This is a genomic window from Grimontia sp. SpTr1 (assembly GCF_947387585.1).
Lineage (GTDB): Bacteria > Pseudomonadota > Gammaproteobacteria > Enterobacterales > Vibrionaceae > Enterovibrio > Enterovibrio indicus.
Genome location: NZ_CANDOD010000006.1, coordinates 57,672 through 115,342, shown reverse-complemented (window position 1 = coordinate 115,342; position 57,671 = coordinate 57,672). Strand labels below are relative to the sequence as shown.

General features: G+C 47.7%; 44 protein-coding genes, 1 tRNA gene, 1 pseudogene and 1 riboswitch (1 of these 47 only partly in view). Of the genes and pseudogenes, 19 read left to right on the top strand and 27 right to left on the bottom strand.

Annotation, left to right across the window (positions count from 1 at the left end; translation table 11 throughout):
- Nucleotides 1-188: 188 nt before the first annotated feature.
- Nucleotides 189-1,562: a PhoH family protein gene (locus QL223_RS11125; RefSeq protein ID WP_002536452.1), complete on the top strand. Its 1,374-nt coding sequence runs from the start codon at nucleotides 189-191 to the stop codon at nucleotides 1,560-1,562.
- Between the two features lie 59 nt (nucleotides 1,563-1,621).
- On the opposite strand, the gene QL223_RS11120 is transcribed toward QL223_RS11125, so the two are convergent.
- From QL223_RS11120 to leuA, 11 genes are all read right to left on the bottom strand, one after another.
- Nucleotides 1,622-3,061 carry a GGDEF domain-containing protein gene (locus tag QL223_RS11120; RefSeq protein ID WP_002536450.1) on the bottom strand — a complete coding sequence of 480 codons (1,440 nt, stop codon included), beginning with the start codon at nucleotides 3,059-3,061 and terminating at the stop codon, nucleotides 1,622-1,624.
- 177 nt (nucleotides 3,062-3,238) lie between these two features.
- Nucleotides 3,239-4,240 (bottom strand): GGDEF domain-containing protein, encoded by a 1,002-nt coding sequence (locus QL223_RS11115; protein WP_002536449.1) that lies wholly within the window; start codon nucleotides 4,238-4,240, stop codon nucleotides 3,239-3,241.
- Between the two features lie 93 nt (nucleotides 4,241-4,333).
- A complete protein-coding gene (gene thiQ, locus QL223_RS11110; protein WP_002536447.1) occupies nucleotides 4,334-5,023 on the bottom strand; it encodes a thiamine ABC transporter ATP-binding protein in 690 nt (229 codons plus the stop codon).
- Nucleotides 5,007-6,608 (bottom strand): thiamine/thiamine pyrophosphate ABC transporter permease, encoded by a 1,602-nt coding sequence (gene thiP / locus QL223_RS11105; RefSeq protein WP_002536445.1) that lies wholly within the window; start codon nucleotides 6,606-6,608, stop codon nucleotides 5,007-5,009. The genes thiQ and thiP overlap by 17 nt, the downstream gene beginning before the upstream one ends.
- A 4-nt stretch (nucleotides 6,609-6,612) precedes the next feature.
- Entirely contained in the window at nucleotides 6,613-7,608 is a 996-nt protein-coding gene (thiB, locus tag QL223_RS11100) for a thiamine ABC transporter substrate binding subunit (RefSeq protein WP_002536442.1), read from the bottom strand.
- 47 nt (nucleotides 7,609-7,655) lie between these two features.
- Nucleotides 7,656-7,758: riboswitch (TPP riboswitch) on the bottom strand.
- A gap of 345 nt (nucleotides 7,759-8,103) precedes the next feature.
- The gene (locus QL223_RS11095) at nucleotides 8,104-8,910 is read right to left on the bottom strand and encodes a DUF547 domain-containing protein (protein WP_002537724.1); all 807 of its coding nucleotides are present in this window, start codon (nucleotides 8,908-8,910) and stop codon (nucleotides 8,104-8,106) included.
- A 54-nt stretch (nucleotides 8,911-8,964) separates the two neighbouring features.
- Nucleotides 8,965-9,723: a DUF4344 domain-containing metallopeptidase gene (locus QL223_RS11090; RefSeq protein ID WP_002537723.1), complete on the bottom strand. Its 759-nt coding sequence runs from the start codon at nucleotides 9,721-9,723 to the stop codon at nucleotides 8,965-8,967.
- 93 nt (nucleotides 9,724-9,816) lie between these two features.
- Nucleotides 9,817-10,419: a 3-isopropylmalate dehydratase small subunit gene (gene leuD / locus QL223_RS11085; RefSeq protein WP_002537722.1), complete on the bottom strand. Its 603-nt coding sequence runs from the start codon at nucleotides 10,417-10,419 to the stop codon at nucleotides 9,817-9,819.
- A gap of 10 nt (nucleotides 10,420-10,429) precedes the next feature.
- A complete protein-coding gene (gene leuC / locus QL223_RS11080; protein WP_281544773.1) occupies nucleotides 10,430-11,845 on the bottom strand; it encodes a 3-isopropylmalate dehydratase large subunit in 1,416 nt (471 codons plus the stop codon).
- 39 nt (nucleotides 11,846-11,884) lie between these two features.
- On the bottom strand, nucleotides 11,885-12,973 hold the full coding sequence (gene leuB / locus QL223_RS11075; RefSeq protein ID WP_002537718.1) for a 3-isopropylmalate dehydrogenase: 1,089 nt from the start codon (nucleotides 12,971-12,973) through the stop codon (nucleotides 11,885-11,887).
- A gap of 2 nt (nucleotides 12,974-12,975) precedes the next feature.
- Complete coding sequence (leuA, locus tag QL223_RS11070; protein ID WP_002537717.1) at nucleotides 12,976-14,532, bottom strand: 2-isopropylmalate synthase; 1,557 nt, start codon at nucleotides 14,530-14,532, stop codon at nucleotides 12,976-12,978.
- 453 nt (nucleotides 14,533-14,985) lie between these two features.
- Here leuA and QL223_RS11065 point away from each other — a divergent pair, with 453 nt between their 5' ends.
- The 10 genes from QL223_RS11065 to QL223_RS11020 all read left to right on the top strand — a co-directional run bounded on the left by QL223_RS11065 (nucleotide 14,986) and on the right by QL223_RS11020 (nucleotide 28,302).
- Nucleotides 14,986-15,630: a TetR/AcrR family transcriptional regulator gene (locus tag QL223_RS11065; protein ID WP_281544772.1), complete on the top strand. Its 645-nt coding sequence runs from the start codon at nucleotides 14,986-14,988 to the stop codon at nucleotides 15,628-15,630.
- A complete protein-coding gene (locus QL223_RS11060) occupies nucleotides 15,627-16,958 on the top strand; it encodes an HlyD family secretion protein (RefSeq protein WP_281544771.1) in 1,332 nt (443 codons plus the stop codon). Before QL223_RS11065 ends, QL223_RS11060 begins: the two co-directional genes overlap by 4 nt.
- Nucleotides 16,955-20,071, top strand: a complete 3,117-nt coding sequence (locus QL223_RS11055; RefSeq protein WP_002537714.1) for an efflux RND transporter permease subunit — start codon at nucleotides 16,955-16,957, stop codon at nucleotides 20,069-20,071. Before QL223_RS11060 ends, QL223_RS11055 begins: the two co-directional genes overlap by 4 nt.
- A gap of 89 nt (nucleotides 20,072-20,160) precedes the next feature.
- A complete protein-coding gene (locus QL223_RS11050; RefSeq protein WP_039849787.1) occupies nucleotides 20,161-20,667 on the top strand; it encodes a phosphatase PAP2 family protein in 507 nt (168 codons plus the stop codon).
- 28 nt (nucleotides 20,668-20,695) lie between these two features.
- A complete protein-coding gene (locus QL223_RS11045) occupies nucleotides 20,696-21,832 on the top strand; it encodes an MJ1255/VC2487 family glycosyltransferase (RefSeq protein ID WP_002537712.1) in 1,137 nt (378 codons plus the stop codon).
- Between the two features lie 334 nt (nucleotides 21,833-22,166).
- Nucleotides 22,167-23,114, top strand: coding sequence for a transcriptional regulator LeuO (leuO, locus tag QL223_RS11040; RefSeq protein ID WP_002537711.1), 948 nt, complete (start codon nucleotides 22,167-22,169; stop codon nucleotides 23,112-23,114).
- 343 nt (nucleotides 23,115-23,457) lie between these two features.
- Nucleotides 23,458-25,254: a long-chain fatty acid--CoA ligase gene (locus QL223_RS11035; protein ID WP_281544770.1), complete on the top strand. Its 1,797-nt coding sequence runs from the start codon at nucleotides 23,458-23,460 to the stop codon at nucleotides 25,252-25,254.
- A 522-nt stretch (nucleotides 25,255-25,776) separates the two neighbouring features.
- Nucleotides 25,777-27,495: an acetolactate synthase 3 large subunit gene (locus QL223_RS11030; protein ID WP_039849785.1), complete on the top strand. Its 1,719-nt coding sequence runs from the start codon at nucleotides 25,777-25,779 to the stop codon at nucleotides 27,493-27,495.
- Nucleotides 27,495-27,992, top strand: a complete 498-nt coding sequence (gene ilvN / locus QL223_RS11025) for an acetolactate synthase small subunit (protein WP_002537707.1) — start codon at nucleotides 27,495-27,497, stop codon at nucleotides 27,990-27,992. The genes QL223_RS11030 and ilvN overlap by 1 nt, the downstream gene beginning before the upstream one ends.
- Before the next feature lie 157 nt (nucleotides 27,993-28,149).
- On the top strand, nucleotides 28,150-28,302 hold the full coding sequence (locus QL223_RS11020) for a hypothetical protein (RefSeq protein WP_002537704.1): 153 nt from the start codon (nucleotides 28,150-28,152) through the stop codon (nucleotides 28,300-28,302).
- Nucleotides 28,303-28,526: 224 nt separating this feature from the next.
- On the opposite strand, the gene pykF is transcribed toward QL223_RS11020, so the two are convergent.
- Nucleotides 28,527-29,939, bottom strand: coding sequence for a pyruvate kinase PykF (gene pykF / locus QL223_RS11015; protein WP_002537702.1), 1,413 nt, complete (start codon nucleotides 29,937-29,939; stop codon nucleotides 28,527-28,529).
- A 644-nt stretch (nucleotides 29,940-30,583) separates the two neighbouring features.
- On the opposite strand from pykF, the gene QL223_RS11010 reads away from it, so the two are divergent.
- Entirely contained in the window at nucleotides 30,584-32,023 is a 1,440-nt protein-coding gene (locus QL223_RS11010) for a sensor domain-containing diguanylate cyclase (RefSeq protein WP_281544826.1), read from the top strand.
- On the opposite strand, the gene QL223_RS11005 is transcribed toward QL223_RS11010, so the two are convergent.
- Entirely contained in the window at nucleotides 32,020-32,922 is a 903-nt protein-coding gene (locus tag QL223_RS11005) for a sensor domain-containing diguanylate cyclase (protein ID WP_281544769.1), read from the bottom strand. The two genes, QL223_RS11010 and QL223_RS11005, sit on opposite strands and share 4 nt — an antisense overlap.
- Before the next feature lie 309 nt (nucleotides 32,923-33,231).
- Here QL223_RS11005 and QL223_RS11000 point away from each other — a divergent pair, with 309 nt between their 5' ends.
- Nucleotides 33,232-33,711 carry a sel1 repeat family protein gene (locus QL223_RS11000; protein WP_281544768.1) on the top strand — a complete coding sequence of 160 codons (480 nt, stop codon included), beginning with the start codon at nucleotides 33,232-33,234 and terminating at the stop codon, nucleotides 33,709-33,711.
- Between the two features lie 245 nt (nucleotides 33,712-33,956).
- Here the strand turns inward: QL223_RS11000 and QL223_RS10995 are convergent, their stop codons facing one another.
- The gene (locus tag QL223_RS10995; protein ID WP_281544767.1) at nucleotides 33,957-34,691 is read right to left on the bottom strand and encodes a VOC family protein; all 735 of its coding nucleotides are present in this window, start codon (nucleotides 34,689-34,691) and stop codon (nucleotides 33,957-33,959) included.
- Nucleotides 34,692-34,921: 230 nt separating this feature from the next.
- Between QL223_RS10995 and QL223_RS10990 the strand changes: the two genes are divergently transcribed.
- Nucleotides 34,922-35,560 (top strand): hypothetical protein, encoded by a 639-nt coding sequence (locus tag QL223_RS10990; protein WP_281544766.1) that lies wholly within the window; start codon nucleotides 34,922-34,924, stop codon nucleotides 35,558-35,560.
- A 29-nt stretch (nucleotides 35,561-35,589) separates the two neighbouring features.
- On the opposite strand, the gene QL223_RS10985 is transcribed toward QL223_RS10990, so the two are convergent.
- Both QL223_RS10985 and QL223_RS10980 read right to left on the bottom strand, forming a co-directional pair.
- Nucleotides 35,590-36,372, bottom strand: coding sequence for a transporter substrate-binding domain-containing protein (locus QL223_RS10985; protein ID WP_281544765.1), 783 nt, complete (start codon nucleotides 36,370-36,372; stop codon nucleotides 35,590-35,592).
- 169 nt (nucleotides 36,373-36,541) lie between these two features.
- Entirely contained in the window at nucleotides 36,542-37,141 is a 600-nt protein-coding gene (locus QL223_RS10980; protein ID WP_281544764.1) for a 3'-5' exonuclease, read from the bottom strand.
- A gap of 311 nt (nucleotides 37,142-37,452) precedes the next feature.
- On the opposite strand from QL223_RS10980, the gene QL223_RS10975 reads away from it, so the two are divergent.
- On the top strand, nucleotides 37,453-37,665 hold the full coding sequence (locus tag QL223_RS10975; RefSeq protein ID WP_002537692.1) for a cold-shock protein: 213 nt from the start codon (nucleotides 37,453-37,455) through the stop codon (nucleotides 37,663-37,665).
- A gap of 77 nt (nucleotides 37,666-37,742) precedes the next feature.
- On the opposite strand, the gene QL223_RS10970 is transcribed toward QL223_RS10975, so the two are convergent.
- The 5 genes from QL223_RS10970 to QL223_RS10950 all read right to left on the bottom strand — a co-directional run bounded on the left by QL223_RS10970 (nucleotide 37,743) and on the right by QL223_RS10950 (nucleotide 45,490).
- Nucleotides 37,743-39,446, bottom strand: a complete 1,704-nt coding sequence (locus QL223_RS10970) for a glycoside hydrolase family 30 beta sandwich domain-containing protein (protein WP_281544763.1) — start codon at nucleotides 39,444-39,446, stop codon at nucleotides 37,743-37,745.
- Nucleotides 39,447-39,633: 187 nt separating this feature from the next.
- Entirely contained in the window at nucleotides 39,634-40,485 is an 852-nt protein-coding gene (locus tag QL223_RS10965; RefSeq protein ID WP_052737517.1) for an alpha/beta fold hydrolase, read from the bottom strand.
- Nucleotides 40,486-40,876: 391 nt separating this feature from the next.
- The gene (locus QL223_RS10960) at nucleotides 40,877-41,224 is read right to left on the bottom strand and encodes a hypothetical protein (protein ID WP_281544762.1); all 348 of its coding nucleotides are present in this window, start codon (nucleotides 41,222-41,224) and stop codon (nucleotides 40,877-40,879) included.
- A 158-nt stretch (nucleotides 41,225-41,382) separates the two neighbouring features.
- The gene (locus QL223_RS10955) at nucleotides 41,383-43,227 is read right to left on the bottom strand and encodes a diguanylate cyclase (protein ID WP_281544761.1); all 1,845 of its coding nucleotides are present in this window, start codon (nucleotides 43,225-43,227) and stop codon (nucleotides 41,383-41,385) included.
- 91 nt (nucleotides 43,228-43,318) lie between these two features.
- Nucleotides 43,319-45,490, bottom strand: coding sequence for a lipoxygenase family protein (locus QL223_RS10950; RefSeq protein WP_281544760.1), 2,172 nt, complete (start codon nucleotides 45,488-45,490; stop codon nucleotides 43,319-43,321).
- A 677-nt stretch (nucleotides 45,491-46,167) separates the two neighbouring features.
- On the opposite strand from QL223_RS10950, the gene QL223_RS10945 reads away from it, so the two are divergent.
- Nucleotides 46,168-47,403, top strand: a complete 1,236-nt coding sequence (locus tag QL223_RS10945) for a site-specific integrase (RefSeq protein ID WP_281544759.1) — start codon at nucleotides 46,168-46,170, stop codon at nucleotides 47,401-47,403.
- Nucleotides 47,404-47,443: 40 nt separating this feature from the next.
- Here the strand turns inward: QL223_RS10945 and QL223_RS10940 are convergent, their stop codons facing one another.
- Entirely contained in the window at nucleotides 47,444-48,523 is a 1,080-nt protein-coding gene (locus tag QL223_RS10940; protein WP_281544758.1) for a hypothetical protein, read from the bottom strand.
- A complete protein-coding gene (locus QL223_RS10935; RefSeq protein WP_281544757.1) occupies nucleotides 48,520-50,187 on the bottom strand; it encodes an AAA family ATPase in 1,668 nt (555 codons plus the stop codon). The genes QL223_RS10940 and QL223_RS10935 overlap by 4 nt, the downstream gene beginning before the upstream one ends.
- A gap of 529 nt (nucleotides 50,188-50,716) precedes the next feature.
- Between QL223_RS10935 and QL223_RS10930 the strand changes: the two genes are divergently transcribed.
- The 3 genes from QL223_RS10930 to QL223_RS10920 all read left to right on the top strand — a co-directional run bounded on the left by QL223_RS10930 (nucleotide 50,717) and on the right by QL223_RS10920 (nucleotide 53,778).
- The gene (locus QL223_RS10930; RefSeq protein WP_281544756.1) at nucleotides 50,717-51,652 is read left to right on the top strand and encodes a hypothetical protein; all 936 of its coding nucleotides are present in this window, start codon (nucleotides 50,717-50,719) and stop codon (nucleotides 51,650-51,652) included.
- 87 nt (nucleotides 51,653-51,739) lie between these two features.
- Nucleotides 51,740-51,982, top strand: a complete 243-nt coding sequence (locus QL223_RS10925) for a helix-turn-helix domain-containing protein (protein ID WP_281544755.1) — start codon at nucleotides 51,740-51,742, stop codon at nucleotides 51,980-51,982.
- A gap of 257 nt (nucleotides 51,983-52,239) precedes the next feature.
- Nucleotides 52,240-53,778 (top strand): replication endonuclease, encoded by a 1,539-nt coding sequence (locus tag QL223_RS10920; RefSeq protein ID WP_281544754.1) that lies wholly within the window; start codon nucleotides 52,240-52,242, stop codon nucleotides 53,776-53,778.
- Between the two features lie 49 nt (nucleotides 53,779-53,827).
- On the opposite strand, the gene QL223_RS10915 is transcribed toward QL223_RS10920, so the two are convergent.
- From QL223_RS10915 to rpoD, 4 genes and pseudogenes are all read right to left on the bottom strand, one after another.
- Nucleotides 53,828-55,561, bottom strand: a complete 1,734-nt coding sequence (locus QL223_RS10915) for an ATP-binding protein (RefSeq protein ID WP_281544753.1) — start codon at nucleotides 55,559-55,561, stop codon at nucleotides 53,828-53,830.
- A 13-nt stretch (nucleotides 55,562-55,574) separates the two neighbouring features.
- Nucleotides 55,575-56,582 carry an SIR2 family protein gene (locus QL223_RS10910; RefSeq protein ID WP_281544752.1) on the bottom strand — a complete coding sequence of 336 codons (1,008 nt, stop codon included), beginning with the start codon at nucleotides 56,580-56,582 and terminating at the stop codon, nucleotides 55,575-55,577.
- A gap of 236 nt (nucleotides 56,583-56,818) precedes the next feature.
- A tRNA-Ile gene (locus QL223_RS10905) sits at nucleotides 56,819-56,894 on the bottom strand.
- A 153-nt stretch (nucleotides 56,895-57,047) separates the two neighbouring features.
- Nucleotides 57,048-57,671: pseudogene (gene rpoD / locus QL223_RS10900) on the bottom strand (RNA polymerase sigma factor RpoD); its annotated part runs 1,242 nt beyond the window's last position; the annotation flags it as partial.

Below are 57,671 nucleotides of genomic sequence, written 5' to 3'. Positions count from 1 at the left end.
CAAATTCGTGAAAATGTGGCGTAGTCTACGGGTAAACACTGAAATATGTCTTACGATTAAGATTATGCAGACACAGACTTTTTAGCGTAGTGGCTGTATTTACCCGATTACCGTGGCACGCGGTTTGCTTGCGGGATCAGGGGAAACTCGTGGGGCTCCCACAAGCCTATGCAACCAAGGAGGTGCCTATGGGCGATGCCGATCGGAAATTCTTTGTGCTGGACACCAACATCCTGCTTCATGAACCTTTCGCCATCTATTCCTTTCAAGAACATGACGTGATCATTCCCATGACCGTCCTCGAAGAGCTAGACCGGATCAAAGACAGCAAGCGGGATGTCTCCCGTGACGCACGTGTCGCGATTCGTGCCCTCGAAGATATCTTTAAAGACGCCACCCCAGACCAGATTGCTGAAGGAATTATTGTCGGCAAAGAAGGCAGCACGGGGACCGTCTCCATTTTTGCAGACTACGAAATTAAGGAAACCGTTCAGGCGTTTGCCGACAAAGCGGGAGACAACCGTATCCTCAATGCGGTGCTGCACCTGCAGGCTAAACGCTCACCAAGAACCGTGGTACTGGTCACCAAAGACATCAACATGCGCCTGCGTGCGAAAGGGGCTGGCGTACTGTTTGTTGAAGACTACCGTACCGACCAGTTGATTGATGATGTCAGCCTGCTGACCAAAGGCTTCCAGGTCTTTGAAGGCGGCTTTTGGGACAAAGTCGGTCAAGTGGAAACGGAAAACAGCGGCCGCACCACCTTACACACTTTGCCGCGTGAACTCGCCGATACGACCTTCGTGAACCAGTACCTGCTGGATGAAGGTGACGATTTTGCCGGACGTGTGGTGGGGTTAACCGAAACGGAAATGACCGTCAAGGACATCAGCCGTGAACGTTTGATGCACCGCGAAGCCTGGGGAGTGCGCCCGAAAAATATCTATCAGGGAATGGCAATGGATGCATTGCTCGACCCGAATGTGGATCTGGTGATCCTGACCGGCCCTGCAGGTTGTGGTAAAACCATCCTGGCCATGGCAGCTGCTCTTGAGCAGGTGGTCGAAAAGGGCATGTATGACAAGATCATCGTGACCCGAAACACGCCGGAAATTGCTGAGTCTATCGGTTTCCTTCCCGGCACCGAAGAAGAGAAAATGCTGCCCTGGTTAGGTGCAGTGACCGATACGTTGGAAGCGCTGCACAAAAATGACGAGTGTGCAGATGGCTCGATGCGTTACATCATGGATAAAGCCAATATCCAGTTTAAATCCATCAACTTTATGCGTGGCCGCTCCATCCAGAATGCTTTTGTGATTCTGGATGAGTGTCAAAACCTCACCGCATCACAGTTGAAGACCATCATCACCCGTTGTGGTGAGGGAACGAAAATCGTTTGCTCCGGTAATCTGGCGCAAATAGACAGTCCATATCTGACCCCTGTGACATCAGGGCTGACATACATTGTGGAAAGATTTAAGAACTTTGAAGGCAGTGCCTGTGTTTACCTCAATGGTGTGGTGCGCAGCCGTCTCGCAGAGTTTGCTGAAGAGAACCTCTAACCGGAACCGAATTGAAAAAGGCTGCCCTTTGGCAGCCTTTGTTTTTCTGCATAGTGCTACTAAGCCCAGCGATGCTCAGTAAATAAATCGTCGTCATTGTTGCCCGCCGTAAAGTTGTTCTGTGACTGCTTATTGGCGCGCATACGGGTTGAGGCGATACGAACCAACTTCTCACCACTTTCACCATCATAGGGATAGCAGGCAATCCCAGAACTGAATTTTACGGGTACCACTTGCTGGTCGATGTAAAGCAGGCTGAGCTGAAGCGTTTTCTGCAACTGTTGCAACTTGCGTTGTGCCTGACTGCTGTCGCTTAAATCAAACAGGACCGCAAATTCTCCCCCGCCCAAACGAGCGCGCAGTGTTTGGCTCGAAAGCTGAAGCCTAAGCTGAGTAGCCAGATGCTTAATTGCCATGTCACCGACATCTTGCCCATAGCTTTCATTGACTTGCTTTAGATGATCAATATCTAACACGGCGACCACGTAAGGTGATGGTGAAAATCGCTTATCACTCAATGCTGTGAAAAATTGATGACGGGTTTTGGTGCCAGTCAGCGGGTCGTTTTGGGTCGCAGTTTCCAGCTTTTGCTTTGAATCCTTGAGTGCTTTCACGGCAGATTTTAGCTCTGCGGTGCGGTGCTTGAGTAGGCGGTGGTACAGAAACAAACCGACCGTCAACAGTACCATGGAACAGAGAAAAATCAGGTATTGCGCGGTTTTGTTGAGCCAAGGTAGCGCCAGGTGAAGTTTGTTCTGAGGCAGCCACTTATCATAAATGGCCTGCAAGTCAGACGGGTCAATGTTGTTCAACCCTCGCTCAACCTTTGCGATGGTTGATTTGGAATCCTTACTGACAGCGAAATGCATCGGGAAAGAATAGAGTTTCTGGCGTGATGTGAACTGACCGCTGTTGCCTGTATGGCGCATGTCGTATAGCGCAGTGCTGTAGTCATCAATAAATACATCGACCTCGCCGCGGTAGGCGGCATCATTCAACGAGCCAAATGTCGGGAAAAGGCGGATGTTTTTTTCTGGAATTCGGGAAATCAGAAAAGCGTGTTTAGTGCTGTCTTTGACGGTGCCGACGATGGCGGAGTCGAGCGAATCAAGCCCTTCAAATGAGCGGTCTTTTTGCGCAAATAGGTGAACATTGTAGTGATTTAGCGGAAGTTCGCGGGAAAAAGCCAGTGTTTTTGCGCGATCGCCAGTATAGCCTAATCCACCATGTATCACGTTCGGTGTCGAACGGGCGTACTCCAGTGATTCACTCCAGGGCTTGAGTTCAAAGGTGACATCAACATTGTTGGCTTTGCCATAGAGGCGCCAAAAATCCACCATGATGCCGTCGGGTTGACCAAGGCGGTTGATGAATGAGAAGGGTTGCCAGGTCGAAGAGCCCGTAATGATCAGCTTTTTGGTTTCAGCAAATGATAATGGCGAAAACGAAAAGAGTACTGACGTCAGCAAAAGAGCGGTGAGCTGGCGAATACTGGGCATAAGAGAACTCGGGTACATCAACCTGTCTAGATTATCTGTCGAGATTATACGCAACCCTTTGCGTTGTGTGAAACGATTAATCAGATTTCTGTCAATCGTTAATGTGATGTGAAAATTGAACTTACATCCCAAAAAGAAAAGCCGCCTTATGTGGCGGCTTCTTAAACAATGCGACGGTTAAAACAATTCGACATCATCCTCGGGCACAAGCTCTTGCAGCTCGCCAGAGGCTATCAAATCTTCATAGAAGGCGACTTGGTTTCGACCATTTTGCTTCGCTTTATAGAGTGCTTGGTCAGCGAAACCCAATACAGTAATAGCATTCAACTCCTGATCGCTGATGGCCGCAGCTCCCATAGAAATTGACACTTCCTTGGCTTGACCATAATCGCGTTTGTTGACGGTTTCCAGGAAGTTTCTCACCGTGGCTTCCATCTGTTCACGAGGCTGTGGATGCATAATCACCACAAATTCATCGCCACCATAGCGGAACAGGATATCTTCTTCGTCGAATGACTGCTTCATCATCGCAGTGATGAGCAGTAGTACTTCGTCGCCAAATACGTGACCAAGTGCATCGTTGATTTGCTTGAAGTGGTCAACATCGAAAATACACACCCAGTGATGATGTGTTGGGTCGTCAGTGATGCTGGTGCCCTGAATCAAAAAGCGATCAAGCAAGAGATCGATTTTGGTCGTCAATACTTTGCGGTTATACAGGCCTGTCAGGCCGTCACGTTCGCTGGCTGAAATGATCTTCTGGTAGTTCTCGTAGATCTTCGCGAGCCCTTCAATGAGCTGCACTTCATCGCCTTTGAGCTCGTCGGCTTTGCAAAATACGACTGCATGGATGTCATTGTTTTCACCGTAACGGATGGGGACGGCTAGCAAGGATTGGTTGTCATCCTTACTGTATTCCACCACGTTCTCGCCGATGATCACGCAGTTGCGAAGTACCCGCTCGATGGCGTCTTTCTCTTCTTCAAATAAGAAGATGTCTGAACACGCGACAACCATGAACTCCGGGCTTGCTTCCGCATTGTAATCCAACACCAATACCTGGTTAGCCGGTGTTAGCTGTAAAACAGTCGTAATAAGGCTTTCGGAAATGGTATCGGACTCTGTCTGGGCTGTAATATCGACCACCGAGTCCAGTACATCGATACTGGTAACAGTCACAATCGCATCTCTCTTATGTGTTAAGTGTCTTAAAAATAAGTATAGATGCGGTTAGTTGATGCGCAATATTTCACCATCACACATCATCTAACATTATGAAATGTAGGGTGTTATGACCTCATTTGGTGTGCTGAGTTCGGCAATTTCAGCGTGATAAACGACCTTTCCACCGTCAATAAACAACACCTTATCAGCAATGGCGATAGCATCTTCAGGATGATGGGTCACCATCAAAATGGTGGTTCCTGTTGTTTTGGCAAGTTGCTGAACTTCCAAAAGCATATCCCTACGCAGGGAAGGATCCAGTGCCGAAAACGGCTCATCAAGTAAAAGCAGAGGGCGGTTACGGACGAGACACCTTGCCAACGCCACCCGCTGTTTCTGGCCACCAGACAGTTCACCAGGCTGACGGTTTAGGTAACCTTCTAATCCAACCTTGGCGGCGGCTTCTTCAACACGAGCCTTGTCTTCAGCGCTCAGAGAGAGTTTGGGACTGATGCCCAACGCAATATTGTCAAACGCACTAAGGTGACTGAACAGGTTGTGTTCCTGGAAAAGAATAGAGAGTGGGCGGTCATGCGATGGCTTTTGTGTGAAGTTGTCGTCATTGAAGCTCACCGAGCCTTCTTGAGGCGGCAAAAGCCCACACAGCAAAGAGAGCAGAGTACTTTTTCCTGCACCGCTGGGACCTAAAATGGCGGTGATGCTGCCAGGCGCTGCTTCAAAAGAGAAACTTAGCGTTTCAGACCGGTATTGATAATTGAGCTCACTGACGCGCAGCATAACGTTTTCCTGAAATAACTTTTTCGATGAGGGCATAACTGCCGAGGCTGAGTGCAAACAGAATTAGCGATGCCGCAGCAGCCGCATCCATTTGATAGCTCCCCATTAGGTGGAACAGGTACAAAGGCAGGGTTTGAAAATCCTGACTGCCGACCAAAGCAATCGCACCAAGATCGCCGGTAGAAAGCACAAAACTGATACCGACAGCACGGGCAATCGGCGCCTTTAGAGCGCGCCACTCAATGAGCTTGAGGCGGTTGATTCCTTTTACACCGAGGCTACTGCACAGGTTCTGATATTGCTGCGAAAGTTGGAAAGCAGGTGTGCTTAACGTTTTCACCACATAAGGCAACGCCATCAATGTATTGACTGCAAGAACGAGCCAATAAGGTGAACTGAACACATCGATGTGCTCGCGCAGCATTAGAAATAGACCCGTGCTGAGGACTACGCTGGGCACCACCAATATCAGCGAAGCGGTCATTTCTATGCTATCTGCACGCCGGTTTGCGCCACATAAACGCCAAAAGCGGCTAGTGAGCACAATGGCACTGCCAAGTACAAAAGCGCTAACCGCAGCTCCTGCTGCCAATGATAGGGAGTTGGCGGTCGCCTGCCAAAGCGCTGCACTTGTTAGTACATTCAGCGCGCTGGGGTTGATACCACTCAGGGTCACCATCAGAAGGGGAGGAATGACAAAAAGTACCGCGAGGGCAATCCATGCGATGTCCCAGATTTTTTCAGCAGTGCTGTCGAGTCTTGGTGGAAGCACAATATGGCTGTCCTTTCCTTGCTGGGAAACAGGACGCGTCAGTCGCTGGATGGCGAGGTGGAAAAGGCCACAAAGCAGCAGTTGCCATAGTGCCAGCAGCGCACCTGTCTGCAAATCAAAATCAAAGCGGATAGCCTGATAGATAGCAAGTTCAATAGTTGTTGCGCCTGGACCGCCACCCAGTGCCATCACAGTCGCAAAGCTCGTAAAGCAGAGCATAAAGACCAAACCAATCACATGAGGCAGTTGCTGGCGAAGGTAAGGCCATTCCAATAGGCGGAAGCGATGCCATCCGCGCATTCCGAGTTGTTGCGCAAGTCTTTGTTGATCACCTGGAACCCGCTCTAAAGCCTGTACCAGAAGTTGAGTGGAAAATGGCAGGTTAAAGAATACGTGTGCCAGCAAAATGCCGGAAAGGCCATAGATATTGAGGTCCCAGCTCAATCCCATCAAAGGAAGCCAATCTGACAGCAGTCCTTTCTTGCCGTAAATCGCCAGAATACCGAACACGCCAACCAGCACAGGCAGGACCAGCGTCATGGAAAATAATTTCAGTAATAAGCGCTTGCCTGGAAACTGCCGACGCGAGAGCGCATGGGCAACAGGAATCGCCAACCCGACGGACAACAGCGTGGAAAGGACTGCCTGTTTAATGCTGAACAGGGTGACATGCTTGAGGTAAGGATCGTGCCAAAGTGAGGCGATATCTGGCGTTGGAGCCTGAGTCAGTAAAGAAAACAACGCGGTGCCAATCAGCACCGCGATGACTGACGCCGACAATATGCCGGGCCAGGTTCTGGAAGGGTTTAGCACGGACTTATTTCACCAGCGCCGATTGCCATTCACGAATCCAGTTGCGGCGGTTGTCGGCTACTTTTTCCGGTGCGAATTGAAGACTTTTCGACGGCACAGAAAGGGTGTCGAAGCCCTTTGGCAGTTCAACCCCCGTAACCGGATACATCCACTGACCCGTTGGTACTGCATTTTGGAAGCCATCACTCAGGATGAACTGCATAAACTGATCAGCCAGCTCCTGCCTTTCCGAACTTTTTACTTTGGCTGCGACTTCGACCTGCATGTAGTGGCCTTCTTCAAAGTTGGCACTGCTGAAGTTCGGGTTTTCTTCAGCGATTAGGTGATAAGCTGGAGACGTGGTGTAAGACAGCACCATGTCTGATTCGCCATTCAGGAACATGCTGTAAGCTTCAGACCAGCCTTTGGTCACAGTGACGGTTTTGTTTGCCAGTTTCTGCCAGGCACCCGCAACATCATCGCCGTAGACGGATTTCATCCACAGCATCAGGCCTTGGCCTGGTGTTGATGTGCGTGGGTCTTGATAGATAACGGAGATGTCATCACGCTTCTCAACCAGCTCTTTCAGGCTCTTTGGTGGGTTTTCCAGCTTAGTTTTGTCATAAACAAAGGCGAAGTAGCCGTAGTCGTATGGAACGAATGTGTTGTTGTTCCAACCGTCAGGCAGGGTGACAGACTTTGTGTCCACACTGTGAGCGGCCAGCAGACCAGTCTTTTCTGCTTCAGTCATCAGGTTGGTATCTAAGCCCAGAATGACATCAGCTTTGCTATTTTTTCCCTCTAGACGCAGGCGATTAAGGATGGTCACGCCATCTTCCAGAGCCACGAGGTTCAGGGTGCAGTGACATTCTGCTTCGAAGGCTTTTTTTACCGCTGGGCCCGGGCCCCAGTCAGCAGCAAAAGAGTCGTAAGTGTATACCGTCAGGGTATCAGTAGAGTGTGCCAGCGCAGGACCAGCCATGGTCATTGCCAACATCAGAGCAGAAATAGAATATTTCATCGGTGCCTCACGTCAATGTGCGGCGAGGGTGAGGTCATTGAGCGGGTCAGCTTTGGACATCTCATTCCTACGCCAGCATTATCTGGTTCAGGTACATGGGTTTAGCGTTCGCAATCTCAGCCGACGAAGTCAGCACCCCACGAGATGGCCAATATTGTAAACCAATCGTAGTGATATACCCAATCGACTTGAAGATGCTCGCATTCAGAGGTCATCAATGCGTTCAATTCGAGGCAAATTTCGCGAGGAATAGTCGTTCTATTTCCGTGGAATTTAACGAAGAAGTGGGCGCATTGAGGCCCTCCCTTCGGGCGAGTTGACTGACGCCGTGCTCATTGTTGTTCCTTTTTGATGGAGTTGACTACACCGGCAAAGGAACGCCGCGATCACAACGCCAGTCAATCTCGCTGAATCCTACATTTTCAGGTTGTTTGGGTATATAAATAGCAACGGGCGCGTAATGCGCCCGTCTTTAGTTTTTCAACAAAATACGTTTTAAGGTTGGTTAAGTGACCAGTCGTAATCGTATTTAATTTTACCCTTCCAGCCTTCAAGCTTTGAGCCGTCGCGGTGTTGGTCGATGGCTTTTAGTATTTCTTGCTCGTTATTACCGAAATCTACGCCATACCAGTCATAAATCGAAGATAGTGTCAGAGTATTACCGTCAATGCTGGCGCCTTTATTACTGTTGGTGAACTGCTTGGATGCTGCTTCCAATAGCCCTTCACTGTTATCTGCGGAAAACGCGGTCGTAGCGAGGTTAGGGCAACCCAAGCTGGCACAATTGACCGCATAATGAATGCGTGAGTCATTCCAAATCGGGCGAAGAATACGGTGCTCAATGTCATTGAGTGTCAATGATTGCCCTGCGATTTTGGCAACTTCATCATCCCAAGGACCAAAACTTAAAAAGCCACCCAGCTTAGTAATTGATTTTACAGGGTACTCGTCGAGAATAAGTTGAACAGTCAGCGCATTGTATAGATTTACCCAGTAAGCAAACTGTTCAGCCTTGCTGTAATTGCGAGGATCCAGAGCAGTCAGATTAGTCAGATATTGACTGAGCAATGCCTTATCAGCCGGACTGACTGCGCTGTAATTGAAAAGATTGTGCTGGCCTTTTTCGAGAAGGTACCTGTCTAGGATTTTCTGCCAATGGCCGTGATCAATCGAAGCAGAGTTAGACTCATTACTCTTATCCCAAATAGGCCAGAGGTCGCTTTTTGGGGCAGCGAATACAACGGCCGGCGAGAGAAAAGCGATCAAAAGCAAAGGACGCAATAGTGCAAAAATTGGCTTCATGGTGATACTCAGTGAAAAGCTACAATGTGAAAATAGACCGGAGAGTGACTATTTTCATTCACTTTCACTGAGCATTTCTATCACTCTTGACCAGTTGCGCGACTGGGTTTCAAATTCATAAGGACAAAACAAATCCCGTTCTGCCTCGACAAGTTCAGGATCCATTAAATCCTCAAACTTCTCAGGATCGCTGCCGTAGATCAAACATAGCGATCTTGCGTAGCGCTGGGCATCGAGACTGTGCTCTCCCCACATGGAAACATCATCGATGAACTCTGTGCCCATATCCTCGATGGCAAAAAGATCGACGCCAATAAATGCGGTTTCAGCGTCATAAAACCTAATCATGGATAGCGTAGCAAAACTGTCGACGGCGTCTTCCTCTTTGCCGAGTGCTGGGAAATCCCACAGAAAAAGATACGCATGTCCATACTCATGCAGCAAGGTGTGAATAATCGACGCCTTAGTGGCTTCATCCGGTGTAATACCTTCGTGGGAAGGAGGGACGCTCTGGAATTTTTCTTTCGCGTAACGCACAAATTCGTAAGGCATTTGAATAGTTGTGGTATCAGGGTCAAAGAGTGGCCCGTCTAGATTTCCAAAACGGATGGTCAATGTGTCAGGAAGGGGAGCGTAGTCATTGACCAGTTTTACTGTCTCTTTGGCGACGTTTTCAACCAACTGTTTAGCTGTTTTATCCTCTGAGGTCGTAGGCGTGTCAAAGATAAGCTTGGTCTCGGCACTCACTTGCACTGTGTTAAGGAAAAACAACACTGCCATTGCAGTGATGATGTGGCGAACTGGGCGCATCATGACCTTCCTTGTCGACGTGGCTTTCTACCATCATAGAAAAAGCCGACTCAAAGAGTCGGCTTTATTGTGAGATTTAGTTGATAAATCCAATTGTTAGGAAAGAAAAGCAGGGATCTTACTTTCGTATTCTGCGATCTTTTCTTCATGTTGCAGCGTCAGCCCGATGCTGTCTAAGCCATTCAGCAAGCAGTGACGGCGGAACTCGTCGATTTCGAACGAGTAGGTTTTACCACCCGCTGAAACAGTTTGCGCTTCTAGATCCAGCGCGATCTCCGCGCCTTCATTGGCTTCCACAAACTTAAACAGTTCGTCGACTTCTGCTTCAGTTAGCTTAACCGGTACCATCTGGTTATTGATGGAGTTGCCGTAGAAGATGTCCGCAAAGCTTGGCGCGATCATCACTTTGAAGCCGAAATCAGCCAGTGCCCAAGGTGCGTGCTCACGGGATGAACCACAACCAAAGTTCTCGCGTGCCAGCAGCACACTTGCTCCTTTGTACCGAGGTTGGTTCAGCACAAACTCTGGGTTGTCTTGCTGACCTGCATCGTCCAGAAAACGCCAGTCGTGAAACAGGTGCTTACCAAAACCGGTGCGGGTTACTTTTTGCAAAAATTGCTTTGGAATGATGGCATCAGTATCGACGTTTGCTGCGTCCAGCGGCGCCACCAAGCCTGTGTGTTGTTTAATTCCTGACATGGTGGTCTCCTTAGCTATTCTTAAAATCAAAGCTGTTCACATCAACGAAGTGACCGGCTACGGCTGCAGCTGCAGCCATCGCTGGGCTCACCAGATGAGTACGACCTTCGCGACCCTGACGGCCTTCGAAGTTACGGTTACTGGTGGATGCACAGCGCTCTTTTGGCCCAAGGCGGTCATTGTTCATCGCCAGACACATAGAGCAACCTGGCAAACGCCATTCAAAGCCAGCTTCGACGAAAATCTTGTCCAGACCTTCTTGCTCTGCCTGCGCTTTAACTTGCTCGGAGCCAGGAACCACCAGCGCCTGAACGCCTGCAGCCACTTTACGGCCTTTGGCGACAGCCGCTGCGGCGCGCATGTCTTCGATACGTGAGTTGGTGCAAGAGCCGATAAACACTTTATCGATGGTGATGTCAGTGATTTTCTGGCCAGCTTCGATGCCCATGTAGCGAAGCGCACGCTCAGCAGAGTGACGCTCGATAGGGTCGCTAAAGCTCTCTGGTGCTGGAACCACATCGTTCACACCCACAACCTGGCCTGGGTTGGTGCCCCAAGTGACTTGGTTAGAGATGTCTGCCGCTTCCAACGTGACGATGGTATCGAACTCAGCGTCAGCGTCAGTTCTCAGGCTGTTCCAGTATTCAACAGCTGCATCCCAGTCTGCGCCCGTTGGCGAGAACTTGCGGCCTTGCAGGTATTCAAAGGTGGTTTGATCCGGTGCAACCAGACCCGCTTTCGCACCGAGCTCGATCGCCATGTTACAGACCGTCATGCGGCCTTCCATGGTCAAATCTTCAATCGCCTGACCACAGAACTCAACCACGTGACCGGTACCACCTGCGTGGCCGACTTTACCGATGATCGCGAGGACGATATCTTTCGCGGTCACGCCTTCAACGACCTTGCCTTTGACCTCAATCTTCATGGTCTTGGCGCGGCCTTGCTTCAGGGTTTGAGTCGCCAGTACGTGTTCAACTTCAGAGGTACCGATACCGAATGCCAGCGCGCCAAACGCGCCGTGGGTCGCGGTGTGGGAGTCGCCACAAACAATGGTAGTGCCCGGCAGGGTAATACCCAGCTCAGGACCCATGACGTGAACGATGCCCTGATAAGGGTGGTTCAAATCGTAAAGGGTGACGCCGAACTCTTCACAGTTCTTTGCCAGCGTTTCCATCTGAATTTTTGCCATCTCGCCTGAGGCATTGATGTCTTTGGTCTCAGTAGAAACGTTGTGATCCATGGTCGCGAAGGTTTTAGAAACCTGACGCACCTTACGACCATGCTGACGCAGGCCATCAAACGCCTGAGGAGAGGTCACTTCGTGGACCAAGTGACGGTCGATATACAGCAACGGGGTTTCGCCCGGTGCTTCTACGACGATATGCGCGTCGTAGATTTTTTCGTAAAGGGTTTTTGCTGACATTGCCCTGTCTTCCTTAATAGTTATGTGCTTCCAGTGCGCTTAGGCTTCGCTTACATACGCTGCAATCTTATCACCCATTTCGGATGTGGTCAGCGGGGTCGCATCGCCAGCCAGGTCAGCGGTTAGCTCGCCGGCTTCCAGCGCTTGGCTGACCGCAGCTTCGATAGCGCGTGCAGCGTCTTCTTCGCCAAGGCTATAGCGCAGCATCAGAGCGGCAGACAGGATTTGCGCCACTGGGTTTGCAATGTTCTTACCTGCGATATCCGGTGCAGAACCACCTGCTGGCTCGTACAGGCCAAACTTGCTGTCGTTGAGGCTCGCAGATGGCAACATGCCCATGGAGCCAGTGATCATCGCGCACTCATCAGAGATGATGTCACCGAAGATGTTAGAACATAGCATCACGTCAAACTGTGCAGGGTCTTTAATCAGCTGCATGGTCGCGTTGTCGATGTAGATGTGGGACAGCTCAACATCCGGGTAGTCTTTCGCGATTTCTTCGACCACTTCGCGCCACAGGATAGAGCTTTGCAATACGTTCGCTTTATCTACTGACATCACCTTCTTGCGGCGAAGACGTGCAGACTCAAACGCGATGCGCGCAATACGCTCGATTTCATAGCGGTAGTAAACTTCCGTGTCGAACGCTTTCTCTTCTGCGCCTGAACCTTCGCGGCCTTTAGGCTGACCAAAGTAGATACCACCAGTCAGCTCACGCACCACTACGATGTCAAAACCGCGCTCAGAGATATCCGCGCGAAGTGGTGAGAAAGCTTCCAGGCCTGCATGAATTTGCGCCGGACGCAGGTTACAGAACAGTTGGAAATGCTTACGCAGTGGCAACAGCGCACCACGCTCAGGCTGTTCATTCGGTGGCAAGTGTTCCCACTTTGGGCCACCTACTGAACCAAACAGCACCGCATCAGCCGCTTCACAGCCTTTTAGGGTCGCCTCTGGCAGCGGGGTGCCATGGTTGTCGATGGCGATACCACCGACATCGTATTCAGTTTTCTCAAAGCTAATGCCAAATTTAGCGCTTACGGCATCAAGAACTTTGTGGGCTTGTTGCATCACTTCCGGGCCAATACCGTCTCCCGGTAGAACGGCAATCTTATAGGTGCCTGCCATGGTTACACTGTCTCCATTTTTAATGTTGCTTGTTCTTTTATTTGCGCGATGCGGTCAGCGCGGTAAATGCTGTTAATCACATGCAGCAATGCCTGACCTGAGGCTTCAATAATGTCTGTTGAGACGCCCGTACCGTGGTACTTGCGACCTTTGTAGTTAGCGATGATGTCTGCCTGACCCAAGCCATCTTCCCCTTCGCCTTTGGCGGTCAGGTCAAACTTGTCCAGCACAATGTCATAGCCAGTGATGCGGTAAATGACCTGATACAGTGCGTCAACCGGGCCGTTACCAATCGCAGCGTCGCTGACTTCTTCATCGCCACACTGCAGGCTGACGGTTGTGGTCGCCATTACACTGCCACTTTGTACGCTCAGATACTTCAGCTTGTAGAAGTCATCTTCTTCCTGCAAGTTGTTGAAGAACATCAAAGCTTCCAGATCATAATCGAAAACCTGACCCTTGCGGTCTGCCAGTTTCAAGAAAGATTCGTACAAGTTGTCCAGGTTGTAGTCGTCGTCACTGTAGCCCATGGTGTCCATGTGACTCTTCACCGCAGCGCGGCCTGAACGGCTGGTCAGGTTCAGCGCTTTCTGACCCAGACCAATCGACTCTGGCGTCATGATTTCGTAGGTGTTCTTGTTCTTCAGCATGCCATCTTGGTGAATACCAGAGCTATGGCTGAATGCGTTGGTGCCGACAATCGCTTTGTTGGACTGAATAGGCATATTACACAGTTGGCTGACCATCTTACTGGTGCGGCTGATTTCTTTGTGATTGATACCTGTTTCCACGCCTAACAACTCGCCGCGGGTTTTGATGATCATCGCAATCTCTTCCAGCGCACAGTTACCGGCACGTTCACCGATACCGTTGATGGTGCCTTCAATCTGGCGCGCACCTGCTTGAACTGCAGCAATCGAGTTGGCGACCGACATGCCCAAGTCATCGTGACAGTGAACCGAAATCACTGCTTTGTCGATGTTTGGCACGCGGTTGAAAAGAGTTTCGATAATGCCACCGAACTCCCCCGGTACGGTGTAACCCACAGTATCAGGAATGTTCACCGTGGTTGCGCCTGCTTTGATGGCTTCTTCCACCATGCGGCACAGGTTATCAATCGGCGTACGGCCTGCATCTTCACAGGAGAATTCCACGTCATCTGTGTAGCGACGAGCACGTTTGACGGCATTCACACCCATTTCAACAACCTGGTCGTAGCTACGGCGCAGTTTGTCCTGAACGTGAATAGTAGAAGTGGAAAGGAAAGTGTGGATACGAAACGCTTCGGCAACTTTGAGGGATTCAGCGGCGACGTCGATGTCTTTATCGACAGCACGGGACAAAGCACAAATGCGGCTATTCTTGACCGATTTTGCAATCGTCTGGACGGATTCGAAATCACCCGGGCTTGAAACAGGGAAGCCAGCTTCAATCACATCCACACCCAGACGCTCCAGCGCCAGTGCAATCTGCAACTTCTCTTTTACAGTCAAACTGGCGGACAGCGCTTGTTCGCCGTCGCGTAATGTGGTGTCAAATATGATGACTTGGTCTTTCATGGTCGTTCCCTCATGTGCCGTTATTAGGTTGTACTCCGCACCTTTGGCAGGTCATACAAAAAACCCGCGCCTTGGCGCGGGTTTCGTGTGTCAGGTGAAAACTGTTTTCAATCCATGACCTACCCGCGCGAACAATTCACGAGAAGTAGAAGGTCTAGAAGGAAAATGCGTTTCATCATTTGTAACAGTTCTCTAAAGATGTCTGCACAAATGAATACCAAACAGCTTACTAAAGCGTCAATATCAAATTAGAAAATAACAAGAAAGCGTCACTCATAATGTTAACTGTGGTTTAAAAAACTGCTTTTTAAGTCAAAAACCAGAGTATTCATCTGTGTCTATTTTTTGAACAGAAATTCATCACAATCCTATGATCTAGGGAATTAAATTGTGCGAAAAGAGACCAAACAGGGAGTAGTATAAATTCAACGCTGATGAATTACGGATGATGCCATGACCAAAAAGCCGGGTCGACCATTGGGACGCTCTGATGCCAGAGCTGCGCTGATCAGCGAAGCCCAACGCTTTTTCCACAAACAACCCTATCACAAGGTATCGACACGCCGTATTGCAGAAAATGCCGGTGTCGACGTGGCGATGATCCGCTATTACTTTGGCAATAAAGCTGGCTTGTTTGAGGCCATGGTCAGAGAGACAGCGGCGCCGATGATCACCCGAATGCGTCAGGCGGTTGAAGAAGGGAAAATTGAAAGCCTTAATGATGTAATCACAACGTTTTACCGCGAGATGTCTACAGGACCTAATCTACCCACGCTGATCTTCCGTAGCATGATGCTGGATGAAGACGATCAGCAGCGACAGGTGGTCGAAAAGCTGTTTCAGGACATTCTCTTGCCCCTTCATCAATTACTCTTTCAGCGTCTACAGGAAAAAGGCGCTTTGAGAACAGACATCGATCCGGAACTGGCACGAATGAGCTTCTCAAGCTTGATGGTGTTTCCATTTATCATTCCCACGGCGCTCGCTGACATTCAAGGGATCATCATGGACAGCGCTTTTCTGGAAAAACTCGCCAAACACAACGCCGCACTGCTGCAACACGGAATTTTCAAGGTTCAGGGAGACAACACACTATGACACTTCGCCGTAAACTGCTTTTCTTTCCCGCCTTGGCTGTCGGTATCGCGGTGCTCTTCATTGCGATAAGCAGCAGGCCTGATGTGCCAGTTAAACCCGCGCAGTCTAAAGCACGAGCAGTGGATGTGATCACTTTAGAGCAGTCTAACATTGCTCCTGTGGTCACCGGTTTTGGCCGTGTCACTCCAAAGCTCACCTGGCAGGCTATTGCAGAAGTGAACGGCAAAGTGATTTACCGCAATCCTGTTTTGGAAAAAGGGCGAGTGCTGCCCGCAGGCACTGAGCTTTTGCGCATCGACCCGACTGACTATCAATTGGCGGTTGCACAGGCTCAGGCAGATGTGAGTGTTCGGGAAGCGCGGTTGGCGAAACTGGAGCTGGATGAATCCAATCTGAAAACCACGCTGGCGATAGAGAAGCGCAGATTGGCCCTTAGTCGAGACGAACTGACCCGTCAAAAGAACCTGCGTCAGAAAGGGTTAACCTCTCAGTCAGACTTAGATAATGAACAGCAAGCTTTCCTTTCTCAGCAAACCCGTGTTCAGGATCTTGAAGCTCAGCTAAAAGTCCTGCCGGACGAAAAGCGCATTACCGAAGCGGAGCTTGAAGCAAGCAATCTGGCACTTGAGCAGGCGCAGCGAAATCTCGATAAAACTCAAATCGTTTTGCCCGTCGACAGCCGCATTGCGGAAGTAAACATCGAACGTGATCAGGTTGTTACGCCTCAGCAAGTGATGGTGATTGCCCATGGACTTGGTGCGGTAGAGGTGGATGCGCAGGTCTCTATTCATGACATGCAGACGGTTTTTGACACCTTAAACGGCGAGCAAAACGAGGGGTTTGCCGAGAAACTGCATCAGCTCAACGCCAGTGTGAACCTTTCCAGTGGTAGCTTTAAAGAGGAATGGCCTGCCAAGGTAGCGCGTCTCAGTGATACGGTCAGCCTCAATCAGGCGACGGTCGGCGTTATCCTCGAAATTGCATTGGGCGAAGAGCAAACCCAAGGGATTGCCGCCCAGCCAAGTCTGGTTAATGGCATGTTTGTTAAAGCGACGATTGAAGGCAAACCCGTTTCCCATTGGGTGATCCCAGAGCGCGCCCTTCGCGGTGACAAGGTCTATCTGATGGAAGACGGTGCGTTGAAAGTGATGCCAGTAACCATTTTGTTCAGGCGTGGAGAGAGCGTTGCGATCGCCGGGGATCTGAAAGCGGGTCAGCAGCTGGTGCTGAACGATCTTCTACCCGCCGTGCCAGGAATGGAACTTCGCGCAGTGACCCTGAACGGTGACGTGGTAGAAAACAAAGCGGTGAACGGGGAGGCATCATGATCCGTTTTTTCGCCCGTCACCCGACTGCCGCTAACTTGCTGATGCTAACGTTGATCCTTCTTGGATTAACGTCACTGCCACAACTCAAGCGAGAAACCTTTCCTGAATTCGCGCCGCCTTTTATTCTCGCCACGGTAGTGTATCCCGGTGCCAGCCCAGAGCAGGTAGAGCAAAACATCTGTCTGTTGATGGAAGACGCGGTAGACGGTCTTTCTAACATCGTTGAAACCCGTTGTGAGGCAGTGGAAGGTTCGGCAGGATTAGTGGTGAAGCTCGATGCCCAAGCTGATATCTCCCGCATGCTGGTGGACATCCAAACCCAAATCAACGCCATCAACAACTTCCCGAGCGATATTGAGCCGCCAGTGGTGCGTGAGCTGGATTGGAACGAGCCCGTGGTAGATGTGGCGATTGCTGCTGATACCGATTGGGTGGGGCTCAAAGCCTACGCAGAGGATCTCAAACAGACACTTAAGCGTGATTACGATGTCCCCTTGGTCAGTGTGGCGGGCTTTTCGGGCAAGCAAATCCGCATCGAAGTGCGAGAGAGTGCACTTCGCCAGCTAGGGTTAAGTGTTTCTGATATTGCCGCTCAGGTCAGTGCGCAGAACATCAACCTCCCTAGCGGTAACGTTGAGCTTGATAACAAGAGCCTGCTGATCCGTTTTGATGAAAGACGGATTGCAGCTGGCACATTGGGGCAAATCGTGGTTGCCGCAGACAGCGACGGCGGCGTGATTCGTCTGCAGGATATCGCCACCCTGACCGAGCGCTTTGAGCTTGATGAACAGCAGGTGTGGTTTGATGGCAAGCCTTCGGCGCTGCTTAAAATCAGCAAAAACAAAGCTGACGATGCCCTTCGCATCAAAGAAAAAGTCGCGCAGTTTGTTGATGACGAACGGACCCGTACCCCAAATGGCGTGACGCTCAATCTCACCAATGATTTCTCGTCGCTCCTTTGGGATCGCCTGACCATGATGACCCGCAATGCCTGGCAAGGGGTGATTCTGGTATTTGGTGTGATGTGGATGTTCTTCTCGCTGCGCTATTCATTCTGGGTGGCTGCAGGCTTACCCGTTGCCTTCCTCGGCAGCTTCTTTTTGATGGCGCAACTTGGGCTTTCCATCAATATCATGTCGCTGGTCGCGCTCTTGATGGCTATCGGTATCATGATGGATGACGCCATTGTGATATCCGAATCCATCGCCTCACATATCGATCGGGGACAGAAACTCGAAGATGCCGTGGTCAACGGGGTCAAGAAGGTACTTCCCGGCGTGGTGTCTTCTTATCTCACTACCGTGTGTATATTCGGGAGTCTGATCTTTTTGCAAGGAGAGATGGGGGCAGTGCTCCGGGTCGTGCCTATGGTACTGATCCTGGTGCTCACACTCAGTCTTGTCGAAGCCTTCCTTATTCTGCCGCATCACTTGCAGCATTCTTTGGCGAAAGCCAAAGCGCCAAAACCTGATTTGGCTTTCAAACGCATCTTTCTCGAGAAGTTTGAAGCTTTCCGCGCAGGTAAACTGGCGGAGTTGGTCACCAGTGCCGTGAAATGGCGTTATCCCTTTGTGGGGGGCGTGATAGCCATGTTGCTGATTTCAGTTTCACTGTTGGCATCCGGTCAACTGCGGTTTGTCGGCTTTCCTGAGCTCGATGGGGATATTGCGGAAGCCCGCGTCATATTGCCGCCCGGCTCATCGCTGGCACAAACCGAGGCTGTCGTCGCGACACTGGTTGCCTCAGCCAATCGAGTGGGCGAGCGATTAAGTGAAGAAAATGAAAGTGGCCAGCCTTTGGTGGAGCACATCACCGAGCAATTCAACTTCAACGCCGATGCCGATGAAAGTGGTCAGCATATCGCAACAGTGAGGCTTGATTTGTTGAGTGCGGAGATCCGCAGCACCTTGATTGATGACTTCATCTCAGATTGGGAAAAAGAAACCGGCGTGCTGACCGATCCTATTTCGATGGTGTTCAAGCAGCCTGCTTTTGGACCCGGTGGACGCGACTTTGATATTCGCTTGCAACATGACGATTTGAACGAGTTGAAACAAGCCTCGGTCGCCATCCAGCAGTTTATCAGCCAGTTTCAGGGCGTATCAGGGGTGCTCGATGACATGCGCCCCGGCAAGGAAGAAGTGAAAGTCACGCTACGTCCCGGTGCTGAAGCCTTTGGCATCAACGGCCAGTTAATAGCCCGTCAGCTTCGCGCCGCATACTTTGGTCAAACGGCAGATGAAATTCAGGTCGGCCCTGAGAGCATCGAGATAGATGTTCGCCTCGACAGTGATGATGCCGCCAGCCTGCAAAGCTTTGCCAATTTCCCGATTGTGTTGCCGGATGGCAGTCAGGTACCGCTTTCTACCGCCGCAGAGCTCAATTATCAACGTAACTTCGTGCGTATCCAGCGCATTGATGGCATGCGAACGCTGAGTGTTTATGGTGATGTGGTACAAAGCCAGGTCAGTATCGGTGATGTTTTGGCGCAATTAAAACGCGATGTGATCCCAGGGCTGGAAACGAAATATCCGGGGTTACGTGTGTTGTTTGAAGGCCAGAGTCAGGACACGGCTGAGACCAGTCAATCCATGAGTATTGGTTTTGCTCTGGGCTTGTTCGGTATCTTCGTTATCCTGAGTTATCAATTCCGCAGTTATTTGGAACCCTTTGTGGTCTTGATTGCCATCCCGCTTGCCTTAATTGGTGTGCTGTGGGGGCATTGGCTGCTGGGGCATCCGCTTAGTATGCCAAGCCTGATGGGTTTCGTGTCGCTGGCGGGTGTGGTGGTGAATGACTCCATCTTGCTGGTGCAATATATCCGTCACCATTTGGATGAAGGTGAAGATATTTATGATGCAGTGGTGCGTGCCAGTCAGGAACGTTTCCGCGCTGTCTTCCTGACATCACTGACGACGGCTGCTGGTTTACTGCCGCTTCTGTTGGAAACCAGTTTGCAGGCTCAGGTAGTGAAACCTCTGGTGATTTCCATCGTGTTCGGGATTTTCACGTCGACACTGTTGGTGCTGTTTATGATCCCGGCTGCGTATGCCATATTGGCGGACTTCGGCAAAGTGAAAAAGCACGAGTCTCTGCACGGAGATTTTGCTTAAAAGTTCATCAACTCGTCTGCAAAGCGTCACGGGACTGTCATTCCTGACTCCTAATCTGAAACGGTAACGTGAAGAATTGGAGCAGATGAATGCGGAGTCTCGTCGCTATCCAAAGGGTGGATAATGCCGTGTCCACCCTTTGCCTTAATCACCGTTTCAGTGCGGATATCGCACGGATTTTCCGTTGGGTCTCTAAAAGTGGAGATGGTCACCTTTATGCGGCAATAGGCGTTTTGCTTGCGCTTTTCGGCGGTATGCAGGGTCTGCATTTCCTGATCGTCGGCCTGATGGCGTTTGCCATTGAAGTCCCTCTTTTTATGTGGCTGAAAAGACGTTTCCGCCGAGCAAGACCACAACACCTTCCAGCTTTTATTACGCCGTCAGATCTCTACAGCATGCCTTCAGGACATACGGCAGCGGCATTTGTGATGGCGGCATTGCTGAGTCACTTCTATCCCGAATTCAGCCATGTCTACTGGGGATGGGCCGCTGCGATTGGCGCTTCCCGTGTATTGCTTGGTGTTCACTTCATTACCGATGTTATCGTCGGTGCCTTGCTTGGATTAGCCTGCGCGTCATTAGCTTTGATGGCCTGACGAGCGGAAAACAACAACGAGAACCTACATGAAAATACTTTATGGCGTACAAGGCACGGGGAATGGGCATATTTCCCGTGCACGTGCGATGGCAGACGCTTTTTCCAATCTGCCACATGTTGAGGTCAAGTTCCTGTTCTCTGGCCGTCCGGCATCGGAGTATTTTGATATGGACGTATTCGGGGAGTATGAAGTGCGTCGTGGGCTCACCTTTGTCAGCGAGGCGGGGAAAGTCAGCATGCTGAAAACCGCGTTGAACAACAGTTTGGTGTCGTTTGTCCGCGAAGTGCGCGAGCTGGATGTGTCGGGCTATGATCTGGTGGTTTCTGACTTTGAGCCTGTTTCGGCTCATGCTGCCAGACGACAAGGCGTGCCGACGGTGTCCGTCAGTCACCAGTCTGCGTTTGCCTTCGACGTGCCGAAGCAGGGGCAATCCCTGCTGGATAAACTCATCATGCATTACTTTGCACCGACAGAGACGAAAATCGGCTTGCACTGGTACCACTTCAATCAGCCAATTTTACCGCCGATCATTGATCTTAAAACGGTGGAACCCACTAAAAATGGCACCATTTTGACGTATCTTCCGTTTGAAAATCTGGATGAGGTTGTTCGGGTACTACAACATTTTCCGCAGCGGTTTATCTGTTTCCATCCTGCATGTCAGGAAGCGCGGATGGATGAGCATGTTGATATTCGGCCACTAAGCAAAACGGTTTTCCATCAGGCTTTGGCGAACTGCAATGGCGTGATAGCCAATGGCGGATTTGAACTGCCTTCAGAAGCACTGTTGCTGGGTAAGAAACTCTTGCTCAAACCGCTTAGTGGTCAGTTTGAACAACAAAGTAATGTGTCCACATTGGACACCCTAGGGCTGGCAAGCACGATGGAGTCTTTGGATGTCGGCACCATTCGCGAGTGGCTTGAGCTGTCCGAGAGCAGCCGGGTGAAATATCCGTCGGTGGCAACAGAGTTGGCAGCTTGGCTGGGAAAAGGGGATCTCAGCACCTTTCCGGCACTGCGTGAATCTTTGTGGTCGCAGGTGTCTTTCCCTGAACATGTCACCGATCTTTTGTCAGATTTTTGGCCACAAAAGACCCGAAAGCGTGCCATGTTCAGCATGAGGCTGCCATCGCAAGCAAATAAAAGCCTTCGCCAGCATTGATGAAACGAATGTGTAACTAACAAGACTGTAAGTCTGTATTTTTATATCTAAGAGGCTGATTATCAGCCTCTTTTTTGTTGATGTTTTAGGTTTTTCATATTTTCTATGGACATGATTTTATAACAATTTACTGGGGCGCATTTATCTCACCATGTTACTAAGTTGGTGCCTTGGTTAGCGTGTGTTCAGTTGCGCTCATTAAGCTGGGGCATGAGCAGGCAACGTTGCCTTACTGATAGCTGTCGACCTTACTCAAATTCAAATTTCCTTTTCGGGTCGATCGGTAAATACGGCGACGGATGCTTTCCATTTACTCTTGCTTTAGGGTTTTGCTATGACGCAGAAAGAGTCGGTTAATAATTTTGAAAACCGTACGGATACGACGTTAAGAAGTGTGGATCTCAACCTCATCACAGTGTTTGATGCCGTGATGCAGGAACAGAACATTACGCGCGCCGCACAGAGTCTGGGCATGTCACAACCTGCAGTGAGTAATGCAGTGTCACGCCTGAAAGTCATGTTCAATGATGAACTGTTTGTGCGTAACGGTCGCGGTATCAAGCCTACGCAACGTGCGCGCCAACTGTTTGGCCCTATCCGTCAGGCGATTCAGCTGATCAAGAACGAACTGCCTACGTCAGTGTTCATTCCTGAAACAAGCAACCGTACCTTCCGTCTGGCGATTTGCAGCCCATCGGACATGCGTTTTGTTCCGCAAATCCTGAACACCATTTCTTCCGTGGCACCAAGCGTGAAGGTTCAGGTGGAAACAGAGTTTGACCGCGATATTTCGCGCAAACTGCGTTATCAGGAAGTGGACTTTGTAATTGATTACCTGCACTTCAATGAGTCAGGTTTCAGCAGCACAGAAATGTTCAACGATGAGCTGGTGGTTGTGGCGAGCAAAAATCACCCGCGTCTTAGCGACAGTATTACCGCCAAAGAGCTGACCAGCGAAGCGCATGCGGTATTGAAACATAACGGCGAAATGCAGGGTTATGCAGAAGCGTTATACCGAGATGGTCGCTACCGTGAAGCTTATCAGGGCGTAAGCCTGAGCAATATCCTGTATGTGGTCAGCCAATCGCAACTGGTGGCTGTGGCCCCACGCTGGATGGTGGAAGCGGGTCATCATCGCGATAACCTGAAAATGTTGCCACTGCCGCTGGATAACAACCGTATCAGCGGTTACCTGAGCTGGCACGCCTCTGCAGAGAAAGACAAAGGGCATCTTTGGATGCGCGATCAATTGCTGTCTATCTGCGGCAATTCGTTGGTATAAACCGCGTAAAAAACACCCAGAATATTGACGAAAAACCGGCTTATGCCGGTTTTTTTGTGCCTGTTATTTCCCTTCGAATCATGCTTTCAGGGGCGACAGACCCTATTGATTACAGCCTGTTACAACTTTTCTGAAAATTGAGAGAACAAGTGTACTCTGAAATGAACAGTGTTCGTCAAAATCATTGCCTAGATTTTAACCGCTTTGGCTGCGCTTTTTCTTGTAATTGATGGGGGAGTCATTACACTGCTGCCTGAGTTTTAGCTTACAAGTGTTAGCTAATTTTTGTCGCCGTCCCAACATGCATTCTAAAGGGACGCACCACGTGCTGAGAGAGAATTAAATGGCGCTGGAACTTCATATCGTTAACCGAATTCGCGAGCAGGTAAAGGCTCAAGGCGAGAAAATCGCACTGCGTTTCCAGCAAGGAAATACCTGGGGCGAAATGAGCTGGCGTCAGTTCGGTGAGCGTATTGATGCAGCTTCAAAAGCGATGCTGGTTTCAGGCCTCGCTGTGCAGGACAAAATCGGCATTTTTGCCAACAACTGTGCGGAATGGAGTATTGCGGATATTGCCGCACTTCAGGTGCGCTGCGTGCCAGTGCCAATTTATCCAACCAACACTGCCGATCAGGCTGCATATATCCTGCGCGATGCCGGTGTGCGTATTCTGTTTGTTGGTGACCAATCGCAGGCAGATGCCGCGATGTCGATTGCAGCAAGCTGCCCAGCGCTGGAAAAGATTGTCAGCTTTGCTGAGAACGTCGATTTTGCTGGCCATGAAATGGGCCAAAGCTGGGAAGCGTTTCTGCAAACAGCCAATGACAATGTCGAGCAGGAAATGCAGGCGCGTATTGCGGACGCTTCAATGAGCGATCTGATGACGTTGATTTACACCTCAGGCACCACGGGCGAGCCAAAAGGCGTGATGCTGGATTACGCCAATGTCGCTGCACAGATTGAAAGCCACGATAAGGTGTTGGGGATCAGTGAGAACGAAGTATCACTGGCTTTCCTGCCGCTGTCTCACGTGTTTGAGCGTTGCTGGAGCTTTTACGTCCTGCACCACGGTGCGACCAATTGTTACCTGTCTAACACCAATGCCATCCGCGAAGCGTTGCAGGAAGTTAAACCAACCGTGATGTGTGCGGTTCCGCGTTTCTACGAGAAAATCTACAGCGCCGTTCACGAGAAAGTGGCGACAGCGAGTCCGGTGAAAAAGGGTATGTTCCGCGCCGCGGTATATATCGGCAACCTGATGGCGGAAATTACCCGTAAAGGTAAGAAACCTGCGCCGTGGCTGAAAAGTGCTCACCGCATGGCAGACAAACTGGTGCTCAGCAAGCTGCGCCAATTGCTGGGTGGCAATATCACCATGATGCCGTGTGGCGGTGCAAAACTGGAGCCGACTATTGGCCGATTCTTCCATGCCATTGGGGTGAACGTGAAGCTGGGTTACGGCATGACCGAAACCACCGCCACCATCTCTTGCTGGGACAGCGGTAGTTTTGACCCGGATTCTATCGGTATGCCAATGCCGAATGCTGAAGTGAAAATTGGCCAGAACAACGAAATTCTGGTGCGTGGTCCAATGGTGATGCGTGGCTACTACAACAAGGCAAAAGAGACAGCGGAAACCTTCACGGCGGATGGCTTCCTGAAAACCGGCGATGCAGGCCACATTGATGCTCAGGGCAACCTGTTTATCACTGACCGCATCAAAGAGCTGATGAAAACCTCTGGGGGCAAATACATCGCTCCACAGGTCATTGAGGGTAAGCTGGGTAAAGACCACTTTATTGAGCAAATCGCAGTTGTGGCAGACGCGCGCCATTTTGTGTCTGCACTAATAGTGCCTTGTTTTGAATCACTTGAAACCTGGGCGAAAGAGCTGAACATCAAATACCATGACCGCATGGAGCTGATTAAGCACAGCGAAGTGGTGGAAATGTTCGAAAAACGCGTCGAAGAGCTGCAAAAAGAGCTCGCGAAGTTTGAGCAGGTGAAGAAGTTCACCCTACTGCCTTCTGAGTTCTCAATGGCACAAGGTGAATTGACGCCTACACTGAAGCTGCGCCGTAAGGTGATCCTCGAGCGTTATAAGAAACAAATAGAAGCCATGTACAAGAAGCACAGCTGAACCTTATTGGATTGAGAAACCCGGCCACTGAGCCGGGTTTTTTATTGCTACCCTCCTCAAATTCCCGCAAGGAAAGTGGCGTTAAAGTGTCCTTAACGTGCTACTTCCCCGAAAATCTGTCGGTAACAGCCAAAAACATACTTTTGTCATACGCTGAAACACCTATCTTCTGAACAGTAAATATTGTCATTGAACGGGTTTTTAGCAGTGAATGCTGATTGAGATGGTTGGGGCAGAGTCTTTAGTGATGAAACTTTGCCCAGTCAGAGTATTAATGGGAATCTGAGTTAACCAATAGACATATTTGCTAACAAAGCGTTAAAGTTGACAGTGCTTTAACCGCAGTGAGCAACTGGCGTCAGCCAGCCCAAAAAAGCGGGAAAAGTGGAAGCTTTTTTGATTCTTGTTACGACCGGAATCAAAAGCATAGCTGGCATGGATTGGCGGCAAACAGGTAGTCACGCCGACATCCATCTCTAGGCTACAAATAAGTCCTAAACTATGCATACATGGAGGCATATAGTGGAAATGTTGTCAGGAGCCGACATGGTCGTTCGTTCGATGATCGACCAAGGCGTAAAACATATATTTGGGTATCCGGGCGGATCGGTTTTGGATATCTATGATGCACTGCATGAGAAAAGCGATATCGAGCACGTTCTCGTTCGCCATGAACAAGCAGCCGTTCACATGGCCGATGGCTATGCCCGTGCAACCGGCGAAGTCGGTGTTGTACTGGTGACTTCAGGCCCAGGCGCAACTAACGCCATTACTGGTATCGCGACCGCGTATTACGATTCAGTTCCAATGGTGGTTTTGTCCGGTCAGGTCATGAGTAACCTGATTGGTAACGATGCTTTCCAGGAATGTGACATGGTGGGTGTCTCGCGCCCTATCGTAAAACACAGCTTTTTGGTGAAAAACACCGAAGACATTCCAAAAATCATCAAGAAAGCTTTCTATTTGGCATCAACCGGCCGCCCAGGTCCTGTGGTTGTCGACCTGCCAAAAGACATGCTGAACCCAGCAAACAAGTTCCCTTACGAGTACCCGGAAAGCATGTCCATGCGTTCTTACAACCCGACAACCTCGGGTCACAAAGGACAAATTAAGCGTGGCCTGAAAGCCCTGCTCGAAGCGAAAAAGCCGGTACTGTACATCGGCGGCGGTTCCATCATTTCTGAGTGTGGCGAGCAAATTAAAACGCTGGCAGATACACTGAATATTCCTGTTATCAGTACACTGATGGGCCTTGGTGCTTATCCGGGTACGGGTGACAAATCGCTGGGCATGCTGGGCATGCACGGCACGTACGAAGCCAATATGGCGATGCACAATGCGGATCTGATCTTTGGTATTGGTGTTCGTTTCGATGACCGTACAACGAATAACCTCGAGAAATACTGTCCAAATGCCAAGGTCATGCACATCGACATCGACCCATCGAGCATTTCAAAAACCGTTTCGGCTGACATCCCGATCGTTGGTTCAGCAGACGTGGTACTGAACACCATGCTGAAGATTCTGACCGAGCAAGGCGGCACGAACGATGAAGCCGCACTGGACGCTTGGTGGAACAACATCAACGTATGGCGCGAGCGTAAGTGTTTGGCGTACGAAACGAATAACGAACGCATCAAGCCGCAGCAAGCGATTGAAGCGGTCTACAAGCTCACCAATGGTGATGCATACGTGGCATCGGACGTTGGCCAGCACCAAATGTTTGCTGCGCTTTACTACCCGTTTGATAAGCCACGTCGCTGGATCAACTCCGGTGGTCTCGGCACCATGGGCTTCGGTTTGCCTGCGGCGATGGGTGTGAAATTCGCAATCCCTGACGCAGAAGTGCTGTGTGTGACCGGTGACGGCAGTATCCAGATGAACATTCAGGAGCTGTCGACGGCGCTGCAATACGATATCCCCGTCAAAATTATCAACCTCAACAACCGCTTCCTCGGCATGGTGAAGCAGTGGCAGGACATGATTTATCAAGGTCGTCACTCTCACTCTTACATGGATTCGGTGCCTGATTTTGCTGCAATTGCAGAAGCTTACGGTCACGTAGGTATTCGCATCAGTGATCCGGCTCAGCTGGAAAGCGAGCTGGCACGCGGTCTGGCGATGAAAGACAAACTGGTCTTCTTCGACATCAGCGTGGATGAAACAGAGCACGTTTATCCAATGCAGGTGCGTGGTGGTGCAATGAATGAAATGTGGTTGAGCAAGACGGAGAGAACATAATGCGCAGTATTGTATCGATTTTGATGGAAAACGAACCGGGCGCATTGTCTCGCGTAGTTGGCCTGTTTTCACAGCGTGGCTACAACATTGAATCCCTGACGGTTTCCCCGACAGACGATCCAACGCTGTCCCGCTTGAACATCACGACCACCGTGGTTAAGGCGTCTGAGCGCGAGCAGATTGAGAAACAACTGCACAAGCTGATTGACGTGCTGAAAGTGAGTAATGTGACCGAGTCAGAGCACATTGAACGTGAACTGGCGATGGTGAAAGTGAAAGCGAGCGGCTTTGCCCGTGCAGAAGTAAAACGCACTGCAGATATCTTCCGTGGCCAGATCGTGGACGTGACTAACTCGCTCTACACCGTGCAGATTGCAGGCTCAAGCGACAAGATTGAAGCCTTCATCGCAGCGATGAAAGATGTCACCGACATCATTGAAGTCGCACGAAGCGGTGTGGTGGGTATTGCTCGTGGTGAGCGCGCACTGCGTCAGTAAAACTGACAGCGAGTCTCAGAAAAAGCCGATGGTGAAAGCCGTCGGTTTTTTTATGTCTGATGGGCTGGCAGAAGATGCTCTCAACTTGTGACTTTCTGCCCAAAATGTATACTTCCGGGGTACAAGAAAAACAAAATAAACCCAAGAGAAAGTCGTTGTGTTCCAAACCATCAATAAGTATTTGGTGAGAGTGACGACCGTGTCTCTGGCTGTCCTGACGATTAAGGTCGGCTGGATTTATCTGGTGCCGATGGCGGTACTGATGAACACTCACCGCAATGAGCTGGTTCCATCCAGATTTAAGAAATGATACCAATCGTAGTAAATATCTGCTCATCCTAGCTTGTTAAAATGCTCAATAACTGCGTTAAAAAATTTGATTGTAGAATAACTACTTATCGAAATTTTTCGCCTTGTTCTCGAGCATTTTTCCTACGCTATTTCTGAGCAGCTACCTACTGTGATTGGTATAAAAGCCCAAAGAAACAAAAAAGGAGCCAATCGGCTCCTTTTTTTATGCTCGGTACGGTTCGATTACAGAACGTGTACAGATGCAGTGTTAGTAGTACCAGAAGCAACCAGTGCACCTGAAACCATAACAACGATGTCGCCTTTCGCAGCCAGACCTGACTCCAGAGCGATTTCTTTACCACGACGGTAGAACTCGTCAGTGTTTTCAAATTGGTCAACAACTACTGAAGTCACGCCTTTGCTCAGGCAAAGTTGTGCAGCAGTTTTCTCGTTGATAGTGACAGCGATGATGTTTGCCGTTGGGAAGTACTTGCGGATAGAACGCGCAGACTTACCTGCTTCAGTAGCAACAACGATCAGAGGAGCACCCAGCTTCTCAGCGGTGTCTACTGCGCCTTTACATACTGCTTCAGTGATACGCAGGCGAGAGCTGTCCAGACGTGAGCCCAGTTCTGCTTTCAGTACTGCATCAGTACGCTTCGCGATTTGCGCCATGATGGTCACAGCTTCAACTGGGTATTTACCCTTCGCCGTTTCACCAGACAGCATCACTGCGTCAGTGCCGTCCATGATCGCGTTCGCTACGTCACCCGCTTCTGCGCGAGTTGGACGTGGGTTCTTGATCATTGAATCCAGCATTTGAGTTGCAGTGATAACCACTTTACGTGCGCGGTTACATTTCTCGATCATCATCTTCTGAGCGAAGATAACTTCTTCTGCTGGGATTTCTACACCCAGGTCGCCACGTGCAACCATGATGCCGTCAGACAGCTCCAGGATCTCGTCGAAGTTATCAACGCCTTCCTGGTTTTCGATTTTAGAGATGATTTGGATGTTCTCGCCGCCGTTTGCAGCCAGAAGATCGCGGATTTCTTTAACGTCAGATGCTTTACGGATGAAAGAAGCTGCGATGAAGTCAACGCCTTGCTCACAACCGAATACCAGGTCACCTTTGTCTTTTTCAGACAGCGCAGGCAGGTTTACAGAAACGCCTGGCAGGTTAACGCCTTTGTTTTCGCCCAGGTCACCGTTGTTCAGTACTTTACAGATAACGTCAGTTTCTGTGGTTTCCAGTACTTCCATCTCGATCAGACCGTCGTCAACCAGGATGGTGTTGCCAACAGTCAGGTCTTTTGCGAAACCTTGGTAAGTCACTGCAACGCGCTCTGCGTTACCTACTACTGATGCGTCAGTAGTGAAAGTGAAAGTTTGACCTGCAACCAGAGAAACATCGTTGCCGCCTTCCAGCTTGATGGTGCGGATTTCAGGACCTTTGGTATCCAGCAGGATAGCCAGTTGCTTGCCACTGTTTTCCATTACCTGACGCAGGTTAGAGATGCGAGTGCCGTGCTCTGCAAAGTCGCCGTGCGAGAAGTTCAGGCGCATTACGTTCATGCCTGCATCTGCCAGTTTAGTCAGCATCTCTACTGATTCGGTTTTTGGTCCAATCGTACAAACGATTTTGGTCTTTTTCATGTAGGGTTCTCTCCGGTCGAACTTTTACTACCCAAGGGATAAATGTCGCTGTAGTCACGTTATCCAGATGCTTGAGTTTTGTAAGAAAACAACAAGCTACTGTGTGTTGAGCGGCAAGATTGCCATGTGCTCTTACAGCGTTAATATTGATTCATGCCACATAATTGTGTTGTCCAAACGCGGATTCGCTTGGACAACACAACTCATCCATGAAAGCGGACACAAGTATACATGCTTTATATGGCGGAAATTTGATCGCAGGCAAGTGAAAAAGGGATATTCCAACCTTCCTTGCATCATCCACTCAAATGAAACAGCAATGTGCCTTTTTTCAGGGCCGTAAATTTACCACATAAACTTATCTAGATCACTAATCAGTAACGAATAGATAAACAGCAGTGAACATTGGTGAACATTGGGTTGAATGCGTCAAAAGATAGCCCACTAGACGAGGATCATGCCTGAATATTTTTGAAAAAAAATGACATTATTTCGTCGCCTCATGAGCACAAAGCGAAATTTTTTCACTATTTCATAGATCTATGTCTCGCTCTGGCTATCTAACCAACAAACAGTATGTGGTCTGTTGGTTAAATTTTGCGACAATGTTTCCATTAATTCACCTAAGGGAATGAGTGCCTTTGATGCATTTGCTTCGGTTATGCCGATTCGTCTGTAGCGTTGTGGTATTTGTACTGGGGATCTCCCAGTCAGTTGCGTTGGCTGAAACGGATAAAGACACCATCATCGTGACGAATTCTCATAGCTGGAAGCCTTTTGCCTTCTCGGAAAATGGTATTCCCAAGGGACTGTTAGTTGATTACTGGAAGCTTTTTTCAGAGATCAATAACACCCCGGTAGAATTTGCTCTCTCGGATTGGAACGACTCTCTGATCGCTATGCAAGAAGGCGGGCGCAAAGTTCATGGCGGCTTGCTCTACTCTGAATCTCGTGATGAATACCTCGATTACGTCCTGCCTCTTTTCGAAATCTCCACCACGCTTTATGTACTCAATGACAGCGAAGAGTTGAAAACGGAAGGTGTTCTGCCGGGCATGGTCGTTGGTGTTGTGCGTGGCGGCTACGAGGAAGAGTTTCTGAAGACTCGCTATCCGTTGGTCTCTACCATGGGGTTTGATAACAATGCAGCGCTTATCCAGGCGGCACGTGAAGGCAAAATAAAGCGCATGTTGGTGGATACTCAAGTGGCGACTTATTACCTGCTGCAACAGGACAATCCCAACCGTTTTGTGCCGATTGACCGTATGTACCAAAAAATGCTGTATGCCGCCGTGCCAGCAGGAAATGAACTTCTGCTTCAAGAAGTCGAAAGCGGCATCAAAAATATCCCACCTCACGAAATTGATCGCATCAAACAAAAATGGCTCAACACGAGTAAAACCACTCAGATCCCTGACTGGTTTTGGCCGCTGGTGGGCTCTGTATTGTTTCTTGGCACAGTCAGTTACATCATCCTGCTCAAGCAGGCCGTACACCGAAAAACCCGTGCTTTGAAAGCGTTGAACAGTAAGCTGGAAGAATACGCGTTTACCGACTCACTGACCGGACTCATGAACCGCCGTGGCTTGGACAGAAACTTTGCCAGCAAGCGGGTCAATAGCATGCTGAAACGTGGCCAATTAGGGGTGCTGATGCTTGATGTGGATCACTTCAAAAAAATCAATGATAAGTACGGTCACCTGAAAGGGGATGAAGTGCTGAATAACCTTGGCAGGGCGTTGAACAACTACCTGCGCGAGGCGGTGGCAATCTCTCGGCTGGGAGGTGAAGAGTTCTGTTTGTTGATACCCGCTGAGGATCTGCACGATCTGGAGGTGAATGCGGATTACGTTTGCCGGTTTATCGTGCCGCAGGCTTCACAGGAAGGGATAGGGCTTTTTGTAACCGCATCGGTGGGGGCATTGCTGGTAGACAAAGGTTGCAAAGATCCTTCTCTTGAAGCGCTGCTTCACCATGCAGACCGCTTGATGTACCAAGCCAAGGAAAATGGCCGGAATCGGGTTACGCTGGGTTCTCTGTCGAACCAGCAGCACCATAGATACAACAATCAGATAAGCGCTTAACCGTCGTCTGGTTTATCTTCTGAAGACGCATCGTAATTGATCACGCGATTGCGCCCGGTCTTCTTCGCGATGTAGAGCGCTTCATCAGCACGTAGGCTGGCGGTCAGGAAATCTTCTGTTGCCTCCAGCACTGTCGCCCCGATAGAAATTGTGCAGCCAATGGAAAGCGGCTGTGAGTTCGGGTGACTGACTCTCACTTCACAGTCCTGCACTGCCACGCGAAGCCGCTCTAATCTTGTGGTGGCTTCGGTATGATTGTCAGCCCAAATCAGTAAAGCAAACTCTTCGCCACCCAAACGAAATGCGTATTCATCCGGCGCAGTGAAATCTTCAATCTCCTGGGCAAATCGGCGCAACACCAAGTCACCCACGGGGTGGCCAAAGGTGTCGTTGATACGTTTGAAGTGATCGATGTCGGCCATCGCAAGATACTGGCGGCGTTGCTGAGCAGCATGGCGCTCACTGAACAAGTCCAACAGATAACGGCGATTATAAAGGTTGGTGAGATCGTCTCGGTTTGCCATATCACGCAAAGTACGCTCACGGCGGATTTGGTCGGTTACCACACTCACAAAGGTACACATGGCTTTTTCGCCATACCAGTCAATCACCTTGTCGGTGATTTCAGCGATCATCGGATTACCTTTTAAATCCATATGATTGATCACTTCCGGCGGTGTCGGGATCCCGGTTTCAATCGCGTGATTGTAGCGACGCTGAGCTTCAGGCCAGTGTTCTTCTTCAAAAAGGACGCGAATAGAAGGCAGACTGAGCACGTCCTCTGCGCAGGCCATTCCACTGAACTTTGCGAATGCGTTATTGGCATACTTAGGGACAAAGTTAATGTGTATGACGCAGGGATTCGGGTGGATGTCGAGTATGTCTTTAAAATCTGGCATCGCGTGGAGAAAGTGCTGGTCAAAAATTTAATGTGAAAGTTATCACTTATCAGTGTGAAAACTGCGATGTATTTCATGAATTTGGAATTGTTGCTCGGAACTAATCAATTGTGAATCATATGTCTTACATCTTTGTTAGTAGTGCAACGCAAAATTATCATTCTGCTCAATAATGGTTCGGTTCTCTCAGATTTTGATTGGTTCAATTTTTTCACGCAGATCTGACAGAGAAACGGATGATTTTGGGGTGGAAATGCAACTTCCTACTACTATGAAACAAAGAACTTTACACCGTGATAACGTTAATTCATGTCTAAATGGAGACTCTTGTTAGGCGTTGGCGTGTTATGTTTTCCGCTCTATCTATCGGCTGAAACCAGCGAATTTGCCTACACCGAACAACTAGAAAGTGACAACCGTATGAAGTGTATTTATGGCTACTTTGCGGAGAAAACCGGTGACCATGAATTCGCTGTCGCGATTCTTGAAGACTGCATTGCACGCTGGAATGATGTTTATTCCATGCTGCTACTTGCTCAAATTCATGAAAACGGTGTGTACTCAGCGCCAAACCCCTCCCGTTCCACTGCCTTAATGAAGCAGGGGGCACAACTCGATGACGAAGCAGGCTACTCGAGACTTGCCAGATATCACTATGGGAAAGCGCTTTACGAAGGCTTTGGCATTGCTGTCGATAAAAGTCAGGGAAAGGAATATCTCCAAATGGCCGCTCGCGAAGGGGTTGAAGCTGCCTGCGAATACCTTGAACAAAATGGTGAGCCTTGCTGATGACGTGAAGGCGTAAAGTTTCCATTTGCTTCGTTGTTTTCAGGTTGACGCAAGGCCGCACACGCACAGCGACTCTGGATATGCTCAATAGGAGCAGTAGCGCACATGTAAGACGTCATGTGTGCCATTTTTGCTGGGCCTTACTTTATCCATCAACACATGATCTTGGGATCCACCAGGTGAGCGCTAAGACGCAGCATGGGGTCGTCAATTGGCGGGGCAGTCTCACGATATCGATAACTTTTTTATTTCCCAAGCCCAGCGTTTTTAAGCGTTTGAGGCGTAATTACCTTTCCGCCAGCCTCAACACCAAACAAGCCGCTTTCCTCTTCGGAAGGTAAAGCAAAGGGCGGCGCATCATGGACTAGCTGGAATTCCAGTAAAGTGTAAGGACGTTGCCATAACCACTCACGGTTACCGACTGCATGCAAGTCCGATTCTGGCTGTGGCTCATCAATGAAAGAATAGAAATAGAGAGTGAAGCCATAATCGGTAACAGGTTGGATGGATTTCAGCGTCAAACCAAGGCTTTCAGCCCATTTCTGCATGGCTCGCTCGTCATGGCAGCGAAGAGTGATGTGTGCCAGCGCGGCTCCATCGGCAATCGGGTGAGTCAGTGGTTGGCGTTGGGGTTTATTGCCTTCAAAGGTAGTTTGCAGTAATTCAATGGTCAGCCCGTTGGGATCAGACAAGTGAGCAAGATAGCCAATGTCCTGAAACTGGCGCGGCGCGGAAACATTGATCCCCTGTGAGCGAAGCCAGTGGCAGGCGGCGTCCAAGTCCACCACAGTGATGCCGATTTTCCAAAAGCCATCTGCTGGTGTGGGTTGGTAAAAGTTATCAGACGGAATAAAAGACAGTGATGCGCTTTCACCTTCAAATCGCCAGCCGGAGTCGGTCAATCGCATGCCCAGCACATCCTGATAGAAAGCGTGAAGTCGCTCGCTAAGCCTTGCTTTGATGGTAATGTTGGTGAACACGTATTCCTTCTCCGTCCTTTGTGCGTCCTTATCCCCATATAAGGGTATATCCCATTGTTGCTGTTTCGGAGGGGAAAAGTGCGATGAAAAAAGCGTGATTTCGAGTAGTAATCAATGATCAGTGGGTAAATTTGCCAACAGCGTCCCGCCCGACTGCTGATAGGATTGCAAATACACATTGAAATGTATCAAGATCACGACAAATAAGTTTTGGAATAGAAATCACATTCATGCTTAAAGCCATCGCACTCCTTTTTACAATGCTTACCCTTGTCGGGTGTTCGAAAGAGAAAGACGGCAACGTGTTTCTAGAGCGTTGTTTTGTGGATCGCGAATACAGTTTTGAGTGTGATGGTGTGAGCTTTACTGCGCTGCCGGGATTAATTGAAAAAGCCACCGAACAAGAGGTTGTCGTCAGGGTAGAAAAAGAGTCCATCACACTGTCCAACCCCTCAGGCTTTGAGGCGTTGGCGAACGTCGATGTGGCTTACCTGAAAAACCTTTCCATCAAATTCTCAGGCACGGTAAAGGAAGCAACCTGGATCCAGAAGAGCTTTGATATCGAAAATCCACGGATTGACTGGTTTGAAATGCCAGACAAAGCGCATATCGCCAACATACGTAAAGAACGAAAAATTCGTGCAGCAATGTTGGATGCACGCGGTGGTGAAGATGAAGCCTATCAATACTGCGCGGCACAGGCGGAAAGCTTTTATGGTGCCGATTGTGGGTTCGACCAGAGCTTTGAGTCGGTGTGGAACAAAGATACTCTGTTCACTACGGTGAGTTGCAGAGGAGAAAGCGGTAAGAAAACACGCTTTAAGTGCAGCACCTACGACGGCATGACCGTTCTCGAATCTTATTGGTAATCATCCAAAAATATCTGCTGGCTTACGGACTAATACCCAAGATCTGAATACCGGCGGATGATTTCCCCATACTTGCCCGACGCCTTTACCTGATCCAATGCTGCTTGCCAGCGGGTGATTTCTTCTTCTGGTGTGTCTTTTGAAAACGCAATATAAAGCTGGATATTGAACAGTTCTACGCCCGTGTTCTTGAGACTCTCCGCATCGATACTGCTTTTTTGCATCATGGGTTTGTAGGCAAATTCCCCAATCGGTGCCAAATCCCCCCGGCCCATCACTAACATGGAAAATGCCTGAATCGGGGAATTGGTGATATAGAGATTGTTAAACCCCTGACTCTGAAGGAACTCTGTTTCCGGAAAACCACGAGTGACAAGAATCGCGTTTGTTTCCCGCGCGTCTTCCAGTGATTGGATGTTGATGTCGCTGTCTTTATGACGATAAAACGTGACTCTGTCTTCCACCAAGGGGCCAACCCATTTAAACAAGGGTTCACGTTCTGGTGTGCGGCTCATTGAAAACAAAATGCGGTTGGACTTTCGTTTGGTTTCTTTGTAAGCGCGGGCCCAAGGAAGCATCTCAATATCGTCAGGATGCCCGACGATGGCAAAGACTTCACGTACGATATCGACAGATAATCCATTTAACTCGCCATTTTCCACATAACCAAACGGCGCAAAATCTTCCGTCATGACCGTGAATGTTTGAGACATTGCGAGCTGGCTGACTATCAGCAGAGGCAGTGCGAAAAAGCATCGAATAGCGGAGGTTAACAACGACTTACCCGGGTTATTCATTCCTTCACCTGACATTACGACTCGTTACGTATTTTTATGTTTATACGCTTAAGTTTACTCAAGACGACTGCTTGCCTGTGTTTATTTCTGCTGAATCTCAATAGTGAACTTAGTCGCACCAACATGTCGCATAATGGGTGTCTAAGGAATTGATATTAAAGGCTGACTTTGCTGCGTTGCTTGTTCAAAAAAGAAGGCAGTGCTTGCTGGTTTTACTGATGGTGTGCATCAAGGCAAAGCTTGGGTTGGTGATGCCTTGCTGTTCCAGTTCATCAAGCATCAGAAGCCAGAGCCTTGCTGTCATTTCAGCATCCGCCAAAGCGCGGTGGAAAACGCCATCATTGGCAATATGCTTGAAGCGCACCAGATCGCCGAGTTTGTGGGTCGGGGAGTCTTGAATCAGGCGGCGGGCAATCAGCATAGAGCAGGTAAACTGGCCGGAATAATCTCCGTGCAGGCGCTCCAGTTCCGCATCCAAAAAGCGCTTATCGAAAGAGGCGTTATGCGCCACAAGGTTAAACCCGGCGATAAACTCCGCAAACCGGCTCATCACCTCTTCGCAGCCAGACGCGGTGCGTAACATATTGTTAGTGATGCCAGTGTAACCCTCGATAAAACTGCTGACGCGAAAGCCCGGGTTCATCAATTCCTGAAAGGTGTCGACTACCTCACCGTCAACCAACTTTACCGCGCCGATTTCAATGGCGCGGTCGCCCATGTTGGGTGATAAGCCTGTGGTTTCGAAGTCGAGTACGACAACGGTATTAGCGGGTTTGGATGGCATGGAGAAGATCCCGAAGCGAGAGAAACAGAGGGAAGGAGTATACAGGGGAAACGACTACATGCGTGAAAAGTGAAAATAAAGCTCGCTATTTAACCGGCACACTGTATAGTTCGCGCCTGGCTCAGAAAGAGCTGTTAATGCCAAATTTAGTTTAAGTTTCTTCTCAGCTACTTCTCGATAGTCTTCGTTAATACCCTGCGTCAACTTGTGCTTCATCGACCATTCAATAGCTTTCCGTACAGCCTTGCTGTTTAACGTCGGCGTTTAGCTTGTCGTTAACATATTCAATTAAAAACAAATTAGAGGTTACTATGTCTGATAAATCGACTGGTCTGGTAAAATGGTTCGACGAAACTAAAGGTTTTGGCTTCATCACTCAAGACAACGGCGGCAAGGACGTATTCGTTCACTTCCGTGCAATCGTTTCTGACGGTTTCAAAACTCTGGCTGAAGGCCAAAAAGTACGTTTTAACGTTGAGCAAGGCCAAAAAGGTCCTCAAGCGACTAACGTAGAAGCGCTGTAATTCAGCGAGAAACGGCGCAATACTCGGTATATTGCGCCGTTTTATTTCCTGCCTTTTTCTTCCTCAGGGTATCGCCCTTAAAGTTGAACCCGCACCGTTTGCAGCGCATTCGCTGGCAGGGTTATCAACGCACTCTGCGCACCAATCACCAAATCAAATTGTATCGGCTTCTTGGTAGTGTTCAGCAGTTGCACACTTAGCAATCCTGATTCATTCACCGTTGAACTGGCATGCAAATCATCCTGCTCCAATCCGCCTAACAAGGTATCGGTTTTGACTGCTTTATCGCCGGGACGAATCGTGCGACTGAACTGTGCCAGCACATCATAAATCGGCGTGTAATAGACATACCCGGTTTCCGTATCAATCATGATCGGTGCACCACAGAAATTTCCAGCATGGTTAGGGCCGCCTTTGGCATCTAGCACCGCATTCCAATCTACCCAACCGTTCATCCAGTGATTCAGGCTGACAATGATGTCACGCGCGTAGCGATGCACTGGGGTGTAGATAGGGTGGTTTTCCGGATTTGGTGCCCAAGTAGCGGTGTATGCCCAATCGGTCGCGTTTTCATTCCACCAGAACTCGTCGTTATCAAACCAGCCGGACTCCTGAAATTTCACCGGATCCAAAATGCCTTTCGGTGCAGGCTTACCGAGATCGTCAATTGTGCCTTCGGTATGGATGATGGCGAAATCCGGGAATTTGTTGTGTACCTTCTCCAGTACCTCTTGGTACACATCGACCGTGCTGGAATACCAGTGAACGGCAGATCCATAAACATACGGCGCGGTGTCGGGATCGCCTAGGATCACATCCGTCCAATGCTCCAGATGATCTCGGTTTTGATCGTAGATAAGCAATCGAGTATCGTTGAAAGCGCTTTCTTTTAAAGCCGGACCAAGAAACTCTTTGATGAAGGTGTTTTGGGTCTCAGCAGTGAAGTGCATGCTCTCCCAGTTGCCGCTGTTGCCGTGCGGTTCATTGACCGGCGTTAAACCCCAGATATCAACACCGGCTTCCTTATAGTGCTCAAGGTATTTCACCAGATAATCCGCGTAAGTGGATTCATATTCCGGTTTGAGCGAGCCACCCGTACCTTCCCAATCGTTCTCTTCTGAGCCTTTGATAAACCAGGTATTGATGTCTTTCATCCAAGGCGGCGCAGTCCAAGCGGAAGCAATGATGTTCAGGGTGCCGTCATCTTGTTTTGCCTTGATCGACTTTGCTTCTTTGATCATCGGCAGCACGTCGAACGATTCATCCTGAATTCCCGGATACTTAGCTTTCGAAAAGCCATCGCTGTCTGGTGCGATTGTGAAATGCTCCAGCGCCGCGTCACCTTCGACTTCGGCATAGCCGAGCTTTCCTTCCACAGAAAAGTCAGTCGAGCCAATCGGCGTGCGGGTCAGCGAGAAGTTCGCGCCTGATTCGCCGTAGAGATTGTTCATCACTTCAAGGCGTTTTTCTGGCGGAAGGTGAGCCAATACAAACGCAGCAGATTCAGTGAAAGACGTACCGATCCCAGTGATGGTTTGCTTGGTGATATCCGGTTGGATGACGACTTGTATGCCGTTTGCACGTTCAGTGGTAAAGGACTGGTTTGGCATCACTGACATTTTGTCGCCCGCTTCGCTGGTCAGCAGGATTTCACTCGTCGAGGTTAAGCCAAAATTCTTGTTATTGCTCAATGCTTGCTCCCTGTCTTTATCAGAAGTGCAGGAAAGCAGCATTGCCGAAGACAACGCAACAAGCGCTGCAGCGACTGCTCTCACTTCCATGTTCTTTGCTCCACAGTGGGAATGATTGGTGTTAAATAAAAAGCCGCACATTAGTCCCTGATGTGCGGCTCTCTACGTATACCTGTTCTATTTTTTGAATGTAACCGGAGGCCATGTTTACTGCTTTGCTTTTCTTGCAATCAATACAGTCCCAGCAGTCCACAGAAACACAGGGCGATGATGATGGTTACATGTTGCGCTCGGCACTGGCGACAGCGATCAGCGCATCAGCGACACCTTTTGGATCAGAGAAAATCACAGCATGACTTGAATCAAGGGTGAAAGTGCCTTTAACGGGCTGACCTTGAATCATCGCATCCTGAACGTTTGGTGGGATAGCATTGTCCTCAGAGCATTTCACGTAATAGCGGGGAATGCTGCCATAGTTTTCTTCTGTCAGTGACAGTTTATAGGTGAGCGGTGCAGTTGGCTCCATTACCATAGAGGCTTTCGCACCTTCAACGGCTTCTGCGGGCAAGTCATGTGCAAATGCATGATGGATTTCGGACTCCTTTATTCCCACTGCGGTTTTATCTTCGTTAAAGAAGAGGTTATCCAATACCGCAGAACCCTGAACACCTTGCGTAGCATCCATAAAAGAGACGCCGTCAGGCAGCATGAAAGCACATAGGTAAACCAAGGCACTCACCTTGTCTGGACGTTCTTCAGCCACTTGGCTGGCAATCATTCCCCCGAAACTGTGGCCAACCAAAATGGTCTTATCATCTTGTTTATCCAAGATATCCGTTACTGTTTTGACATAGTCCTCGAAAGTAATGTCTGCTGGTTTAGTTTTGTCGGAGCCGTGTCCTGGCATATCTGGCGTATTGAAAGTGGCGGATTGTTGCATCGAGATTTGCTCTTGAACACCTTGCCACTGGAAGCCCCCAAGCCAGGCTGAGTGAATCATGGTGAAATTATCAGCTGCCGATGCTTTTTCTGAAATGAATGAATCAGAGGAACATGCGGCAGATAACAAGGCAGTAGCGATGGTGACAGGTTTTACGATGTTGAAGTTGAAACGTGATTGAAAACTCATATTTTTACTCCTTTTAAATAGAGTTAACAAAGTGAACTTTATGGGGATTGCATCTTGCCCCTCTTGTTCTAATCGCTTCTTTGCTCATCTCCGACTGGCTATTTCTTTATCGTAAAAATAGAAAAAGTTTGTTACATCACCATCCAAAGAGGCTCATGAGTGCATGCTTCCATTCATGGTTAGTGACAGAGTTTGTTAACAATATGATATGTAAAGTGAGTTTGGTGTAGAGGGCGGTTTGTAGAGTGTATTAGTGAAGTCAAACACTTACAGTAAATGCTACTGGCTTATAACTGTGTTTTGGACACTAGGAACTCATATTTCTTGAAATACTATTGAAAGTGAGACGTTTGGGAACACTGGAATTCAGCGTTGTATGTCTACCGTTGTATCAAGTTGTGGTTTCCGGGGATCTCAGCCACTCAATCGCCAGCTTTTCCAGTGATTCCCAACTGGTGATTTCATGGGTACCGATGTGAAAACGGGAGGAAGTCAGTTGTCCATAGAGTTTGAAGTTCACTTTCTCTCTGGGGTACTGAATCTCGCAGTGCACCGACTTGGCAAGGGTATCAATATCAAAAGCGACCACCATGACGGGCAGCGACTTATCTCCGCCACGAATATTGAGGCGAAGCACCACTGGCAGCCCGGTATCATTGGCGAACATATACATAGGCACGACACTGTGCTTGCTGCCGCTAGGGAGCAATTTGTGAAGACAATCCAGCCTATCGAGCATACCTTTCCCCTTAGATGGTAAGGATTAATCCAACTTGAGCCATTTCTTCAGTGTAGTGATGTTTACGGATTAGAAACTTGATTTGGTTAAAGTTTGTGCGATTTGGCGCGATGGGAGTAGAGAACGGCGCGTTGTAAATGAAAGACATGCCACCGCAATTACGCCAGTGGCACTTCGCTTTCCTTTGGCGCATAGACAACGCGATTACGGCCTTCCCGTTTGGCTTGGTACAACGCGTGGTCAGCGTTTTGCAGCAGTTGGTCGAGATTCTGGGTGTGGTGCCAGGTGGCCATGCCGACAGAAATGGTGACATGAATAAACTGGTCTTCGAATAGAATATCCGTTTCCTCAACCGCCAAACGCAAACGCTCAGTCATAGTTTGAGCAGCGTCTTCAGGTGTGTTTTCCATGACCACAGCAAATTCTTCCCCCCCAAGACGCGAAAGGAGATCCGTTTTTCGCAAAGAGTGGTTCAGAATATTGCCAATATGGCGAAGAACGGCGTCTCCACAGGCATGGCTGTGGGTATCGTTCACCTTCTTGAAATGGTCAATATCGATCATCAACAGGTGCACACTTGGCGAGGTGTTGCGTTTTGCCCGTTCAATGAATTGCTGTGCGCCTTCAAAGAAAGAACGTCTATTCGGTAGTCCTGTCAGCAAATCGGTGCGGGCTTCTTTTTCGGCAAGCGCTTTGGCTTCATACAGCTGCTTCGTTTGCTCTTTAACCCTTTCTTCCAGCACGTGCGCGGCATTTTCTAAATATTTCCAGTGTTTGTCTTCAATGCGTTGCTTTTCACGCTGCATGTGCCTGAATCGAAGGATCATGACGGTAGTCAGCAAGATGACCTCAATCAGACCACCAAAATAAATCAGCCACTCAGCGAAAGCGCTGTCTGCAATGTATCCTCTGAGCCTTGCCGAGGCGAGTGCCATACCAATGGCAAAGAAGACCCAACTTCCTGAAAACAAAAGTGCGTGCGGTACTTTTTTCTTGTGTGCATAGATGCCCAATGGGATCAGGGAAAACGCACCAATTGCGGTGAAATCAATGATGATTCGCGAAAGATACGGCTGACCAAAGAGGTTAAGCACCACACCGACCGCCACCACTGCCACCACTGCCAGCATGACTTTATCGACGCGCGGTAAGTGCTCCGGCACATTCAAAAAGTGACGGACAAAAAGAATGGCGACGAGTTGGCAAATATTTATCTGAAGCACCACCATCCATAATTCATAGTGCTGTGATGCGATTAAATAGCTCCATACTCCGCTGAATGCGGCAAAGAGTGAGGCGGCTGAAAACGCGAAAGCGGTGTAATAAAGATAAAGCCGGTCTTTTGTGGCGAAATAGGCGAGCAGGGTAGACAGACCCATGGCAATTTCAACACACAACAAAATCACCAATAGCGACAGCTCTACATGTGTAGAGTGGTAAAAATCAGACTCTTCCCAGATACGCATCGAGTCAAACTTATGCATAGGGAAGTCACTACCCTGAAACAGGCGGTAGTATATCTCTACCTCAGATTCAGGCGGGACTTCGACTGAAAACGCTGGCCTGTAAAAGGAGACCGGGCGCGAGTCTGTGGGCTGAGTGTAAACAAAGCGTTGATGCGTGAATGTGCCTTCACCGCTTTTCAAGCGTGAGTAAAAATCAATGGTCTCGACGGAGGGCTCTACATACTCCACGATGATCTTTTTACTGACAGACTCAGGGTTGGATAAACGGAATGAGATCCAGGTCGGAAGCGTGGAAAACCCCCTGTTCACGACGCCTTTTTGAGGGCGCTGCCAGTCTGCCAGAGACGCAACATCATCAATGGTTAATTGATGTGAAGGGTCATCAATAAAACGGAATTTATCAACTGTCGACCCCCCGCTTTCCCACTGTGACAAGTCAATGGTTGTTTCCGCAGAAACCAAACCAGAGACACTGAAAGTGATAAACAGGACGGAAAAAACCAGCGATAAAAAGTGATTAATCCGACGTTGCCACATGCATGTAGATTCCTGAGTTAATGGACTTATTACCTTCATTCCCCGCCAGGCATTGCTGGTTACTCAGCAGGGAAATGCCAGTGATAAGGTCCTAAATACTGATACTGTTCGGTATCAAAGAGGGCAGTTGCATCACATACGGCATAGGTCGTGAGGCATTGCGCTCATGAATATCGATTTCGATTCTGTTTAAGTTCATGTGGAACTGAGTCAGTATCGGTGCCACACGTTTGTCGGTGAAGTATTGGGTTCTTGGGTCATCCGTATAGTGACCAAGGGTGTCATATTGCACGCCAGCTAACAGGTAGGCGAATGAGGTTTGATACAGCGCCACATCCAAAGGCGGTAGCCAATCAATCACGTCTTCCTGAGTCAGTGTTTCACTGCGTCCTGGCATTGGCTTGTAAAGCGTTCCGCTAGCTCCTGGGATATAAGACATCAGCGGGTACTGCGCATAGTTCACTGAAGCATGTTGGGCACTTGCGGTATAAATGATTTGCGCCACGACACGGCAGAGATAATCAAAGCTGTCGATTTGTACCGGGCTCTTTTCATCATTGGTTGCCGTTAAGCCATCTAAACCCCTTACTGCAGCGCGTTTTGGATTAACCAGCTCATTCACCCAGGCTTGGAGTTCAAAATCTTCCAACACCATTTTATTTCGCGCTTCCGCAGTTTCACCCTCGTAGTAAAGCGACAGATAATCAGTCACGAATTGCTGAATCGCCGCCCAAAGATCGAGGGTATCTTCCCTGAATGGGAAAGACGGTAATGCGTCGCTTGAGACGCCACGTTGATGGAAGATCTTATCTGGATACTGATCATCAAACCGGCGCTTTTCATAAGCGTCCACCAGTACTTCTGCGGTTTCCTGATGCGAAGTTGAAATCACGGAAGCTACAACGCCGCCTGGCACCATCAAGCTGGTGTAAGCGCCATGGTTAATGTCCAAGGTGAAGCGGAAATGCGGTTTCAACAGCACCATCAGTGGGTGTGTTTGTGGCAACTGTCGATGGCTGGCGACAACAATGGGTTCAATCACCAAATGGCACGCGCCCAAATGCGCCACGGTTTCATGCTCAATCGTACAGGCGTTTTGCACCACCATTTTTGCCAGCAGCCACTTTGCGCCATCGACATCGTTGTTATTGGTGCAGTCATTTGGCGTGAAAATCGGCGTGGTGTCGGCATCAAAATGCTGCCCCAATTGAATGGCGATGGGTTGCATTGCACCGTCAGTCGGATAGCCGTGTGGTGGCGACGCATTCCAATAAAACAGCGCAATCGGCGCTTCAGGGTAGCGGTGTAAACCATGCAAAGACGCGCCTTTCTTGCCTTCAAACATGGCGTAATCGCAAACGTACAATAAGCCTTTATTGGCGGCCTCAGTGAGCGTTAAGGTGTTATTACTACTGACTTGCTGCAGGATGTCGTCAGTAACAGGCATCTTCTCCAGAAGCTCAGCCAGCAAATACACATTCTCATGCGCTGCTTTCTGCGTTCTGACGCCTCTGAGGTTGGTGGTATTAAACCCCGCGATTTGCATGTAGCCAAAGTACCAATCTTGCAGACAAATCGGTAAATCATCTTCCGGCATCCACGCTTTGCGCTCCACATCCAAGGCTTGAGGCGTCGGCAAGGTGTTAAACAGCAATTCGTAATCTGCCAGTCCTTTCGGTTTGAGATACTGATGCCCACGCTCCTCATTCAAGGTGTAGTAAAGCGTGTCTTTAAGAAATGCCGTAAAGCCCTCTGACTCAAATTGCTTGGTGACTTTCGCCAGCCCCTCAACAATGTGCAAGAAATCTTTGGGTAGGTGAGAAAGGCCTTGAAGCGCACCTTCAATAGCATTAGGCACTTCAGCCAGTGCTTCGAGCAACGCCTTGGTTGCTGCTACATCTTCAATCACAGCCAGCGGGGAGCTAGGTGATTTCAACTTGTGGTAGGCCTCGTTAACCTTTTTGATTGACTCTGACACATCACCGGTCAAATCGTCCTGCAGCTCTCGCTCAAGCAAAGACACAACAACCTTGGTGAAGTTTTCCAGCAAGGGTAAAAAGACCTTAGCGACTTTCGCTTCATATTCGAGCGTGAACTCCTCTCCTTTAGGCAGCCCTGCAGAGAGGGACAGCGGCTCAATGTAGCTGAACATATAGTTATATGACGCTTGTGATACCGATACCTGAAACGCTCTATCCTGAATAGCTTCCTGAGACAATGTCTGGGGAAGTGATGGAGTCATAGAGGAGTTCTTAGATTGCATGTGCTTTCCTTGCTGGCTTTTCCCAATCTCCTTGGGATACATCTTTTTAAACGAAACCATGATTCATTTGTGGTTCGTTAGTTTTATATATGAAACAGCCAATAATAAAACAATCAGTAGAGGTTCATGCGCGCAAATTCAGGCGCACCACACAAACATCAATATTTGCGGCGGTTATGTCATAAAACTGAAAGAACAAATCTCCATTACATCTGACCAAACTGTTCCTAGAGTCAGAGGGGATTGAATTAAACCAGCCTGAAGCTTTTTCTGCCTGAAATCGGAATACATCACGCCAAACATCACTATCGCGAAAACTAACCAGACTTTGTGAGTTTTCGGGGGAAACTTGGCGTTATTTAGAGGAGCAGAAATAGGCTTTTTCGCATGCTTGCTTCCCACCTGTGTATCTTCCTCCTACATGCTGAACACTATGTATAAGGCTTAATGAAAAGTGAGAGATTTTGAACTGGAGACCAATCGATTATGAGGGGGATTTTTCGTTATTTTTCAATGAACGGGAATGAACAAAAATGAACAAATAAAGCCATTAAAATCAGTGTTATATCGTAATTATCTTTGTTTTCTCTTGTTCATCGAAAACCATAGGAATATGATTAATCTGCTACATATGTGCTACACAGGGAGTTAGGTAAGGTGCAGGGAAGCAGATAAACATGCCTATCAAAAAGAAGATTACGACCACCAGTATTAAGCAACTCAAGATAGAAGATAAGCGGATCAATGATACCGAAATTCTCGGCTTTCATGCGCGTATTTCATCCGCTGGTCGCATCGTTTACTACCTGTTCTATCGTTTTGATGGCAAACAGGTGAACTACAAGCTTGGAAACGCAACAGACATCACTCCCGCCCAAGCGCGAGACCTTGCCAAAGAGAAAGCGGGGCAAGTGGCTAAGGGCAATGACGTACATGAAGAGAAAAAGCAGGTACGCCAAGAAACCCAACGCCGGAAACATCTAAAGCTCCCCGTTTACCTTGATGAACGTTATCTGCCGTTTTTGATAACGCGAAACCCCAAAACGGCCAACCGCATCGTTAACCACATAAAAAGCCGCTTCGCCTTTCTGATGGATAAAGAGCTGGATCAAATCACTCCTTGGGAGATTGAAAAGTGGCGCAGTGAGCAAAGACAAAAAGGGCGAACACCTTCAACCATCAATCACAGTGTGAACTCACTGAAAGGCGCTCTATCTAGGGCGGTTGAATGGGGGCTGATTGACTCCCACGAACTGAGCAAAGTGAAAACCATCAAAGCCGACAACATTCGCGTCCGTTATCTCAATGAAAGCGAAGAAAAACGGTTACGCCACGCTATCAAACTGCGTGACATGAATGCTCGTGCTGCCCGTCGTTCAGCCAACGAACACAGAGAAATTCGAGGTTATGAGCAATTTCCAAGTTTGGATGATGTCACCTTCGTTGATTATGTTGAGCCGCTGATTCTCCTTGCCATGAATACAGGCTTACGGCGTGGTGAGCTATTGAGTCTTGCTTGGTCAGATATTTACTTTACTGAGCGTTACCTGCAAGTGCGTGGTGGTAATGCCAAGTCAAAGCAAGGCCGAACCATTCCACTAAATAATGAAGCGTACAACGCGCTCTTTAACTGGCGAGAGCAAAACCAGAAAGCGACCTATGTGTTTGAAGGAAAGATGGGCGCACCGCTGACCGAGGTGAAAAAGCCGTGGGGCATGGTGATGAAGATGGCAGAGATTGAAGAGTTCAACTTTCATGACCTCCGCCACCACTTCGCAAGTAAGCTGGTGATGGCGGGGGTAGATTTGAACACAGTCCGAGAGCTTCTCGGGCATGCCGACCTTAAGATGACGCTAAGATATGCGCACTTAGCGCCAGAGCACAAGGCTGCGGCTGTTAGCTTGATTGGCTAACACTAATGTTAGACCTCAATAGTTTGCCAACTTTGGCGGCTTAATCTTCAAGAAGTGGTATGGTTAGAGCTAGAAAGTCTAGGCTTAATTTTGACTTGCTTACATCCAATATTTTTGACCTACATCTAGGTATATGCTGTTCGTTGATACCACATAAGTGTTCCATTATTTCATCCAATCCCCTATCTTGATAGTAGATTATAGTATCGAGTATATCATTAATGTGTTTTTTCTTATGTCGATAGCGGTTTTCAAGCTCTAGATCTTGGGCAGTTTTATCTTGAGGCCTATCTGAGGTTCTCTTAATGTTTAATTTAATAGTTTCTAAATCGGATTTACTTGAGTTAAGAGATGTTGCTATTTCTGCATCATCGAACTCGAAAACATAGTGCTGGTCAAATGAATGTAAATATGGATTTATATGAGTTGAAATAATAAAATCTTTAGTTGATCGAAATCTAGAATTACACGTTCCACAACAAGGTATTAAGTTGAAGAATGATAGCGCTAGAAAGGGATACTTTGACTTTAGATAGAAATGATCTAGATCAAAAAGCAGCTTTCCGTCTGAATTACAATGTTTATTTTCATCTGTTGGTATTTCTTTAGATATTATCTCTAGTTCTGAATCATTACAATAGAAGCATTGTTTACCCTCAAGCTGAAGGCTTTTATAGAAATGTATACACTTAGCACTACTTCTGAAAGTGGTATAGTTGAAAACTCTATTAATTAGAATGTCTCCAAACTCTGTTGATTTTAAAATACCATTATTTATAGTAAATAGATCGGATTCCTCTAATATTTCATAGGCTTCATCAATAAAGTTAACAAGTTCATTGGGTTTGGATTTTATTATCGATTCTAGTTTTTCTGAATTATTCTCTGAGAGATATTCTAAATATTTCAACTCACGTTGGTTCTGTTGAGTATCTTCTAGAACACTATTTTCTCTGTTTTTATATTCTTCCAATAGCTTTTGTAATCTGCTTTGGATTGAGTGAACACTTAGCTCGTTATCACCCTTCCTTGGGTTAAGAATATTCCAGAATTCATCAGCCTTACTTTCTAAATATAAATCTGGATTTAACGTTCTAATGCTATCTGAGAACTTAATCATCTAACTAGCATCCTTTTTAATTGATTTCTTAAAAGCTTATCTCCTATGATGTCAACTAGATTTTTAATTTCATTGATTTCGTTTTCTGATATCTTTTCTTTAGACAGAGTATTTATAGCATTACTTATATGCTCATGAGCTAGTGAACCATACCTCTTTTTATTCAAAAAGAATGCTTCATTATATAAGTCGTATATGTTTGCACCAAATGTCCTAAATTTTTCATTTTCATTTTCATTGTCATATATAACCTCACCCTTCTTTAATATTATTACGTTTTCTCGCGGAAGGTCAGTAAGTAAAAATGGAGAGTGTGAAGTTAAAATTATTTGTAGCTTGGAGTTGTAAAACTTTGGCAGGAGGGTATTCATGTTCTTTAGAAAGTCAATCTGCCAAGCTGGATGAAGATATAGATCACCTTCATCTATACAAATTAGAGTGTCATTTCTTGTACCGCTCAGTTTTTCATTTAGAACAGCAAAGAGAGTAAGATAAGCTCTAGAGCCCGAGCTTATTCCTGACCAATTTAACCTTATATACCTGCTCCCTTGAAATATGACACTTAGTAATTTGGCAAGTTTTATTGTTTCTTCATTAAAAGTCATCTCGTAGGATGAAATATTTGGATTTTTATACTCAGACTCAATTTGAGCTATATTTAATGTTTCTATTTTACTTAGAATGAACTCTACTGCTTCTATTTTGTTCTTGTGCTCTGTAAACTCATCTTTTTGAATTAAATGTGGTGTTATACTCTTCATCCATTCAAATTTAATTGTTTCAAGCACTTCACTTGTCGCTCTTTTTAAGTAGCTATCAGTTGGCTCTTTTTCTTCTGGCTTTAGTTTTTCTCTAAGAGAGTAGTGAATATCACCATTAAATCCAAATAGGTCATTACTTACTCTCTGCACTAACTCAATTAGCTCAATTAATAATATTGTTCTTAGTGAGCATGTGAATTTATTCTCAATGTTAACTATGTCATTTATTCTTTTTCTTATACTTCTAGCCATTTCGCTATGAATGTTATGCGAATTTATTGCGCGTTTAAATTGATGAGAAATATCAATAATGATTTTTTTTGGTATTTCTATCTCAACTTCATTTCTTATAGTCTCTCCATGTTTTTCGATGAGATTAATTTGTGTTGAGAAAAGGTCTGAGTTTCTGTTTATTCTCCTGCTATATCCGTATCCGTTATTAGCACTAGCATGAATGACATCACCACTAAAATCATATTTTCTATTATCATATATGTTTGAAAAGAAGATTGTGTTTAAACCTTTTATCCTTCCGTTATCATTGGAGTGCTGAAATTTAAAATTTGCTGTTATTTTTTCCGCTTCAGTTTCATTAGTATGAATTATGAAATTTTCATTATCTTTTATAACGGCCAAAAATCTAGAATTCATTTTCTTTCGGGAGCCTTGAAGAATTGTGCATATGAGCTCAAGGCAATTGCTTTTACCTGTTCCGTTTTTACCTACAATTGCAGTAACCTCTGTAATTCTTTTGTGGAATAATCCATCAATGACTTTTTCATTTTTGATCTTGGTTACTTTTTTTTTGTTTGGGTCATACGAAAAATTAAATTTACTAGATAATGACAAAGATAGATCATCAAAGCCTCTGTATTTTTCTGTCCATATGTAGCAAAGATTCATTATTTTATTCTCTATTTTTTTGATTTTAGTATTTTATAGTCTGAATGTTTGTTTTTCTATACTTTTTGGTGATTTGCGTCCAATTTTTATTTTGCCTCAGTCGATATGAGTGGGAAGTGGAACTTCTGAGGGAGGAGTTTTCAGAATTGCAAATAAAATTATGATAAACCGTTGTATTTTTGGGTTTTGGATTCCTCTGTTTTTTATTGTCGTAGCTATTAGAGGTTTTGTAACGTAAACAAAATACGAGCCAGATCGCTTGCCAGAAAGTTACCTTGCTTTTAAATATGCCTTAACCTAACCCATAGTGATGTTGGCTTGGAAGCTGACCTCTTTACCGAACCAACAAGGGGATTTAGCCGACCCACTTCGGTTAGATAAACCTTTAGGCTACCTCTTTTGGTCAAAAACAATCGTTCGGCTTCTTAACCGACGAAGCCGCATAAACACTAGGCTTCTAACCGAAACGGGTAACCTAAAGGTTCGGTTTGTTTGGTTAGCAAACCTAAAGGCCGGGAATAAGGCAAGGATGCAAAAAAGACGTTTCTACCGTATCGATGAATTCACCGATACTACTTCCCCAACAAAGGGCGACCTGCTAAATGCAGTTGATGAAGGAAAACTTACCTACTGCGCATTGATTGATGAAAAAACAATGGGCGCGTTGTTAGGCGATAACAAACCTATTAGGTCTACACTCGGTCAACTGTTCGGTTATAAAGGCTTGGTTGGGCTGACTTTGAGGGACTCTCAAGCCCTTAATCTCTCTGAATCATTGTCCGTAAGTAGCTGTTTGGTCTTGGAGCCTGAAAAGGTAGTTGACCCACGCCGCTTTGATAATGACTTTCCAAAAGCGAGAGTGCGTCTATTTGAGAAGGTTCGGCCTCATGAGCCTATTTCAGCAAAACCATTTTGGGCGTATCCCAGCATTGGGGAAAAAGGGGCTTGGAGTGATAGCTACCTAGAGATGGCGCGGGAGTTTAACAAAAATGGTAGTTTTGACCTTGAGGCGGCGCAGAAAGCATTCTTCTCACCTGACAAAGAACTAGAAGCAAAGGCAATTGTTATTGGTCAAAGGCAACTGATGGTTGATTCAAAAGCCATCATAAACATGCAAAATGAAACTAAACGTCTAGAGACAGAAAGCAAAACATCCAAACTGAAAGAAAACGTACTGCCATCGATAAACAAATACCCATTGAACGAAATCGTCGATCGGATCTTTGATGCTTATCCGAATGCACAAAGTGACCAAATTTGGGCTTTGCTATCAGAAGAGGTGAGTTCCGATTCTGATGAGAGGGTATTCGATGTGGATTTTGCCATAGATGAAGTGGACGATGATGAACGAATCATTTACCACGTTCGGCGGGTAAGCTCGCAAGACCCTGAAACTACATCGTATGAACCGTTTAAAAACCTTGTTTCCAGAAGAAGGAAAAGAAGGAATACCGCCTCATCATAGCTGGCGTAATACCTATCATCATACTTACCGTCATACCTGACATTTCGCATTTACGGTATCTCTTAAATTTCAACCAGAGATATCGAAATGCATTTAGAAAACAACAAGAAACGCGCATACACAGAGCAAGAAACTTCCGCCTATATCGGCATGAGCCGTTCCTTTCTGCGTCAATCACGTATGGAAGGCCACCGCCAGAACCGCACCGAAGCGCCGCCTTTTATTAAAATCGGTCGCGCCGTCCGTTACCTGAAAGAAGACCTCGACCAATGGCTTGATAGCCACCGCAAGCAAACTCACCTTGTCTGTGATGGAGGTGATCATGCTTAACGCCAAGAAGCCTAAGTTAAACAAACACCTTCGAGACGTTATCGGAGCGCTTCAAAAAGGGCATTGGTTCGAGTTGTGCAATTCAAGTAAGCCATGTATCGAAGGCCGCTACGCTTGCTCTGAGGGTTTCGGTATTCGAGTGATGCACCGGACGATTCTCAAACTTCAACGGGAAGGGATTCTGACTAAAAGACAGGTTCAATACTACGGAATCTCTTGGCTTCGCTACGAACTTACTGATGCAGGGAGGGCGTTAGATGTTAGCCATTCCTGAAAGCGAACTGGCGAAAATTGATTGGGATGACAGGGCTTTCGTAAAAGAGCGCCTTTCCTTATTGCCCGCCAAAGCACAAAAGATTCTATTCGCTCGTTACAAGACAATCTCAAACAAGCAGGTTAGAAATACAGACCTTCGTGAATTGGTTGATGGCCTAACGGCAAAGCTTACCGTTTCCCCTGAAACGCTTAGTCTCAGCATGTCAGAAGATGAACTTCGAGAAGAGGCCGAAAATCTGGTTGATGCTGTGTTGTCCATTCATCGAGCCATGATGGGTAACGAGCAAGAAACGCTTTCTTCACTGACCGCACTTTGCCGAAGCTATGGAATCACTCCGCCAGAAGAGAAAAAATACACTCTCGAAGGGCGTCTAAAGCGTATGTCGGATAAGTCTTGGTGGCTGCGTAAACTTCGCAGGGCGTTGCGAGCGAACATAGAAACCACCATGCGCCATCTTGGGGAAGTGAATCGCTGTAAAGCTATCTATTGCTCAGATGAAACGCTCACCGCCAGGGCAGCGCAAAAATTCCATCAAACGGAATATCTTTCAAATACCGTTATGACCAATCAACACGGTCAAAGCTTTAGCCTGTTGGAGCTTTCACAAAAGGGCGTATCAGACCCGAAAATCCGCAAAACCGAGTTGATGGTTCGTGCGCGTGGCTTTGAAGAGCTCGCCAACGAGCTAGGCCATGTTGCCACCTTCCTCACTATTACTTGCCCATCAAAGTATCACCGAAGCTATGCAGCGACGGGTGATGATAACCCTAAATGGCAAGGCTACACGCCAGCAGAAGCCCAAACCTATTTGAACGAGAATTGGAAACTGGTTCGTGCCAAGTTGCAGCGAGAAGACGTGCGTTTCTATGGTTTTCGCGTCGTAGAACCACAACATGACGGCACGCCGCATTGGCACTTATTGCTGTTTGTTGAGCCTCGCCACTATGACACCTTGATAAACATTATGCGTGAGTACGCGATGCGTGAAGATGGCGACGAGAACGGCGCAGATAAGCACCGTTTCACCGAAGTGAAGATAGACCCTAATAAGGGCTCAGCAACGGGTTATATCGCTAAATACATCTCTAAAAACATTGATGGTGAGAACCTTGAAGCAGGTGTTTACGGTGAAGACCCAAAATGCGCAGCGGCGAGGGTGGATGCATGGGCGGCTTGTTGGAGCATTCGCCAGTTCCAGCAACTTGGCGGCTGTTCGGTGACTGTTTGGCGCGAATTGCGTCGTTTAAAGGCCATGATGGGTGAAAGCAAGTTGGTGACAGAAATCCATGAGGCCGCGGATAAAGGCTGTTGGAAAACGTTCACCGACTTAATGGGCGGTGTGTTCTGTAAACGCACTGAACAGGCTATCGCGCCGCATTATGAGTTAGCCGTTGATACGGCAACAGGCGTTGTGAAAACCTCGATGTATAGCGAAGAGGAGCTTTTGAAGGTACTGAAAGGCATCTCAACGGGTGGCAAAACCATTATCACCCGAACCAATGAATGGCATCTGTCCTAGGGACAGATGCGCTTTTACTTGGAGTTCTGTGAATAACTGTATTTTAGGTCTATTTGTTTATACTTTGCTTACGCCAGTTACTCACAGCACTAGAAACTCTAGTGGCTGTTGTGTCGGCTTGCCATTCATCCCAAAAATCGACTGTACCGCTGTTTGGCTTATGAGTTGGCTCATCTATTCTTATCCTGCTAGGCAACAGACTAGCATCTCCAACAACCAAGGCCTCACCAGTATCTAAGGTCGGCAAAATATCGCTAAATCCTCCGAGGCTATCTGGGAGAAGCTTCTTAATAACGGACTGGTCATCAGCATTGGTAAGCCTCATCGCAACAAAATTGCTGCATTGGCTTATCATGGTTTTGTTCACCTCCGAAGGCCTTTGACTAATCACCACAAGGCTGACTCCATACTTTCGGCCTTCTTTGGCTATTCTTTCAAAAATATCTATGGAGATGTCGTCAGCCGCACCGGCTACGTTCTTCTGTGGCATATAAAGGTGGGCCTCATCGCATAGAAGAGCAATGGGGTGTCTCTGTTCGCTCAATGTCCATTGCTGCAAAGAGAACACAAGGCGAGCCACCATTGAGATTATGAGGGGAAGAATATCAGAGGGCACTTCAGAGAAGTCGATGACCTTAATGCCATTGCCTTCGTTCTCGTTACCACACCCTGTAAGTGAATTTGCTAGTTCGTCTAGCCATTCCATTTGTAGGGTATCGCCACTACCTTGGAATAAGAAACCTAGTCGTCTGTCTGTTACTTTATTTTCCAGTCTAGCGATCAATCTAGCCAGCTTGCCATAAAACTCACCCTGCTTGAGCTTCCCTCCACTACCAGGAACCATTTCAGCATTGATATCGTTCAGTGCAGCAAGTAGATCTGTAATGTCAAAAGGGACTGGGCTATCTACGGTAAAGCTATCCAGCACTTCGGAGCATTCATTAGACTCTAGCAATTTTCTTTTTGCTGAGTTTATTTCACGTGACATGATCATTGCTTGGTTAGGCGCATTTTGATCAGAACGATCAACAAATAGAGAAACTAGAGCTTCATAGGATAGAAGCCAGTAAGGAAGGTAAACCACACCATCATGAATTGTTTTTTTTGCTTCTATGTCGCTTGGGCCTGCAACTTTAAAGTGCTTGATTCTTTGCTGTTCTAATGGTGAATACTCACCGTGTAGATCAAACACGATGGCGTTTGAATAAGGCAAATTCGCCATCTGCTCAATGATTTTTGCAGTAGTCCAAGATTTTCCAGAACCCGTGCTGCCACCAATGAACGCATGTCTTTGGAAGAACTTATTACCATTCAAATAAGCTATTGCATTGTCATCTAGAGCATATTTCCCAAGAGTCAGTGAGTTGCCATCAGCAGAAGCTTTTGATACAACTCTCATGAAATTGGTAAGTTCCTCACCTTCTAAAGCGAAACAGTTCGCATCTATTTCAGGTACGCTTTCCAGAGTTCTCCTGAATACATCACTATTTCTTCCGTCTCGGTCTAATAGGGTTCCAATGAGAGCAATTTTGCAAAGGTTTTGCTCGTTTATCGCTTCTTCTGACTCATTAGAATCATCTAGTTCAAATAGTTTTTTTCGTGTCACTTGTGATATTAGGCCGATTAAATGTTGTCCGGGCTTAGCACTTTGCAATACCGCTAATCGGTTGACCTGTAGTCTTTTGAGTAGTGAAGCATCTGCAACCTCAACGATTACAGTCATAGTATCAACGGAGGCTACTTTACCGAGCGCTTGCTCGTCTTTGTAATTGAACAATGGCATGTCATTTGACTCTCTACATAACTAAATTTAGATACCCAGACAAGCTCCAATAATCACCGTCTACCGTCATTGGAGAATCTAGCTCTGAGCTATAAATGATTGATTGTTCGTCACTGACACCGCGCTCTATAGCAATAAAATTCTTAACTTCGCCTGAAAGAAGAAACTTTCTGGATGCTGGACTTAGCTCCCAAGTGATAAGGGTAATAGCCGCGTCATGTCTTTTGCAGCGCTCGATGAGCTTTTCCTGAATATGTATGTCGTTGAAGCCAAAGCCTACGCATAGATAAGAATTGTTCTTTCGTATGGCAGCATCAGCGAGTTGGATGATGCTACGAAATGGTTCTTTGTAGGTAAGCGAATACTTCTCTATTCCGGGTGTGACGATTTGAGGTTGATGATTGGGAGGTATCTCATCAATTTGGTTTAGCCCGATAACATCACCAAGAGGCGATGAGAACCAATCCAAACTACCATGCACTTTCAGGATATTTACTATTCTCGTGGTTTTAACAGCGTCAGGTGGTGCTTGGAGCCGCCTGTAACCATGAGTGAATCCTGTGTAGTGGTGGAAACCCGCTTGTTCAGCGGCATATTCGGCAAGTCTGTCGTAGTTGGTTGTTACAATATCTATCTGATTGATAGCGCTTCGAAATAAGCCGCTGATTAGTTTTGATAGTGGGAAGAAATCATTTTGGGTGAGGGAATTATAAAAGACCTGTTTGTCTTCAGGGTTTAAAAGTTCCCAAGTTCGCACTACAACCTGCTTTGTAAGGTTCTCTGAAAGCCGAACTTCATGTAGGGCTGACTCTAAATCTTTGCCAGACATTAGAGCTGATTTAAAAGCTTCCCATGCTTTTAGCTCACTCTCATCATCCGCTTGTATTGAACTGACTAAGTGTGTAGCGAGAGCACCCATCCCTGATAGTTTAAATGCAGCTGATGCGCCGCTGCCCAAAACTATAGCCGGATGCATTTGAAAGTATTTTTGAGCTTGTTTGTAAAAGTCGAAATCAGCCACTCGATAAACCTTGTATGACAACTTCTGCATATCATATCTGAATGATATGAGATTTTAGTCATATTGTTGATTGATTCTGAGGGTCTATCGACAAATCTATTAAAACTGAAAGCGGGTTTAGTTGGAGTAAACGAAGACTTTAGGAAAAGTAGGGCAAAAATCTGCTACATATATGCTACACAGAAGCTGAAAAGTAAAAGGCCTGAGTGGTTACTAACCTCTCAGGCCTTTAAATTTGGTGGCCCCTCGCAGACTTGAACTGCGGACCAATCGATTATGAGTCGACTGCTCTAACCACTGAGCTAAGGGGCCGTATAGGGGGTTGATTATAAGGGGTGGGAGCAGGGGTGTCTAGACGCAACCACACCCTATTCAGTATGCTTTTTAGCCACTTAGTTCAAATCGCAGAAATGAAAAAGGCGAGCAGTGCTCGCCTTTCCAATATTGCTTTAAATGCGTCTTGGATTATTCGTCCAGGAAGCTGCGCAGAACTTCTGAGCGGCTTGGGTGACGCAGTTTACGCAGTGCTTTCGCTTCAATCTGACGGATACGCTCACGCGTTACGTCAAACTGTTTGCCCACTTCTTCCAGCGTGTGGTCGGTATTCATGTCGATACCGAAACGCATACGCAGAACTTTTGCCTCACGTGGTGTCAGGCCAGCCAATACCTCGCTGGTTGCCATCTTGAGGTTGTTCATGGTCGCGGAATCCATTGGCAGCTCGAGGGTGGTATCCTCGATAAAGTCGCCCAGATGTGAATCTTCATCGTCACCAATTGGGGTTTCCATGGAGATTGGCTCTTTGGCGATCTTCAGCACTTTGCGGATCTTGTCTTCTGGCATTTGCATGCGCTCTGCCAATTCTTCTGGCAGCGGCTCACGACCCATCTCCTGAAGCATCTGACGTGAGATACGGTTCAGTTTGTTGATGGTTTCAATCATGTGAACAGGGATACGGATAGTACGTGCCTGGTCTGCGATTGAACGGGTGATTGCCTGACGGATCCACCATGTTGCGTAAGTCGAGAACTTGTAACCACGACGGTATTCGAACTTGTCTACTGCTTTCATCAGGCCGATGTTACCTTC

Coding starts and splice junctions, on each gene's coding strand:
- QL223_RS11125 (WP_002536452.1), top strand. CDS start 189: ATGGGCGATGCCGATCGGAAATTCTTTGTGCTGGACACCAACATCCTG.
- QL223_RS11120 (WP_002536450.1), bottom strand. CDS start 3,061: ATGCCCAGTATTCGCCAGCTCACCGCTCTTTTGCTGACGTCAGTACTC.
- thiQ (WP_002536447.1), bottom strand. CDS start 5,023: ATGCTGCGCGTCAGTGAGCTCAATTATCAATACCGGTCTGAAACGCTA.
- thiB (WP_002536442.1), bottom strand. CDS start 7,608: ATGAAATATTCTATTTCTGCTCTGATGTTGGCAATGACCATGGCTGGT.
- QL223_RS11095 (WP_002537724.1), bottom strand. CDS start 8,910: ATGAAGCCAATTTTTGCACTATTGCGTCCTTTGCTTTTGATCGCTTTT.
- QL223_RS11090 (WP_002537723.1), bottom strand. CDS start 9,723: ATGATGCGCCCAGTTCGCCACATCATCACTGCAATGGCAGTGTTGTTT.
- leuD (WP_002537722.1), bottom strand. CDS start 10,419: ATGTCAGGAATTAAACAACACACAGGCTTGGTGGCGCCGCTGGACGCA.
- leuC (WP_281544773.1), bottom strand. CDS start 11,845: ATGTCAGCAAAAACCCTTTACGAAAAAATCTACGACGCGCATATCGTC.
- leuB (WP_002537718.1), bottom strand. CDS start 12,973: ATGGCAGGCACCTATAAGATTGCCGTTCTACCGGGAGACGGTATTGGC.
- leuA (WP_002537717.1), bottom strand. CDS start 14,532: ATGAAAGACCAAGTCATCATATTTGACACCACATTACGCGACGGCGAA.
- QL223_RS11065 (WP_281544772.1), top strand. CDS start 14,986: ATGACCAAAAAGCCGGGTCGACCATTGGGACGCTCTGATGCCAGAGCT.
- QL223_RS11060 (WP_281544771.1), top strand. CDS start 15,627: ATGACACTTCGCCGTAAACTGCTTTTCTTTCCCGCCTTGGCTGTCGGT.
- QL223_RS11055 (WP_002537714.1), top strand. CDS start 16,955: ATGATCCGTTTTTTCGCCCGTCACCCGACTGCCGCTAACTTGCTGATG.
- QL223_RS11050 (WP_039849787.1), top strand. CDS start 20,161: ATGCGGAGTCTCGTCGCTATCCAAAGGGTGGATAATGCCGTGTCCACC.
- QL223_RS11045 (WP_002537712.1), top strand. CDS start 20,696: ATGAAAATACTTTATGGCGTACAAGGCACGGGGAATGGGCATATTTCC.
- leuO (WP_002537711.1), top strand. CDS start 22,167: ATGACGCAGAAAGAGTCGGTTAATAATTTTGAAAACCGTACGGATACG.
- QL223_RS11035 (WP_281544770.1), top strand. CDS start 23,458: ATGGCGCTGGAACTTCATATCGTTAACCGAATTCGCGAGCAGGTAAAG.
- ilvN (WP_002537707.1), top strand. CDS start 27,495: ATGCGCAGTATTGTATCGATTTTGATGGAAAACGAACCGGGCGCATTG.
- pykF (WP_002537702.1), bottom strand. CDS start 29,939: ATGAAAAAGACCAAAATCGTTTGTACGATTGGACCAAAAACCGAATCA.
- QL223_RS11010 (WP_281544826.1), top strand. CDS start 30,584: ATGCATTTGCTTCGGTTATGCCGATTCGTCTGTAGCGTTGTGGTATTT.
- QL223_RS11005 (WP_281544769.1), bottom strand. CDS start 32,922: ATGCCAGATTTTAAAGACATACTCGACATCCACCCGAATCCCTGCGTC.
- QL223_RS11000 (WP_281544768.1), top strand. CDS start 33,232: ATGTCTAAATGGAGACTCTTGTTAGGCGTTGGCGTGTTATGTTTTCCG.
- QL223_RS10990 (WP_281544766.1), top strand. CDS start 34,922: ATGCTTAAAGCCATCGCACTCCTTTTTACAATGCTTACCCTTGTCGGG.
- QL223_RS10985 (WP_281544765.1), bottom strand. CDS start 36,372: ATGTCAGGTGAAGGAATGAATAACCCGGGTAAGTCGTTGTTAACCTCC.
- QL223_RS10980 (WP_281544764.1), bottom strand. CDS start 37,141: ATGCCATCCAAACCCGCTAATACCGTTGTCGTACTCGACTTCGAAACC.
- QL223_RS10975 (WP_002537692.1), top strand. CDS start 37,453: ATGTCTGATAAATCGACTGGTCTGGTAAAATGGTTCGACGAAACTAAA.
- QL223_RS10970 (WP_281544763.1), bottom strand. CDS start 39,446: ATGGAAGTGAGAGCAGTCGCTGCAGCGCTTGTTGCGTTGTCTTCGGCA.
- QL223_RS10965 (WP_052737517.1), bottom strand. CDS start 40,485: ATGAGTTTTCAATCACGTTTCAACTTCAACATCGTAAAACCTGTCACC.
- QL223_RS10960 (WP_281544762.1), bottom strand. CDS start 41,224: ATGCTCGATAGGCTGGATTGTCTTCACAAATTGCTCCCTAGCGGCAGC.
- QL223_RS10955 (WP_281544761.1), bottom strand. CDS start 43,227: ATGTGGCAACGTCGGATTAATCACTTTTTATCGCTGGTTTTTTCCGTC.
- QL223_RS10950 (WP_281544760.1), bottom strand. CDS start 45,490: ATGCAATCTAAGAACTCCTCTATGACTCCATCACTTCCCCAGACATTG.
- QL223_RS10945 (WP_281544759.1), top strand. CDS start 46,168: ATGCCTATCAAAAAGAAGATTACGACCACCAGTATTAAGCAACTCAAG.
- QL223_RS10940 (WP_281544758.1), bottom strand. CDS start 48,523: ATGATTAAGTTCTCAGATAGCATTAGAACGTTAAATCCAGATTTATAT.
- QL223_RS10935 (WP_281544757.1), bottom strand. CDS start 50,187: ATGAATCTTTGCTACATATGGACAGAAAAATACAGAGGCTTTGATGAT.
- QL223_RS10930 (WP_281544756.1), top strand. CDS start 50,717: ATGCAAAAAAGACGTTTCTACCGTATCGATGAATTCACCGATACTACT.
- QL223_RS10925 (WP_281544755.1), top strand. CDS start 51,740: ATGCATTTAGAAAACAACAAGAAACGCGCATACACAGAGCAAGAAACT.
- QL223_RS10920 (WP_281544754.1), top strand. CDS start 52,240: ATGTTAGCCATTCCTGAAAGCGAACTGGCGAAAATTGATTGGGATGAC.
- QL223_RS10915 (WP_281544753.1), bottom strand. CDS start 55,561: ATGCCATTGTTCAATTACAAAGACGAGCAAGCGCTCGGTAAAGTAGCC.